We start from the raw sequence: 55,886 nt of genomic DNA on the forward strand, positions 1-55,886 counted from the left end.
CACGCGCTGGCCGACCTTGTATCCCGTCACGCCGGGGCCGAGGTCGACGATGCGGCCGACGAACTCGTGGCCGATCACCAGGCCCGGCTTGATCGTGCGCTGGCTCCACTCGTCCCACAGGTAGATGTGCAGGTCGGTGCCGCAGATGGCGGTCTTTTCCAGGCGGATCAGGACCTCGTTGGGGCCCGGCGTCGGCACGGGGACCTGTTCCATCCAGATGCCCTTGCCCGCTTCGCGCTTCACCAGCGCCTTCATCATCGTCATGTTCTGTGCGCCCGGTAAGTGGTGCGGAAGAGGGCGGCAATTATACTCGCGGGCCTTGCGAAGACCGGACCCGTTGCCCATGCGTCGAACCCTCCTGGCGGCCTCCCTCCTGCTTTGTGCGAACGCGCGCGCCGACGAAGGCATGTGGATGCCCTCGCAGTTGCCCGACATCGCCGCCCAGCTGCGCGCCGCGGGCTTCAAGGGCAACCCGTCCGACCTGGCCGACCTGACCAAGCCCCCGATGAGCGCGGTCGTGAAGGTCGGCGGCGCGACCGGCGCCTTCGTCTCGAAGGACGGCCTGGTGCTCACCAACCACCACGTCGCGTTCGGCGTCATCCAGTACAACTCGAAGCCCGATCGCGACCTGATCGCCAACGGCTTCATCGCCGCCGACCGCGCTTCCGAGCTCCCGGCGAATCCCGACTACCGCGTGCTGGTCACCACCGGCTTCGACCGCATCACCGACCGCATCCTCGCCAACGCGCGCGGCAAGCAGGGCAGGGCGTACTACGACGCCGTCGACGCCGCGACCAAGGCCGCGGTGGCCGAGTGCGAACGCGAGGCCGGCTATCGCTGCAGCGTCGCCAACATGGATTACGGCACCGACTTCTACCTGATCAGGCAGCTCGAACTGCGCGACATCCGCCTCGTCTACGCACCGCCGGACGAGATCGGCAACTACGGCGACGAGGTCGACAACTTCGTGTGGCCGCGCCACTCCGGCGATTTCACGCTGCTGCGCGCCTACGTCGGCAAGGACGGCAAGCCCGCCGACTATTCGCCGGACAACGTGCCCTACGCGCCGCCCGCACACCTGCAGGTCTCCACGCGCCATGTGAAGGACGGCGACTTCGCGATGCTCGCCGGCTATCCGGGCGTGACCTTCCGCCATCGCATGGCCTCGGAGTTCGGCAACCAGATCGAATGGCAGCTGCCTTCGCGCATCGCGCTGTTCGACGGCGTGATCAAGACCATCGAATCCAGCGCCGCGCCGGACGCGAATGCGAAGGTGGCCTACGCCTCGCAGGTGCAGAGCCTGAAGAACAACCTCAAGCGCGCGCAGGGCGAACTCGACGGCCTGCGCCGCAGCGACGCCGTGAATGTGCGCAACGACGAGGAAGCGCAACTGCTCGCCTGGCTTGCGAAGCAGCCCGCCGCCGCCGCCACGCGCACCGACATCGACGCCGCGCAGGCGTTGCTCAAGCAAGCCATGGCCACGCGCGACCGCGACCAGCTCGTCGGCGCGATCCGTTCGCAGACGCAGTTGCTGCGCGCCGCGCTTACCGTGCAGCGCCTGGCGATCGAACGCGCCAAGCCCGACCCGGAACGCGAAGCCGGTTACCAGCTCCGCGACGAAACGCTGATCGCCGGGCAGCTCAAGCAGGTGCAGCGTCGTTACTCGCCCGCGGTCGAGAAGGCGATCCTGGCCAACCTGCTGGCGCAGTACATGGCGCTTCCGGCCGCGCAGCACCTGCCGGAATTCGACAGCGTGTTCGGCGCGACGAAGGAGCAGATGACCGCGAAGCTCGACGCGCTCTATGCCGGCACCAAGCTCGGCGACGAAGCCGTGCGCACCTCGCTGATGCAGAAGGACGCGCAGCCGGCCAACGATCCGGATCCGATGCTGGTCGCGGCGAAGACCCTGACGCCGGCCTACCTGCGCATCGAAGACGAGACCAAGCAGCGCGAAGGCGACCTGCTGCGCCTGCGCCCGGCCTACATGCGTGCGCTGTCGGCGTACAGCAAGTCGCAGGGCCACGCGGTGTATCCGGATGCCAACTCGACGCTGCGCGTGAGCTACGGCCGCATCTCGCCGATGTCGCCGCGCGATGGCATCGACTACCGCCCGCTCACCACCGTGCAGGGCATCCTCGAAAAGCACACCGGCGTGCGTCCGTTCGATGCGCCCAAGCCGCTGCGCGACGCGATCGCGAAGGGCGACTTCGGCACCACCGCCGATCCGGTGCTGAAGACGCAGACGGTCGATCTGATGACGAACCTCGACACGACCGGCGGCAACTCCGGTTCGCCCGTGCTCGACGCCGACGGCAAGCTCATCGGCCTGAACTTCGACAGCAACTGGGAAGCGGTCAGCGCAAGCTGGATGTACGACCCGCGTTACAAGCGCGCGATCCACGTCGACATGCGTTACCTGCGCTGGCTGCTCGCCAAGGTGTATCCGGCGCCGCACCTGCTCAAGGAAATGCAGCTGCCGGCCGAGTAATCAGGCCGGCAACGCGTAGTCGAAGGTGTAGTAGTGCTGGCCGTCGACGATGTCGATGGCCATGCGCCCGGCCAGGCCGGTGAGTCCGTCGGTGCCCGAATCGGGCACCACGACCAGGTCGAGCTTCGGCGCACCGCGTTCCATCAGCCCCGAATGCTGGAAGAAGAACGTGCCGCTGCGCCCTTCGAGCGTGGCGTTCACGCGTTCGATCGCAACGTAGCCGCCGGAACCCGGCACGGCCGTCATCACGGCGAGCATGTGCACGACGCTGGTGGCCGTCAGCGGCCCCTCGAACGTCTTGTCGAAGCGGAAATGCCCGCCCTCCACGCCGTCGCCCAGGTCGACCGCCGGTTCCGCGCTGCGCTTGACTTCGAACTTCCCTTTCGCCTGCTGGGCCATCGTGCTTGCTCCGTGGAGGGAGCGGCATGTTAGGCTCGTTGCGTCGCGGATTCCCATGCCAGCCGGCCCCGTTTCCCGACCGCAAGACAGATCCAATCTTTCCGCTCGCCGGCTGGTGTTGGTTTTTCCGCGCTCCCTTCCCGAACCTCGGAGCGTGCGGATGAAAGTGCTGGCGTGCGATGGCATCCATGAAGACGGTCTCCAGTTGTTCCGCCTTGCAGGCTGGGACGTGGCCATCTCCGACCCCATCAAGGACCCCGACGAGCTCGCCGCCGCGATCGCGGACGCCGATGCCTTGCTGGTCCGCTCCGCGACCCAGGTCCCCGCATCCGCGCTCGAAGGCGCGCGACGCCTGCGGGTGATCGGCCGCGCCGGCGCCGGCGTGGACACGATCGACGTCGACGCCGCGACGGCCAAGGGCATCGCGGTGATGAACGCCCCCGACGGCAACACGCTCGCCGCCGCCGAACACGCGCTCTCGCTGCTGTTCGCGCTCGCCCGCCACATCCCGCGCGCCGATGCCGGCATGAAAGCGGGGCAGTGGCCCAAGGCCGGCCTCACCGGCTTCGAACTCGAAGGCAAGAAGCTCGGCGTCATCGGCCTCGGGCGCATCGGCGGCACCGTCGCGCGCAAGGCGCAGGGCATCGGCATGGAAGTCGCTGCCTACGATCCCTTCCTTCCGCCTTCGGCCGCGGGCAAGGGCAGCGTGCCGCTGAAGACGCTCGACGAACTGCTCGCCTGGGCCGACATCGTCACCCTGCACATCCCGCGCACGAAGGAAACGACCCATCTGTTGTCCGAGGCGCGCCTGCGTGCGATGAAGCCCGGTGCGTATCTCATCAATGCCGCGCGCGGCGGACTCGTCGACGAAGCCGCGTTGCTGCGCCTGCTCGACGAAGGCCATCTCGGCGGCGCCGCACTCGACACGTTCGCGACCGAGCCGCTGCCCGCGGATTCGCCGCTGCGTCCGCATCCCAAGCTCATCCTCACGCCGCACCTCGGCGCGTCGACGAGCGAAGCGCAGCAAGCGGTCAGCACGATCCTCGCGCGGCAGGTCATCGACTTCGTCGCCACCGGCGCCGTCGCCGGCTGCGTGAACCTGCCGCCGCTCACCGCGGAGGCCGCGCGCGAAGTCGGCCCGTGGATGCCGCTGATGTCCGCGCTGGGCCGCCTCGCCGCGCGCCTGGTGCCCGCGCCCACGCGCCTGGAGGTCACGTACGCAGGCCGCACCGACGCGCTCGATACGCGCCCGCTGACGCGACTGCTGGTGGCCGCGCTGCTCGGGACGCATTCCGGTCGCGTCACCCCGGTGAATGCGTTGCAGCAGGCGGCGTCGCGCGGACTCATCGTGGCCGAAACCATCGGCGGCGACGGCGACGGTTTCGACCGCCTGCTGCGCATCCGCGTGGAAAGCGACACGCGCACGCGCGAGATCGAAGCGACCCTGCACCGCGGCCCGCGCGTCGTGCGCCTGGACGGCGTGGAGATCGAATTCGACCCGCAGGCGCATGTGCTGCTCCTGCGCAACGAAGACCGGCCGGGCATGATCGGCACCGTCGGCTCGCAACTCGGCGCGGCGGGCATCAACATCGTGAACTTCGCACTCGGTGCGTCGGGCGATGGCCAGGCGCGCGCGGCCATCACCGTCGACCAACCGCTCGACGAAGCACAACTGTCCACCCTGCGCGCCACGCCCGGCGTGCTTTCGCTGCAACAGGTCTGACGCATGAAGATCCTGCTCGCCCGCCATGGCGAAACCGCATGGAACGCCGAAGGCCGCTACCAGGGCCAGGAAGACATTCCGCTCTCCGAAGTCGGCGAATCACAGGCGCGCGCACTCGGCGAACGCCTGCGCCACGTGCACATCGACAAGGCGGTCGCCTCGCCGCTCAAGCGCGCACTGCGCACCGCCGAACTCGCCCTCGGCGACGACCGCCTCGCACGTCTGACCACCGACGCGGGCCTGATGGAAATCGCGCACGGCACCTGGGAAGGCTTGCTCGCCGCGGAGATCCGCGAACGCGATCCGGATCGACTCCACGCCTGGCGCCACGCACCGCATGAGGTGCTGATGCCCGAAGGCGAATCGCTGCAGCACGTGTTCGACCGCGCATGGCCCGCGCTCGCGCGCGCCGCCGAAGGCCTCGGCGAACACGACACGCTGCTCGTCGTCGCCCACGACGCGGTCAATCGCGTCCTGCTGTGCAAGGTGCTCGGCCTGCCGCTCGCGCGCCTGTGGACCTTCCGCCAGGCGCCGACCACGCTCAACCTGCTCGAAGGTCCCGACGTCGAGCACCTGGACGTCGTGCGCATGAACGACGCGAGCCACACCACGGCATTGTTCGGCGAAGCCGTGCACCGGGCGTTGTGATGGCGCGTTCGCTTTCCGAGTGGCTGGCGTACATCGAGCGCCAGCATCCGAAGTCGATCGAACTCGGCCTCGATCGCGTGCGCGCGGTGGCTGAAAGCATGGGCCTCGTTGCGCCAGCGGAGCGTTCCATCGTCGTGGGCGGCACGAACGGCAAGGGCTCGACGGTCGCCTTCCTGGAATCGATCGCGCGCGCCTCCGGCCTGCGCGTCGGCACGTACACCTCGCCGCACCTGCTGCGCTACAACGAACGCGTGCGCATCGACGGGCGCGACATCGACGACGCGCCACTCGTCGAAGCCTTCGATGCGGTCGAGGCCGCGCGCGGTGACACGTCGCTCACCTATTTCGAGTACGGCACGCTCGCCGCGCTGTGGCTGTTCGAACGCGAGCGGCTCGATCTCGCGATCCTCGAAGTCGGCCTCGGCGGCCGCCTGGATGCGGTGAACATCGTCGATGCCGATGTCGCGGTGATCACCACCGTCGACCTGGACCACCAGGACTGGCTCGGCGAGGACCGCGAAACGATCGGCAAGGAGAAGGCCGGCATCGCGCGTGCATGGAAGCCGCTGGTGATCGGCGACGACGATCCGCCCTCGAGCGTGCTCGGGTACGCCTACCGCATCGGCGCTTCGGCCGTGCGCGCGAACTGCGATTTCTTCTTCGAAGCGAGCGACGATGGCGGTTGGCGCTGGCGCGAAGTGAATTACGCCGTCGACCTGCCGATGCCCGCACTCGCCGCGCCCGTGCAGATGCGCAACGCGGCGATCGCGATCGCGACGCTGCGCGCGCTCGACATCCCGATGTCACGGGAGGCGATCGCGGAGGGCATCGCTTCGGCGCATGTGCCGGGGCGCCTGCAGCGCTTCGAACGCGACGGGGTCGAGATCCTCGTCGACGTCGGACACAACCCGCAGGCCGCGCGCGCCCTGGCGGACTGGCTCGCCGCATCGCCCGCATCGGGCCGGACCGTGGCGATCTATGCGGCGCTGGGCGACAAGGATGTGGCCGGCGTGGTGGAGGCGCTCGCCCCGCGCATCGACGCGTGGATCCTCGCCGGACTCGCGGACGCGGGCCCGCGCGGCACGACGGTCGAGGCCTTCGCCGACCGCCTGCGGGACACGCCCGCCGCCACCGGCACCCGCCATGCGACCGTCGCCGAGGCGCTCCAGGCCGCGCGCAAGGCAGGCAAGGCCGGCGATCGCGTCCTCGTGTTCGGTTCGTTTTTTACGGTTGCGGCGGCGATCACGGCCTTGGGTTCAGAAGCCCGCTGAGGCAGCGGTCTATAATTGCGCCCGGCAACGTCGCCGGTCGCAGGTCCAACCGCCCTCGATGGAACCCGCCCTGAAACAGCGCCTCGTCGGCGCGGCCGTGCTGGTCGCGCTCGCCATCATCTTCCTGCCCATGTTGATCCAGGGCCCGGCGCCGGAAAGTGGCATCGCCGACGTTCCCCTCGATGCACCGCGCCCGCCGCAGGGCGAATTCGAAACGCGCGACCTCCCGCTCGTGGCCCCGGAAGCGACGCCCGCCGACGGCGCGCTCGGCATGGACGCGACGCCGGCCACCGCGCCCGTCGCCGCAGCGACGACCCAGGTGAGCGCCGATCCTGCACTCGCCAATCCCGACGCCGCGGACCTCGCAGCGACCGCGAGCGCGCAACCCGCGCCCGCCACCACCATCGCCTCCAAGCCGCTGCGCGACACCACCGTCGCGACCGCCGCACTCCCCGATACGACGAAGTCCGCGCCCGCGCAGATGCTTCCGGCGCCCACCGCCGGCGGCAACTACGTCGTGAACTTCGGCAGTTATTCCACCGCCGCGGCTGCCGACAAGCTGGTGGCCTCGCTGCGCACCTCGGGCCTGTCCGCCAAGCGCGAAGGCGCCACGGTCAACGGCAAGGCGATGCAGCGCGTGCGCATCGGTCCTTACGCGACACGCGCCGAAGCCGAATCCGCGCGCCTGAAGGCCGCCCACGTGCGCGATGACGTCAAGGCGCAGGTCGTGGCCCTGGACGCCGAGCCCGCGGCACCGGCAGAGGTGGCGAAGCCCACGCAGGCCAAGCCCGGCACCACGGTCGTTGCGAAAGCCGCCGAGCCCAAGCCCGTGACGGTCGCCACGGCCGCTTCCAAGCCGGCCTCGACGCCGGCCGCGTCCGGCACCGGGTTCGCCGTCCAGCTTGCCGCCTTCAGCAAGGCCGCCGATGCCAACGCGCTGCGCGATCGCCTGCGCGCCGCCGGTTTCAGCGCCTTCACCGAAGTCGTGAACACCGACAAGGGCACCCTCACTCGCGTGCGCGTGGGTCCCGTGTTGAATCGCGCCGAAGCGGACCAATTGAAGGCGCAGGTCAAGTCCAAGGTCGGGCTGGACGGCGTCGTCCGCCCGCATCCCTAAGCAGCAGGAACCCCCCAATCCATGTGCGGCATCGTCGGAATCGTCGGAACCACTGAAGTCGCCGCTGCGCTGTACGACGGCCTGACCGTCCTGCAGCACCGTGGCCAGGACGCGGCCGGCATCGCCACCGCCGACCGCGGCAAGCTGCGCGTGCACAAGGGCAACGGCCTGGTGCGCGACGTGTTCGACGAAGAAGCGATGCGCTCGCTCGAAGGGCGCGTGGGCATCGCGCACTGCCGCTATCCCACCGCCGGTTCGGAAGGCGACGACGAAGCGCAGCCGTTCTACGTCAATTCGCCCTACGGCATCGCGCTGGCGCACAACGGCAACCTGATCAACACCGACGCACTGCGCCGCGAGGTGTTCGAAGAGGACCGTCGCAACGTCAACACCGAATCCGATTCGGAAGTGCTGCTCAACGTGTTCGCGCACGAGCTCGACACGCAGAAGGCGCTGACGCCTGAGGCGGTGTTCCGCGCCGTCGAAGGCGTGAACCGCCGCGCGAAGGGCGGCTACGCCGTCGTCTGCACGGTGCTCGGCCTGGGCCTGGTGGCGTTCCGCGATCCGCACGGCATCCGCCCGCTGGTGCTCGGCCGCCGCACGACGGCGCAGGGCAACGAATACGCCGTCGCGTCCGAATCCGTCGCGCTCGACGTGCTCGGCTTCGAACGCATGCGCGACGTCGCGCCGGGCGAAGCCGTCGTGGTCACTGCGCGCGGCGAGCTGCACACGCAGCTGTGCGCGGAGAAGACCGACTTCGCGCCCTGCATTTTCGAGTACGTGTACTTCGCGCGCCCCGACTCGATGATCGATGACATCTCGGTGCACAAGGCGCGCATGCGCATGGGCGTGACGCTCGGCGAGAAGATCCTGCGCCTGCGCCCGAACCACGACATCGACGTGGTCATCCCGATCCCCGACACCTCGCGCGACTCCGCGCTGGAAATTGCCAACGTGCTGGGCGTGAAGTACCGCGAGGGCTTCATCAAGAACCGTTACGTCGGCCGCACCTTCATCATGCCGGGGCAGGGCGAGCGCGTGAAATCGGTGAAGCGCAAGCTCAATCCGATTCCGCTGGAATTCCGCGGCCGCAACGTACTGCTGGTGGACGACTCGATCGTGCGCGGCACCACCTCGCGCCAGATCGTGCAGATGGCGCGCGAGGCCGGCGCCAACAAGGTGTACCTCGCATCCGCGGCACCGCCGGTGCGTTACCCGAACATCTACGGCATCGACATGCCGTCGTCGGAAGAACTCGTCGCGCACGGCCACACCGAAGCCGAGATCGAACAGATGCTCGGATGCGACTGGCTGATCTACCAGGACCTGAAGGACCTGGAAGTCGCGGTCGCCGGCCCGAAGCACCCGGGGCGCAAGTTCGACAGCTCCTGCTTCAGCGGCGAATACGTCACGGGCATTGAGCCGGATTACTTCGAACGCATCCGGCAGCTGCGCTCGGACGAGGCGAAGAAAAAGCGCCGCGCCTGACGCCATGGCCTCGCTGTTCGACGCGGCACGCGCGTGCCTCGATGCGGCGACGCCGGACGACAAACTCGCACGCACCGCGGAGGCGGCGAAGGCCTTCGCAGACGGTGCATTCGCGCTGCTGGAAGACGATCGCGAGCCCGAACCCATTCGCATGCCGGGCCGCCCGGAGCGCCCGCGCCTGGTGCATCCGCGCGAATTGCCGCGCCGTGGTTTCGGCACGCTCGAGGGGCGCGCGGCCTTCATCCACGCCGTGGCGCACATCGAGTTCAACGCGATCGACCTGGCGTGGGATGCGGTGTATCGCTTCCGCCATTTCCCGCCGGCGTATTACGCGGACTGGATCGGCGTGGCGTCCGATGAAGCACGCCACTTCGCGATGCTGCGCACGCGCCTGCGCGAATTCGGCCACGACTACGGCGACTTCGACGCGCACAACGGTTTGTGGGAAATGGCGGAGAAGACCGCGCACGATGCGTTGGCGCGCATGGCGTTGGTGCCGCGCGTGCTCGAAGCGCGCGGGCTCGATGTCACGCCGGGCATGATCGTGAAGCTGCGGTCGCTGGGCGACGACGCGACGGCCGACATCCTCGAGGTCATCCTGCGCGAGGAAGTGGGGCATGTCGCGGCGGGATCGCGGTGGTATCGGTGGTGCTGCGCGCTGCAGGGCATCGAGCCCCGTGCGAAGTTCCGCGAGCTGCTCGGAGCGTACGCGCGGCCGGTGTTGCACGGGCCGTTCAACCTGGAAGCGCGCAGTGCGGCGGGCTTCGACGAGGAAGAGCTCGCGGCGTTGCAGCAGCTCGACATGCAATCGCGCAGCTAGCGCGTCATTCGGAATTCCCCGATACCCGGGCGGGCAGCGAAAGGCGAGGATGTCGCATCGGTCGTCGCGGTTGTCACTTGACAACCACGACACCACCCTCTAGCCTGCGCGGAGCCCGACATGGCAAGGAAGCGGCATCCGAAACCCGAGGTGGAGTCGGCGATTCGCCATGCCGAATCGCACGGATGGCGCATCCAGGTCGGTGGCGCACACGCGTGGGGCCGCATGCTCTGCCCTTACGACGATGCCGCGTGCCGCTGCGGCGAGTTTTGCATCACCGGGATCTGGAGCACGCCGAAGAATCCCGGCATCCATGGCAGGCAGCTCAGGCGCGTGGTGGACAACTGCGCGCACGAACGAATCGGCAAGGGCGTTTGATCGGCAGGAGACCATCCAAGATGCGCGAATACGAGTTCACCCTGAAGTTCCGGCTGTCCGACCCGGCCGCGGATCCCGACCAGCATCTGGAGGCGCTGGCGGCGTCCGGCTGCGACGATGCCACCGTGGGTCTCGGCCAACGCGGTCGAATCGCGCTGGTGTTCGCACGCGAATCAAAATCCGCATGGGCCGCCATCGCGTCGGCCGTGCGCGACGTCAAGCAGGCGATCCCGGGTGCCGAACTCATCGAAGCCTCGCCGGATTTCGTCGGCCTGAGCGACTTGGCGGACATCGCGGGCTTCACGCGCCAGAACATGCGCAAGCTGATGCTCAGCAACATCGCCACGTTCCCGCTGGCCGTGCACGAGGGCACGCCTTCGCTGTGGCATCTCGCCAGCGTGCTCACCTGGCTGCAGGACCATCAGCAGCGCCCCGTCGATGGCGTGCTGCTGGACATCGCGAAAACCAACATGGTGCTGAACATCGCGAAGGAAACGCGTCGCCTGCCGGGCGCGGCCTTGCCGAAGGAACTCGTGCCGCTGTTCGCCTGATCAGGCCGTCAGCGCGGCAAGCCGCGCGCCGTCGCGGTCCACGCGCAGCACCGATCCCTGTTCGTACCAATCGCCCAGCACGATGCGCTTGCCGTGCGCTTCGTCATGCACCCTTGGCCGATGCGTGTGTCCGTGGATCAGGCGCGGAATGCCGAAGCGCGCCATGGTGGCGTCCACCGTCGCAGGGGCCACGTCGGTGATCGCTTCCATCAGGCCTTCCTGCTTCAGCCCGGATTGGTGCGCCTTGCTCGCCGCACGCGCCTGGTGCGCGAACGCAAGGCGCGCCGGCAAGGGCTGCGAAAGGAACTGCGCCTGCCACTTCGGATCGCGCGTCTGCGCGCGGAATGCCTGGTAGGCCTTGTCGTCCGTGCACAAGGTGTCGCCGTGCATCAGGATCGCCGGCTCGCCTTCGAGCACGACGACCGCGGGGTCGGGAAGAATGCGCATTCGCGCGCGGCGTGCGTAGTCCTCGCCGAGCAGGAAGTCGCGATTGCCGCGGATGAAGAACGTCGGCGTACCGGCCGCTGCAAGCGCCGCAATGCGATCGGCGACGAAGGCGCCGACCTCGGAGGGATCGTCGTCGCCCACCCAGGCCTCGAACAGGTCGCCGAGGATGTAGAGCGCGTCGGCGCCACGGGCCTCGTCGGCCAGGAAATGGCCGAAGAGTTCGGTGATCGCGGGCCGCTCGGCGTCGAGGTGGAGGTCGGAAATGAACAACGTAGGCATCGCGGCATTCTACCGGCCGGGGGCGTAAAATCGCCCGTCTTTTCCGCCCCCGATGGCAACGCCCCCATGGCCGTCCGCACCCGTTTTGCCCCGAGCCCCACCGGTTACCTGCACATCGGCGGCGCGCGCGCCGCGCTGTACTGCTGGCTGGAAGCACGCCGCCACGACGGCAAGTTCATCCTGCGCATCGAAGACACCGACCGCGAGCGCAGCACGCAGGGTGCGATCGACGCGATCCTGGAGGCGATGGCGTGGCTCGGCCTGGACTACGACGAGGGCCCGATCTACCAGACCCAGCGCATCGACCGCTATCGCGAAGTCGCCGAGCAGATGGTCAAGGACGGCACGGCGTATTACGCCTACGAGACGAAGGAAGAGCTCGAGGCGATGCGCGAAGCCGCGATGGCCGCGAACGAGAAGCCGCGTTACAACGGCGCGTACCGCGACAAGAACGCCGGCCACCGCGATGATCCGAACCGCGTGATCCGCTTCAGGAATCCGCTCGACGGCACCGTCGTGTGGGACGACAAGATCAAGGGCCGCATCGAGATCGCCAACAGCGAGCTCGACGACCTCGTGATCTTCCGCAGCGACGGTTACCCGACCTACAACTTCGCGGTCGTCGTGGACGACGTGGACATGGAAATCAGCGACGTCGTGCGCGGCGACGACCACGTCAACAACACGCCGCGGCAGATCAACATCTATCGCGCGCTGGGCAAGCCGGTGCCGCACTTCGCGCACATGCCGATGATCCTGGACGAGCAGGGCGCCAAGCTGTCCAAGCGCACGGGCGCGGCGGACGTCATGCAGTACCGCGATGCCGGCTACCTGCCGCACGCACTGCTGAACTACCTCGCGCGCCTGGGCTGGTCGCACGGCGACCAGGAAATCTTCTCGATCCCCGAACTCAAGCAACTGTTCTCGCTGAACGAGGTCAATTCGAAGGCCTCGCGCCTGGACTCCGCAAAGCTCGGTTGGCTCAACCAGCAGTACCTGAAGTCGGACGATCCGGCCGAAGTCGGCAAGCACCTGGAATTCCACCTGCGCGCTGCCGGTTACGACCTGGCGAAAGGCCCCGCGCCCGCCGACATCGTCATCGCCATGCGCGACCGCGTGCAGACGCTGAAGGACATGGCCGAGCGCGCCGCCGTTTGGTTCGGCCCGCTCACGGAATACGACGAAGCCGCCGTCGCCAAGCACCTCAACACTGCCGCCCGCGCGCCGCTCGCCGATGCGCGCGAACGCCTCGCCGCGTTGCCGCAGTGGACCGCCGACACCGTGAGCCAGGCGCTGCACGCCACCGCCGAAGCGCTCGGCATCGGCATGGGCAAGGTCGCGCAGCCGATGCGCGTGGCCATCACCGGCACGCAGGTCAGCCCCGACATCTCGCACACGGTGTACCTGGCCGGCCGCGACGAAGCGCTGCGCCGCATCGACGCCGCCCTTGCAAAAGTGCCTGCCGAGGCCTAAATCGAGCGCATGGGCCACCATTCCCCCTGCACCGATCCCAAGCACCACGTGCACGACGCCGACGCGTACGTGCACCAGGTGGAGCGTGCATGCGAGAAGCGCGGCCTGAACCTCACGCCGCTGCGCGCGACTGCGCTGCGGCTGATCGCCGATGCGGGCCGGCCGATGAAGGCCTACGAACTGCTCGACAAGATGAAGGCGACGCATGAAGGCGCCGCACCGCCCACCGTGTATCGCGCGCTCGATTTCCTGCTCGAGCACGGGTTCGTGCACAAGCTCTCGTCGATCAACGCCTACGTCGGTTGCCACCACCCGGGTGGCGAAATGCATGCGGTGCCGTTCCTCATCTGCGACCGCTGCCATTCGGCGACTGAGTTGGAGGACGACTCGATCGTCTCCGCGCTCGATGCCTCCGCGCGCGCCCTCGGTTTCGCGCCGCAGGCGCAGACGCTCGAAGTGCACGGCGTTTGTGCGGATTGCGCCGCCAAGGCCGCTTGAGGGGCTGAAGGGGCAGGGAGAGGCGTGATGGCGGCTTGACGGGCAATGTTATATTGTTCCAACCGCTGCCCCGCGCCCCCGAATCCCCCGGATGTCGCCCGCCCAACGCTCGCACCACCTGCTCGATCGCCTCGGCGCCACCGGTTCGCTGGTGTGCGCGGTGCATTGCGCGCTGCTGCCGGTGGCCATCGCGACCCTGCCGGCGCTCGGCGTCGCCTCGTGGCTGGGCGAGGGCTTCGAACGCGGCTTCGTGATCTTTGCGACCCTGCTTGGCCTCTTCAGCGTGGTGTGGGGCTATCGCCGCCATGGGGAGGTTCGCGCGCTGGGCCTGCTGCTTCCCGGCCTGGCCGCGCTCTGGCTCGGCAATCTCTTCGGGCCCCTGCACCATGCGCTCGTACCGCACGCCATCACGATGACCCTCGGCGGCACGCTGGTCGGGCTCGCGCACTTCGCCAACCTGCGCCTGGTCCACATCCACAACGCCAACTGCGCCCACAACGCCAGCTGCGCCCAGTGATCTGCTAGTCTTTGCGGCCTCGCGCGCACGGGCGCGCAGTTTCCGCACAAGATCAGGAGCAAACGCACATGGGCAAGGGCGACCGCAAGACCGCCAAGGGCAAGCGCTACAACGCCAGCTATGGCAACGCGCGTCCGAACGTCGTGGCCAAGGCGGCCGGTACCCCGAAGGGTCCGGTGGTGAAGAAGGCCGCGACCAAGTCGGCCCCGGCCGCGAAGGCGCCGGCGAAGAAGGCCGTCGCGAAGAAGGCTGCCTCGAAGGAGTAATCCTTCCGCGCCGCGCGATAAGAAAAGCCCCGCGAGAGCGGGGCTTTTTTGTTGCCTGTCGAACGCGCGTCAGTGCTCGGCGCGCTTCTCGATCTCGGTCCACACGCGCAGCAGGTTGCCGCCGAGGATCTTGCGGATGTCCGCCTCCTTGTAGCCGCGCGCCTGCAGGCCCGCGACGAGGTTCGGATAGTCCGCCACAGACTTCAGTTCGACCGGCAGTTCGCCGTCCACGCCATCGAAGTCCGAACCGATGCCCACGTGGTCGATGCCCACCAGCTTCACCGCATAGTCGATCTGGTCGAGTACCGCGTCGGTGTGCATCACCGGTGCCGGATGCGCGGCGCTGAACGCCTTCGAGTAGGCATCCATCTCGGCCTCCGACTTGCCCTCCTGCTTCATCTTCTCCAGCGTCTGGCGGCGCTCGGCCGTCTCGCGCGCCTGGTTGCGATCGAGGAACGCCGTGCCGAAGGCGAGCTGGATCACGCCGCCTTCCTTCGCGACCGCCTTGGCGATGTCGTCGGGCATGTTGCGGTTGAACTCGGGCGTGAAGTGGCGCATGCCCGAGTGGCTTGCGATCACCGGCACGTCCGTGATGCGCAGGACATCGCGCACGGCGTCGTCGGAGATGTGCGAGACGTCGACGATGATGCCCAGGCGATTCATTTCCTTCACGACCTGCTCGCCGAACGGGCTCAACCCGCCCCACTTGCCCGTCGCCTGGTACGAGGAATCGGCGATGCGGTTGTTGCCGCCGTGCGCCAGCGTGATGTAACGCACGCCGCGGTCGAAGAAGAACTTGAGCTTCGAGAGGTCATCGCCGATCGGCGCACCGTTCTCCATGCCGAGCGGCAGCAGCACCTTGTTGCCGGCGCGCAGCTTGTCCACGTCCTGCGGCGAACGCAGCAGCGCGAACTTGTCCGGATGGCGCTCCACCAGCGCCTCGACATGGTCGATCTGCGAATTCGCGATCTGCCACGCGGTGCCCTTGTCGTCTTCTTCCGCGGAGGTGTAGATCGACATCCACGCGACGTCGAGCCCGCCCTCGCGCGCACGCGGGTAGTCGAATTCGCGTTCCGGCACGAGGATCCCCAGGTCGTTCCACTTCGACTCGAGGTTTTCCGGCGCATCGATGTGCGTGTCGACGATGATCGCGTCCTGTGCGAGTTTTCGCGCCGCGTCCGTCGCGTCGGCTGCATGCAGCGAGCCGGCGATGCACAGCGAGAGGAGGGTGAAGGCAAAGATTCGACGCATCAAAAATTCCCCTTGGTTCAAGTTCAACAGCGGTCAGACGAGACGTGCGCCGCCCACGTGGACGGCATCGACGAGTTGGCCCCCGAGCCAGTAGCACAGCTCGGAGGGGTGCTGGACGCGCCAGCGTACGAAGTCCGCGCGCATGCCGGTGCGCAGCACGCCACGGTCCTGCAGGCCGAGGGCGCGCGCGCCGTTGACGGTGGCGCCGCGCAGCGCTTCGACGGGCGTGAGGCGGAAGTGGGTGCAGGCCAGCTGCATGGCCTGGCGCAGCGACTGCAGCGGCGAAGTGCCGGGATTGCAGTCGGTCGCCACCGCCATCGGCACGCCGTGTTCGCGGAAGGCGTCGATCGGCGGCAGCTTGGTGTCGCGCAGCACATGGAAGGCGCCGGGCAGCAGCACCGCGACCGTGCCGTGTTCGGCCATCGCGCGCACGCTGTCGAGGTTGGTGTGTTCGACGTGGTCGGCGGACAGGCCACCGAACTCCGCGGCGATGCCGCCGCCACCGAGGTCGCTCAGCTGATCGGCGTGCAGCTTTACGGGGAGTTGGAGCGCGCGCGCCGTTTCGAACACGCGTCGCGTCTGCGCAGGGGAGAAGCCGATGCCTTCGCAGAAGGCGTCGACTGCATCGATCAATCCTTCGGACGCCAGCTGCGGCATCCATTCGCATAGCGCATCGACATATCCATCCGCGTTGCCTGCGAACTCCGGCGGCAAGGCGTGCGCCGCGAGGTAAGTCGTCCGCACGGTGACGCCCAGGGCCTCGCCGATCCGCCGCGCCACGCGCAACATGCGGCGTTCGGTGTCGAGGTCGAGGCCGTAACCGGATTTGATCTCGATCGTGCCCACGCCATCGGCCAGCAGCGCGCGTGCGCGGGGCAGGGAGGCTTCGAGTAGTTCGGCTTCGCTCGCCGCACGCGTGGCGCGCACCGACGAAATGATCCCGCCGCCTGCGCGTGCGATCTCCTCGTAGGTCGCGCCCTGCAGGCGCAGTTCGAACTCGCGCGCGCGGTCGCCCGCGAACACCAGGTGCGTATGGCAATCGACCAGTGCCGGCGTGACCCAACCCTGCGTTTCGATCACCTCGTTCGCGATCGCCGCTGGCGGGCCCGGCAAGGCCGAACGCGGACCGACGAAGGTGAAGACCCCATCGCGCCAACCCAACGCCGCGTCGGCGATCTCGCCATAGCCTTCCGTGCCCTCGAGCGTCGCGAGCGACACACCGAGCAGCAGGCCATCGAACGGAGCGGGGTGGGCAGGCATGAAGCCCGATTGTAGGGGTGATTTGTCGGAGCGGGAGCGGGGGGGCGAGAATGCCCCCCATGCAGACCCTCCACGCGGAACGTCTCTGGACCCCCGACGGCTGGCGCATCGATGCCGGCTTCACCCACGACGCCGGGCGCATCGTCGAATGCGAACGCGTGCAGCCCAGCGAAGGCTCGGCCTGGGTCCTGCCCGGCATCGCCAACCTGCACTCGCACGCCTTCCAGCGCGCGATGGCCGGCTTGGCCGAGCGGCAGACGAATCCGGAAGACTCCTTCTGGACCTGGCGCGACACGATGTATCGGTTTGCGGGGCGCTTCGATCCGGACACGTTGCATGCGGTGGCTTCGCAGCTTTACGCCGAGATGCTGGAAGCCGGGTACACGACGGTCTGCGAGTTCCATTACCTGCACCACGCGCCGGATGGGCGGCCCTACAGCGATCCGGCTGCGATGTCGCGTGCGTTGATTGCGGCGGCGCGCGATACGGGGATCCGACTGACGCTGCTGCCGGTCCTCTACATGAGCAGCGGCTTCGACGGGCGTCCGTTGAACGAGCGCCAGCGGCGATTCGGGCACGAGGTGGATGCGTTCCTGCGCTTGTTCGACCTCCTGCGCGCGGAACAGGACGACATGCTGCGCGTGGGCATTGCACTGCACAGCCTGCGTGCGGTGCCGCCGGATGCGATGCGCAATGTGCTGGCGTCGATGCCGAGTGGCACGCCGATCCATATCCATATCGCGGAACAGGTGGGCGAGGTGGCGGATTGCCTGGCGCTGCGCAATGCGCGGCCTGTCGAGTGGTTGCTTGCGAATGCGGATGTCAATCGCGACTGGACGTTGGTGCATGCGACGCACCTTGAGAAGGCGGAGATTCGCGGAATTGCGCAGAGCGGCGCGACCGTTGCGATTTGCCCGACGACGGAAGCCAACCTCGGCGACGGGTTGTTTCCGCTACGCGCGTTCCTGGAAGCGGGCGGCGCGTGGGGCATCGGGTCGGATTCGCATGTGTCGATTTCGCCCGTGGAAGAACTGCGCTGGCTGGAGTACGGGCAGCGCCTCGTCACGCGGCATCGGAACATCGCAGTCGGCAGCACGACGACGAGTGTCGGCGAATCGTTGCTGCACGATGTTTTGGCGGATGGGGAAGCCTCGACCGGTCATGCGGTCGGCTGCTTCTACGCCGGTGCGTGCGCGGATTGGTTGGTGCTCGATCGCGATGCGCCGCAGTTCGTGGGGAGCGCGCCGGACGATACGGTGGATCGTTGGTTGTTCAACGGCAATCGGCCGGCGGTGCGGGACGTGCATGTAGGTGGGGTGGAGGTGGTGCGCTCGGGGCGGCATCGCAGGCGCGAGGAGATCGCGGCCGGGTTCGCGGGTGCAATGCGCACGTTGCTGGCTTGATTGCGCCAAGCTTTCCTGAGAGTGGGCGCGATCTTCCGGAGAGTGCGCGAGGGCCTCCGATGGGTGCGTGGAGTCCATCGATGAGTGCGCGAGGTTCATCGATGGGTGCGTGAGGTCCATCGATGGGTGCGCGAGGTCCATCGATGGGTGCGCGAGGCCCATCGATGGGTGCGCGAGGTCCATCGATGGGTGCGCGGGGTCCATCGATGGGTGTGCGAGGTCCATCGATGGGTGCGCGGGGTCCATCGATGGGTGCGCGAGGTCCATCGATGGGTGCGCGAAGCGCGCATCCATCGCAAATCCCAGATTCGTCCGCTATCGGACGCGCTCGCGTCTGATTGTTTGCCCGGCAGCGCAATAGCAGCATCGGCGCTGGAGTGTAAGAACTCCTTCTTGAAAGCTGATCGGGCCGCTGGCATCGCGGAACGGTTGACCGACGCGCGTTCCGCGTCGGGAGGGGGCGAAATGCAACACCTCGCGAGAGGAAATACGCCCAGCCGACTTCAAGACGGTTTCTTACCCTCCCGACTCCTTGCGCTCGCCTTCGCAGCGCAAGTCCCCACGTTGCGATCGAGGAGGTCTCCCATGCGGCAATCCCCACCCCAAACTGCCTTCGTCCTCCCGGACGCGGCCCAACGCTCGCTCTTCCAGTTGCGCGATCGCCTGCGCGTGTTGGTGCAACTAAGCGCTTCCGCTTCGCCCGAGTCGCGCCGGGAGGCGTTGTTGACGCCCGCGCTGCTCGCGTGGTGGTTCAACCACTTTTCGCGCGAGATCGATGATGTGGTTGACGCGGCTTACTGGACGGCTAATTCCGACAGATGATGCGTTCAGACGAACGCACCGCGGAAACGCGGCGCTTTTTGATCCTACGTGGAATAACTGGTCCGCAAAGCAAAGGCCAGGACTTCCCATGCTCTCCACTGCGGCCAGGCAATTCGGGCGCGCTCGATCGCTTCTTTAAGTGGTGCAAGCATGCCAGCGGGAATCGGCGACTGCGCACTCGCATCCGACTGTAGCCAATGTCCCAGCGCGTCGCGCAACATCAGGGAGTCGTCGCCGGACGCATCGGCGCACCATGCGAGCAGCAGCATGAGGGCCTCCCATTTGCCCGCGAGGTCAACGTTGGCCACCACGCGCGCGCGTGCAGCCGCAGCCAGGGATTCCTTGAATCGCTTGTCGAGGAGTTCCGCCGGAATCCGCACGTAGCGCTTCCGCGCGAGGCGAAAGGCAACGCGGGCGACGCGCGGAGACGGATCTGCAATGGCCGCCAACACATGCGGCGCGACCTCTCCGGTGTTCGAGCGCACCAGCGCCGACAGCGCGCCGGCACGCACCAGGGGCCTCGAGTCCGCGAGCGCGTCGAGCATCCGCGTCCGATCGTCGGGAAGCGCCAGTTCTGCGAGGGCGCAGAGTCCGACGACTCGCGCACGCTCTTCGGTGCCGTCGGCCGCAGCGCGCCAGCGCGCGATGGCATCGACGCGGCCGCGGGTCAGATACGAAGCAGCCAGACGGACGGTCTGGGCGCGATCGAACAAAGCGACCTCGACCTGGGGCAGGGCGGCGTCGCCGTCGCGGGCGACCCGCAGGCGCAGTGCTTCGGCGCGGACCGATGCGTGCGGATGTGCCGCCGCCGCGTCCGCGACGGCCCGCCAGTCGTCGATGCCTTTGGCCCGATCGAGCGCCCAAAGCGCGGTGGAGAAGTCGGGGTCCCGCACCGCGTCCGCGAGGCGTGCATCGATGACTTCGGTGTCGGCCTGCGCCATCAGGCGCCAGGCACAGCGGCGCACTTCCTGGGTGCCATTGCGCGCGGCAGCCCAGCGGTCGTCCGAGCTGCGCGCATCCAAGAGGATCTGGTGCATGGTCGGCCACGCGTACGCATCGAAGTTTGACCGTGCCCGCAGCGCGAACACGAGGTCGAGGCGATCGAACAGCGCCCGTGCAGGAATCTCGTGCAATACGCTCGCCAACAGCACCAGCGCGGCATCGCGGACCTGCGGCACGTGGTCGTCCGCACGCAGCAGTGCCAGCGACAATGCGACCGGCCCCGGATAGGCACACATCGCCCGCACTGCGGCTTCGCGGGCGTAGCCGGAGCTGTCGCAGCCGGCGACAAACAAGGTAACGGCGCGGTCGGGGGCGTCGGCGAGTTGGAGGATGACGGCTTTTGCTTCAGCAGCCTCGTAGCTACCCAGCCAGAGCGCCGAATCGAGCTGCAACAAGCGGCGGCCGTTGAGGCCTGCAATCACCTCGGCGTACTCAGTCGCCTCAATGGGATGGCCGAGCACTCGCTGTAGTGCGCGCCCCAGGCGTTCCTTTGCCCATGCGGCATGTGACCGGTGCAACATCGCGAGCGACCTTCCATTGGAATCTCGTGACGATAGCGATTGCGGTCTGTTTCGACCACTCCACTGTCGAGCTTGAGGCGCAAGGGCTGGGGGATGGCCTCCCCGCGCGCCAATCGCTATCGTCCTTGCAACTCGCACACATGGAACGGACCCCGATGTCGCGCCCCAAGCCCTCCTGGCTCGCCCACATTTCCGCCGGCCTGGGCCTCTCCGCACTCCTTGGCGTCCTCTGCTTCCACTTCCCCGAGCTGCTCACCAGCCGCGACTTCCGCGCGGTCTACACCGAGCAGTTCGCGCGCAATCTGTTGCTCTTCGGCTTGGTCGCGGCGTTCGTGCTCGGCACGGTGTCGATCCTGCGAGATCGGGGCAAGCGCGTTGCGCTCGTCGGTGTGGGCTCCGCTGCACTCGCGGTCCTGCTCGGTGGGGCAACCGTGCATTTCGACAAGATCGAGTCCACGCCGTTCTCGCTGGGCCTGGACTGGTTCGTGATCTCGCTGTTCTTCTCCGCGCTGGTCTTCATCCCGATCGAACGCATGCTCGCGGTGCGGCCGATCTCGCCGTTGCGGCATGCATGGCGCACCGACCTCGCGTACTTCTTCATGAGCCACGTGCTCGTGCAGTTCGTGTTGATCGCGGTGACGGCGTCGACGAGCACGATCGCGGCGTTCGCGGCGTTTCCTTCGCTCAAGCAGGCGATCCAGTCGTTGCCAATCTGGGGGCAATTCCTGATCGCGGTGTTCGTCGCCGATCTGTTCCAGGCAGGCCTGCATCGCGTGTACCACAACGTGCCGTGGCTCTGGCGCTTCCACGCGGTGCATCATTCGAGCCGGCAGATGGATTGGCTCGCGGGCTCGCGCATCCACCTCGTCGAGGTCCTGATGACGCGTTCGGCGGTGCTGCTGCCGCTGGTCGTGCTCGGCTTCTCCGCGCCTGCGATCAACGCCTACGTCATCCTCGTCGGCGTGCAGGCCGTGCTCGCGCACGCCAACCTGCGCACCAACTTCGGCTGGCTCGAATACGTGCTGGTCACGCCGCGTTACCACCACTGGCATCACGCTCGGCACGTCGACTACATGGACGTGAACTACGCGATCCACCTGCCGCTGGTCGACATGCTGATGGGCACCTTCAAGCGCCCGCCGAGCGGCACGTGGCCGGAGGAGTACGGCGTGATGAAGCTGGAGACGGTGCCGGAAGGATTCTGGAAACAGACTTTGATGCCACTGGGGCCGAAGAAGGTGTACGCCGATTACGTGGGGCGCGAGTGACGGAGAAGACCGACACGACGCTGCGCGACCTCGCACGCCTGCGTCGCGTGCGCGATCGTATCGATCGCGAATACGCGCAGCCGCTGGACGTGGAAGCGCTCGCGCGCGGCGTGCACATGTCGTCCGGACACCTGAGCCGCGAGTTCAAGCAGGCCTACGGCGAGTCGCCTTACAGCTACCTGATGACGCGGCGCATCGAGCGCGCGATGGCGATGTTGCGCAACTCGGAGATGAGCGTCACCGAGATCTGTTTCGCGGTCGGTTGCTCGTCGCTCGGGACCTTCAGCACGCGCTTCAGCGAGTTGGTCGGCATGTCGCCCAGCGCGTTCCGCCGCCTGGATGCACCCGCCGCAGAGGCGCTGCCTTCGTGCGTGGCGAAGCAAGTAGCAAGACCGATCAGGAATCGAGAAGCGCCGGCCCCCGAGCCGGAACTAGAGTGACTTCCGTGGACCTCCCCACGGACCCGGATCGCACCCGATGAACATCACCATCCATTCGAGCTTCCTCCCGCACACCGGCGCGGACGCCGCGCTGGCCTTCTATCGCGACGCGCTGGGCTTCGAGCTCCGCAAGGACGTGGATTACGGCGGCATGCGCTGGCTCACCGTCGGCCCCGTCGGCCAACCGGACACCTGCATCGTGCTGACCCCGCCGGCCGCGGCGCCCGGCCTCACCGACGACGAGCGCCGCACCATCAACGAGATGATGGCCAAGGGGACCTACGCGATGGTGATCCTCGCGAGCGCGGACCTGGAAGGCGTGTTCGACCGACTGCAGGCGAGCGGCGCGGAAGTCATCCAGGAGCCGACGGAACAACCGTGGGGCGTGCGCGATTGCGCATTCCGCGATCCGGCGGGGAACCACGTGCGGATCAACGAAGTGCGGTGATCCGAATGAAAGGCCCCGCATGCGCGGGGCCTTTTGCATTCAGTCGCCCTGCGCGACACGCCAACGCCGCTTCATGCGCCAAAGCGCCCATGCCACGCCGGCGATCAGCCCCATCGGCACCAGCGCCGCCAGAACCCGGATCAGCCCCGCCATCGTCGTCGCCGCAATCTGCGTCGAGTCGCGCAAGGCATTGCCGATTTCGGAGCCGCCGGCCTGCACGCCGGGCGGTTGGAACTGCAGCGTCAGCAGTTGCGTCTGGATGCGCCGCTGCTGTTGCGCGGACTGCTGGTTCGCGACATCCAACTGCGCTTCCACGTCGGCCAATCGCTCCGACAGCTTCAGCATGTCTTCCAGTTTGACGTTCGGTTTGTCCTGGAATTCGAGCAGGCGCGCGTGTTCCTTTTCGAGGCGGCTGCGGCGCAGTGCGTTGTCGGCGACTGCTTCGGCGAGGTCTTCCGCACGCGTCGTGCGTTCGGCGACATCGCCGCCCTGGCCGGCCTGGCGGATGAGCAGGTCGACGCCCTTCGGCACCACGCGCACGGTGATCGAGCCGCTCGGGTGGTCGCCGCCACGCTGCTGCACATCGAGGACTTCGCACGCGCCGACGGATTGCGAGAAGCAGGCCTGCTGCATCGCGTCGATGCGGCGGGGGATGTCGGCTTCCGCGAGCTTGATGGTGACCGTGTGTTCGTAGGCGAGCGTGCGTCTTGGGGCGTCGGCCGGCTTCGGTGGGCCCGGCTCCATGACGTCGGCAACAGCCGCCGCCGGTGCGCTGGCCGCGCGTTCGCGGTCGCAGGCCACCAGCAACAAGGCCAACAAACAAAATCCCGACCAATGGGTGGCGCGCATCCGTTCTCTCCCCGAAGAATGTTTTGGACGACGGTCGACCTGCGCGGCGGATCATGCCGGAGGCGTGGCGTGCACAACGGAGGGAAGGCGCGGGCGGGGTTACATGCGATTCAGCGGTGCGGCCTCGGATAGGATCCGCACATGCGCATCCCGGCCCTTGCCCTGTCTTTGGTCCTCGCTTCGGCACAATCCTTGGCCGTGGAGCCGCCCCCTTTCGCCGACCGCCCCGTCACCGAGTCCTGCACCCCCAAGCCCGGCGATGCCTTCAACGACGAAGACATGCACTGGGAATGCACCGGTCTGTTCGCGCCCACGCTGCGCGCGCTGGAGTCGATGGTCCTGCTTACGCGTCGCGTGCAGGTGGCGCGCGAGGCGTTCACCGTCTACGAATCGGACGACGATGTCTGGGTGTTCTACCGCGACGACGGCACGGCGACGCGCTTCCATCGTTTGATGGAAGGCGACCAATGGAAGGGCATCGGCGTCGCGTTCTTCTGCGCGGACACGGCCGAGCGCTGCGAGCACCTGCGCAAAGGCACGATGCGCATGCGCGTGCCGCCGCCGGCGATGGACCGCGTTGGTCCGCCGGACGTGAAGCCCTAGCGCCTACATCACGCTTTGTCCGGTGCCACCCTGTGGGCCGAGCACGATGTCCCACGCGAATGCCAGCGCATCCGACGCCATCCCCTCGGTGGGCGCCACCGCGTGCGCGATCGCAGCGTCCTTGTTCACGGGAATCGCGTTGAAGATCTGGTCGGACGCGTTGAGTTTCTCGCCGGGGAAATACATTTGCGTGGTGAGTTGCTCGCGCCCGCCGGCGACTTCGAAGTGGATGTGCGGCGTGCGCAGCGTGTTTCCCGTCGAATACGCGCCCGGCTTGATGGACGTGAACGCGTATCGACCATCGGCATCGGTGGTGATCTTCGCGTAGCCCTGGAAGTTTGGATCCAGCGGCGCGGGATTCCTGTCGTCCGGATGCGCGTAACGCCCGTGTGCGTTGGCCTGCCAGATTTCCAGCGTGGCACCCGCCACGGGCTTGCCGTCTTCGTCGAGCACGCGGCCCGCCACGTGGATGACCTGACCGGCGGCGCGGGTCGCGTGGCCTTTCAACATCGTCATGTCCGCATCGCGTTCGAGCGGAAGGACCTTGGGATAGAAGGGACCCGAGGTCTGCTCCGGCGTCGGCAGCAGGGCGGCGAGGGCAGCGCTCCAGCGGGACGAGAAGGCCAGGGCGGTGACACCTGCGATCAGGACCTTGCGGCGTGAACGGGGATCGACGGACGGCATCGGGGTGCTCCGGCGTGGTAGCACCCGGTCCAACGCGGGAACGCCGCTCACCCGGCCTGCGTGACGATCTTCACCTGCATGCCCAGGGTCCGGTGCACCGGGCAACGCTCGGCGATCTGGAGCATGCGCGCGCGCACCTTGTCGTCGAGGTCGCCTTCGATCCAGATCGTGCGCTCCAGACGGTCGAGCTTCGCGTTCGCGTCGTCGGTGCGTTCGCAATCGCGTTCGTGCACCTTCTGGTGCTTCACGTGCACGCGGATGCCGGTGACGGGCAGTTGTTTCAACTTCGCATAAGCATGCAGGGTCATCGCCGTGCACGAGGCGAGCGCACCGGAGAGCAGGCCGTAGGGCGAGGGCCCGCTGTCGGTGCCACCGACGGCGGTGGGCTCGTCGGCGACCATCGCGTGCCCCGCGATGTTCAGGGTCGTGCGAAAGCCCTGGTTGTCGGAGTGGGCGAGGGCTTCGCCTTCCATGAGCAGGGATGCAGGATCTGTTGCGGCCACGGCTGAGTCTCCGGAAGTACGAAGCTGCGCTTAGACCATCGGCAGCTTCAAGCCTTGTTCCTTCGCACACTGCTTCGCGATGTCATAGCCTGCATCCGCGTGGCGCATCACGCCCGTGCCCGGATCGTTCCACAACACGCGCGCGATGCGCTTGTCGGCGTCTTCCGTGCCGTCGCACACGATCACCACGCCCGAGTGCTGCGAGTAGCCCATGCCGACACCGCCGCCATGGTGCAGGCTCACCCACGTCGCGCCGCCGGCCACGTTCAACATCGCGTTGAGCAACGGCCAGTCGCTGACCGCATCGCTCCCGTCTTTCATCGCTTCGGTTTCGCGATTCGGCGAGGCGACGCTGCCGCTGTCGAGATGGTCGCGGCCGATCACGATCGGCGCTTTGAGCTCACCGTTGCGCACCATCTCGTTGAACGCCAGGCCGAGCTTGTGGCGCAGGCCCAGGCCGACCCAACAGATGCGCGCGGGCAAGCCCTGGAAGCTGATGCGTTCCTTCGCCATGTCCAGCCAACGATGCAGGTGTGCGTCGTCGGGGATGAGTTCCTTCACCTTCGCGTCGGTCTTGTAGATGTCCTCGGGGTCGCCGCTCAGCGCGACCCAGCGGAACGGGCCCACGCCGCGGCAGAACAGCGGACGCACGTAGGCCGGCACGAAGCCCGGGAAGTCGAATGCGTTCGCGCAGCCTTCGTCCTTCGCCATCTGGCGGATGTTGTTGCCGTAGTCGAACACGGGGATGCCCATGTCTTCGAAGGCGAGCATCGCCTCGACGTGCACGCGCATCGACTTCTTCGCAGCGTCGCGCACGCGGCCCGGATCTTCGGTCTGCATGCGCAGCCACTGCTCGACGGTCCAGCCGATCGGCAGGTAGCCGTGCACGGGATCGTGCGCGGAGGTCTGGTCGGTCACCGCATCCGGGCGCACGCCGCGGCGCACGAGTTCCGGCAGGATTTCCGCGGCGTTGCCGAGCAGGGCGATCGACTTCGCCTGGCCCGCTTCGCAGTACTTCTCGATGCGCGCCAGCGCGTCGTCGAGGTCGGTGGCCTGTTCGTCGACGTAGCGCGTGCGCAGGCGCATGTCGATGCGCGACTGCTGGCATTCGATGTTGAGCGAGCACGCACCGGCGAGCGATGCCGCGAGCGGCTGCGCGCCGCCCATGCCGCCCAGGCCCGCGGTGAGGATCCACTTGCCGGTGAGGTCGCCGTTGTAATGCTGGCGGCCCATCTCGACGAAGGTTTCGTAGGTGCCCTGCACGATGCCCTGCGAACCGATGTAGATCCACGATCCGGCCGTCATCTGGCCGTACATCATCAGGCCCTTCTTATCGAGCTCGTTGAAGTGCTCCCACGTCGCCCAGTGCGGGACGAGGTTGGAGTTGGCGAGCAGCACGCGCGGGGCGTCGGCGTGCGTGGGGAAGATGCCGACGGGCTTGCCCGATTGCACGAGCAGCGTTTCGTCGTCGCGCAATTCCTTCAGCGACTTGAGGATCGCGTCATAGCATTCCCAATCGCGCGCGGCGCGGCCGATGCCGCCGTAGACGACCAGTTCCGCCGGATTCTCCGCGACCTCGGGATCGAGGTTGTTCTGCAGCATCCGGTAGGGCGCTTCGGACAACCAGGATTTGCAGTTGAGCTGGTTGCCGCGCGGGGCGCGGATGGTGCGGCTGGGATCCTTGCGGGTGGACATCGTCGGCTCCGGCGTCGGGGAGCGGGATTATCGCATCGGGCACCGGCCGTATGATGGCCCCCCATGACGCCATCGATCCGGGCCGCGCTGGCCCTGCTGCTGTGTTCCGTGCTCGCGGCCTGCGCGAGCGTCGCGCCGTCGGCACCGCCGTCGCCCGATGCGCCCCCGGTGCTGCTGGTCTCCATCGATGGCTTCCGCAGCGACTACCTCGACCGCGGGCTGACGCCGAACCTGTCGCGCCTCGCCGACGAAGGCGTGCGCGGCGAGGGCATGACGCCGTCGTATCCGTCGCTCACGTTCCCGAATCACTACACCTTGGTCACCGGCCTGCGCCCGGACCACCACGGCGTCGTGCACAACACGATGCACGATGCACAGCTCGGCGGCTTCAAGGGCAGCGACGAAGCCAACGCGAGCGACGCGCGCTGGTGGAACGGCGCCGAGCCGCTCTGGGTGACGGCCGAACGCGCCGGCTTGCATGCGGCCACGATGTTCTGGCCGGGTTCGCAGGCGCCGATCCGCGGCGTGCGCCCGACGCACTGGAAGGCCTACGACGCGGCGATGTCCAACGACGCACGCGTCGACGAAGTGGTGGCGTGGCTTGCGCAGCCCACGCCGCGCATTCGTTTCGCTACGCTGTACTTCGAACTGCTCGACAAGACGGGTCATTCGAACGGTCCGGATTCACCCGAGATGCAGCGCGACATCGCGGCGATCGACGCCGCGATCGGCCGCCTCGTGCAGGAACTCGATGCGCACGGCCTGCACGACACCAACCTCGTCATCGTCTCCGACCACGGCATGGCGGAAGTGCCGCCGGGGCAGGTCATCGCGATCGAGGACATGGTCGACGTCGAGGATGTCGACGTGGTGTCGACCGGCCAGGTCGTGGGCTTCATTCCGAAGCGTGGACACGCGCGCGCCGCCGAGGCGCGCCTGCTCGGTCGCCATGATCGCTACGAATGCTGGAAGAAAGAGGCGCTGCCCGAGCGCTGGCACTTCGGCACGCATCCCCGCATTCCGCCGATCGTGTGCCAGGTGGACGAAGGCTGGGATGCCATCCGCCGCAGCGAATTCGCGAAGCGCCCGGCGCATGCACGCGGGTCGCATGGCTACGACCCCGCGCTGCCTTCGATGCGTGCTTTGTTCATCGCGCGCGGCCCGGCGTTCCGCGCGGGCGCGCGCTTGCCGGTGTTCGACAACGTCGATGTGTATCCGTTGCTGGCGAAGTTGATCGGCGTGCCGGCGCTTCCGAACGACGGCACGCTCGCTCCCTTGCAGCCCGCATTGCGTTAACGGCGGTCGCGATCGGCCTTCAGTTCCGCGCGCGACAGGAACCCGTCGCGATTCTCGTCCAGCCAGTTGAACTCGTCGCTCAGGCGCGGCATCGCTTCGCTCACTTCCGTGCGGCCGAGTTTGCCGTCGCGGTTGAGGTCGGCGGCGACGAAGCGTTCGTCGAAGCGCTTGTTGCGCTCGGCCTCGCGCAGCGGGCGCATGCGCTCGTGGTAGGCGCGCAGTTCGCTGCGCACGATGTAGCCGTCGTGGTTGGCGTCCAGCGCGGCGAAATCAGGTTCATGCCAACCCTGGTTCGACTCGGCACGCTTCCATTCGGCGCGCTCCGGGTGCTGCGCCATGCGTGCATCGCGCGCGGCGCGCCCCGCATCGAATTCGGCGCGGCTGATGCGGCCGTCCTGGTCGGTGTCTAGGCGCTCGAGGCCTTCATGGTGGCGGCCGCGATGGCCTTCTTCTGCGTGGAGGGTGGCCACCGGAAGCAGGAGCAACGCGGCGGCGAGCATGGCGATTTTCATCGGGGTAGGTCTCCGTCCGGGCGGCGACATGCCGCGCGTGGTCGGGAGAACGCCGGGCACGTCTCGCGGTTGACCGCCCAAGCTGAGCGGTTCAGGAAGCCGCATCGCGGCAACCCGACAGCAGGCCTACAGTCCCTCGATGGACGTCGCGCTCTACACCGCAGCGGGCGGGACCTTCGTCCTGGTGCCCGCCTGCATGCACCCCACGCAGCAGGCCGAACGACTGCATGGTCCGCTCACGCCGTGTGCACGCGCCCGGCTGCCGGGCCCGCTCGACGACACGCTCTGTACGCGCCTGCTCGCCGAAATCGACCAGAACGCGTTTGCCTTGCTTCAATGGCCTGAAGCGCTGGCCCTGCTTGGCCGCAAGCATCCTTGCTTCCGCAAGCGGCCACGGCGCTTGTGGCCGCGTGTGCACGGGAAACGCGTCTCGCGCGTTTGATCCGAGAAATCCAGCCACTTACGACTGTTTTTTGTCACTTCGCTTTGACCATGGCGCGCATAGCATTGCGCCATGTCTCCGACTGAATACGAATATCTGTTCATCCTGGACGCACTCGAGCGGAAAGAACCGATCTTTCCGTTCATCGTGACTGCGTTGAAGGATTCCGGCCTCGTCGACGTGAGCGAGGAGGGCATCAGCCTGACGCCTGCCGGGCAGTCGCTGATGCAGCAGCTGGCCGAGGACGACTCGGAACCCCCGCGGGCGCACACGGCCTGACCCCCGAAGTCGCCACCCGTGAAGTCGCCACCCGTGACCATCGGCGCATTCGCGCGCCCATGGCGCATGACACTGTCCGCTTGCGCGACGTGGGGATCGCGCAGGGGAACCAGGGCGCATGTCGCACGAAGTCGAAGCCAACCCGTACCTCGGGCTGGTCACCTGCACGTTGTGGGGCGAGGTCTGGCTGGAAGAGCGCGCGAAGGTGCTGGACGAGGTGCTCGCGCACATCGAACAGTCCCGTGCGACCCGTCGCCCCCATCGCATCCTCATCGACATGATCGGCGCGCATTGCGCGAACGAGCCCCTGGAAGCGAGTGCTGCATTCGCCGAGCGCCTGGCCGGCGAGCACCGCCTGCGTGGTTGCCGCATCGCCTATCTCTACCCGGAGGGCGCGCGCATCAACCAGGACGTCGAACAACACGCGCAGGCGCGCGCCTTCCGTTTCCGCCGCTTCGCCACCACCACCGAAGCGCTCGACTGGCTGCTCGCCGACGAGCGCGTCAGCCGGCCAGCGAACGCACTGCCGCCGCTGCGCGGTCCACTTCCGCAGGAGTGTTGACCAGGCTCGGCGCGAGTCGCGCATAGACGACCGCATACGGGCTCGTGCTGGCGACGATGTTCTGTTCGCCGAGTCGCTTCACCACGTCCTCCGGTTTCATGCCGGCGATTTCGAAAGCGACCAGGCCCGCCGACAGTTCCGGCGCATGCGGCGTGTGCACGTGGATCTTCGGATGCCCCGCGAGCGCGTCCTTCAGTTGTGTATTGAGTGCGTGGATGCGCTGCGCCACGCGGGCCTTGCCCATCGCTTCGTGCATGTCGAAGGCAGCCTTCACCGCCCATTGGTGCTCGTAGGCGTGGAAGCCGCCGGGCGCCATGCGCGACGCGTTGGTGGGCCCCTTGATCGGGCGGTCTTCGGTCCACGCGTAGTAGGACTCCCATTCGCTGAAGCTCGGAATGAGCGGGCGCAGGCGCGCCCAGCCGTCCGCTGTCGACCAGGCGATGGCCGTCCCGCGCGGGCCGAACATCCACTTGTGCGTGCCGGCGCTGACGTAATCGGCGCCGATGGTGGCGATGGTTTCGTCCACGGCGCCGATGCCGTGCACGCCGTCGAGGATGAGCAGCACATCGGGGTGTTTCGCCTTGAGCGCCTGCGCCATCTCCCGGATCGGCAGGCGCATGCCGGTGCTCGAATGCACCCAGGTCAGGCCGACGGTGCGCGTCTTCGGGCCGATGCCCTTGAGCAGGTTGGCGACGAGGCTGTCGACGCTTGCGTCCTTCGCATCGTCGTACAGCGGCACCTTGCGCAGGCTCGCACCGGTGCGCTCGGCGGCGTACTGCGCCGACACGTGGTGCGAGAAATGATCGTGCGTGGTGACGAGCATTTCATCGCCCGGGCGCAACTGCAGGCCGTGGTAGATCAGCGCCAGGCCTTCGGTGGTCGAACGCGTCAGCGCCACGTCTTCGGCGCGGCCGCCCAGGTAATGCGCGATCGTCGCCTGCACCTGCAGCGGAATGTTGTGGGCTTCATCCTCGAACAGCCCGCCGTCGATGACGTGGAAGGGATTGCGATCCATCGCGCGGCGCCAGGCCTCGATCGCATCGCGCACCGGCGCGGGGTGGCTGGAAATGAAGAAACTCGCGAAATGCGCCAGCGCCGGATCCAGCGCGAACTGGGCGCGCACGGCCTCCCAGGTCGAGAGGTTCGGCATGGGCGCGGTTTCCGCCGCCAGTGCGGCCAGCCAAGCCGAAGAAGCGACCGCGCTGCCCAGGACAACGGGCGTGGCCAGGAAGCGGCGGCGGGTGAGGTCCATGGCGGGCTCCGGGGCAGGGGGTCGTAAAGCCAACGCCCGCAGCGCGGTGCAGCGGACAGGCATGAACGCGGCAGAACCTGCACTTTCGTGAAGATTCACGTGCGATTCCTTTCTTTCGCGACACCAGCCCCTACACTGGCTCTACGGTTCGAACAATGTTGCTCGCGTCATGTCCCTTCGCTCGTCCACTGCGCCCTTCCTCGCCGCGTTCCTCGTGCTCGCCATGGCCGCTTGCAGCCGGCAGGCGCCGCCGACGCCGCCTGCCGCCGCGCCGGACACGCAGACCAGCGCCGACAACGGTCCGGATTTCGGTGCGGTGTCGGTCGACGTCGCACCGCCGAAAAAGAAGACGGTCGACATCGCCAAGACCACCGAGTGGCCGGAAGCGAAGCTCGAGTCCGGCAAGGCCTCGATCAGCTGCAGCACCGACTACGTCGCCAACGGCGACGGCGAGGCCTTCAGCAACCTCGGCTTCTTCACGCTGCTCGACGCGATGCTCCCGTGCAAGGACGTCGGCGTGGTGCGCCTGCGCTACAAGGGCCGCGTGGCGGGCGACTTCACTACGCTCGTCGAACGCGTGTCCAACATGGCCACGCGCATGGGGATCAGGCAGCGCATTCTCGACATCGATTCCAGCGGCGGCCAGGTCGAAGACGCGATCCGCGCCGGCGATGTCATCGCCAACACCAACTGGACGATGTGGGTGCGCGAAGGCGCCGTCTGCCACAGCGCGTGCGTGCTGCTGCTCGCCGGCGGCGACGATCGCGTGATCTCCGGCGCGGTCGGCGTGCATCGCATCATCCGCATCCAGTCCGACGCGACCTCGCGCGCGCAGCTCAGCGCAGAACTGCATGAAGTGCACGATGCGATGAAGGAATACCTGGAGCGAAACGGCGCCAGCGTCGCGGTCGCCGACTTCATGATGACCGTGCCCAACCAGAGCCTGCGCCTGCTGTCGCCGGACGAGTTGCAGGCCTTCGGCCTGATCGGGCGCAACGCCGCGCAGGAAGACCTCGAGCGCATCGGCCTCGTGCGCCGCTGCGGCCTGGACTTCGTGCGCCGCGAGGATGCCTTCCACCGCGCGTTCGCCCAGCGTTGTTCGCAGCCGGGGCAGGACGTCGATGCGATCAACGCCTGCGGCCTGGCGCTGCGCCCGCAGTTCGGTTTTCCCGACAAGAAGTGCGCCGACGAAAGCCCGCTGGCCGAACTCGACGCGCAGGCGAAGGCCGCCGCGGACGCCGCCGAAGAAGCCGGCGATGCGGCGCCGGCGCACGCCACGCAGTAACGCGCCAACCGACAGGCGGTCGCTCCCGGCCGCCGAAGCGCCGAAGCGCACGCGAAAAGCGAGAAATGCGACGCGGTTCGCGTTCTGGCGCCCGTGTTAGTTTTCCCCGCGAACGGATAGGGGATCAGTTCGATGGGGCGCAGGTATTCGGGTTCGCGCGGGGGACGCGCGCGTTGGGTGGCGTTGGCCGGCCTGGTGCTGGTCGGCAGCCTGGTCTATCTCGTGCACCAGCAGGCGCGCGTCATGGTCGGGCGCAGCCTCAATGTCGTCTTCGACAATGCCGACACCGAATCCGGTGCGGTCTGGGTGGACTTCAACGGCGACATCGTCGCGAAGGACGTGGCCCTCTACGTGGAAGGCTCGGCCGACGCGCCGGCGCCCGCCGGAGCGGATGCCAACGTGCTGCGCTTCGAGCGCCTGCGCATCCACACGCAGGACGGCTGGATGTTCTTCGCCCGCAACCTGCTCGACCGCCGGCTCGACACCGCGGACGTCGGGGAGCTGCAGCTCACCTTCGACGGATTCGACACAGACTCCGGCCTCGAACCGACGCTCGGCACGCTGGGTCCGATCGGTGCATTGAGCGCATCGCCGTTCGAGAGCGAGGGCTGCATGGCCCACGCGAAATTCACCCGCGAAGACCTGGCGCAGATGGGCCTGGACCTCGAGCCGACTTCGCTCCAGATCGCGCTGCACGAAGCCGACAGCCGCGTCGACACGCGCATCGTGCTGAACACCCCGGGGTCCTCGCGCCTGCAGTTCGACCGCCAGGAAACGCTGGCGAAGGAAACCAGCCTGCTGCAGTTGCCCGAAACCGCAAGCTCGACCGTGTCCGAGCGCTGGGATGTGAGCGACCGCGGTTTCGTGGCCGCGCGCAACGCGTTCTGCGCGAAGCAGGATGGTGTCGATCCGCACGCATTCGTCGCCCGCCACCTGGCGGCGGTGCAGCGCCTGCTCGAAGCGCGCGGCCTGGCGGTCGATCCGGCCACTGCCATGGACTACGCAGACTTCGCCGAAAAGGGCGGGCAGATTGCGTTCGGCGGCGCATACACCGCGCCGTTGCACAGCACCGAACGCGCGGCCGCACGCAAGAACGGCAGCGCGATGCTGCGCCTGGCCGCGAAGCTCGAACACGGCGGCCGCAACACGCCGATCCAGTGGCGTGGCACGCAGCCGCGCCCGCTGGAGGCACTGGGCGGCGCGACCTTCGCCGCGATGGCGAAGGAAAACGGCGGCATCGCGCCGTCGTCGGCGCCGGTGCTCGTGCCGACCGCAATCGACGCGTCGGTCGAATCCGAAGCGACCGATGTGGCGAACATCGCGCCTGCGCCGGCCGCCGCCGCACCGGAGCATCCGCAGTACGCCTCGTCCCTGCCTGCGGCGCCGCAAGCGCAGATGGCGCCGGGTGGGCGCATCGACTGGGAAGAACTGCCGCGTTACGAAGGCCACATCCTGCAGCTCATCACGATGCACGGCCCGCCGCGCACCGCGACGCTGCTGTCGGTCGACGGCGGCGTCGCCCTGGTGCGCGCGCCGATGGAAGGCGGGCATGCGGATTTCCGGATTTCGCGGGAAGCCTTCGTCAAGGCGACGCTGATCCAGTAACGCTCAGTCGACGACGTCGATCTCGACGTCGTCGATCACCACCACCTGCCCCGCGTGGATCTTGCAGCTCTTGCGCAATTCCACCGCGCCGTCCACGTGCACCGCGCCGCTGGCCACCAGGTGTTTGCCGGCGCCGCCGCTGTCCACCAGGCCGGCGAGTTTGAGGAGTTGGTGCAGTTCGACGAAGGGGTGGCCGTCGAGCGGGAATTCGATGCGGGGCATGCCGGATCCGGTACGGAGAAAAGGTTGGGCGGGCGGCCTCACGGCCGAAGGCGCACAATAGCGCCCCCCTGACGAGGCCGGAGTGCCCATGTCGACCCCCGCCGGCGAAGAAGCCGCCACCCTTCGATTCGCCGACCTCGGCCTCCCGCCTGCCGTGATGGCGGCGGTCGATGCCGTCGGTTATGAATCGCCGTCGCCCATCCAGGCCGCCACCATCCCGGCCCTGCTGCAAGGGCGCGACGTGCTCGGCCAGGCGCAGACCGGCACGGGCAAGACCGCCGCGTTCGCCCTGCCGGTGCTGGCGAACATCGACCTGTCCAAGTCCAAGCCGCAGGCGCTGGTGCTCGCGCCCACGCGTGAACTCGCGATCCAGGTCGCCGAGGCCTTCCAGAAATACGCCGCGAAGATGCCGGGCTTCCACGTGCTGCCGATCTACGGCGGGCAGAGCTACCAGCCGCAGTTGTCGGCGCTCAAGCGCGGCGTGCACGTCGTCGTCGGCACGCCGGGCCGCGTGATCGACCACCTGGAACGCGGGTCGCTCGACCTGTCGGGCCTGGACACCCTGGTGCTCGACGAAGCCGACGAAATGCTGCGCATGGGCTTCATCGACGACGTGGAGACGGTGCTGAAGAAGACGCCGGAAAACCGCCGCGTCGCGTTGTTCTCCGCCACCATGCCCCAGCAGGTGCGCCGCATCGCGCAGACCTACCTGCGCGATCCGGTGGAAGTCACCATCGCGGCGAAGACGACGACCGCGGCGAACATCCGCCAGCGCTACTGGTTCGTCGCCGGCATGCACAAGCTCGATGCGTTGACGCGCATCCTGGAAGCCGAACCGTTCGAAGCGATGATCGTCTTCGCGCGCACCAAGATGGCGACCGAAGAGCTCGCCGAAAAACTGCAGGCGCGAGGCCTGGCCGCCGGCGCGATCAACGGCGACGTGGAGCAGAAGACGCGCGAGCGCACGATCCAGAAACTCAAGGACGGCGAACTCGATGTGCTGGTCGCCACCGACGTCGCCGCGCGCGGCCTGGATGTCGAACGCATCAGCCACGTGCTGAATTACGACATCCCCTACGACACCGAAAGCTACGTGCACCGCATCGGCCGCACCGGCCGCGCGGGACGCAGCGGCGAGGCGATCCTGTTCGTGACGCCGCGCGAGAAGGGCATGCTGCGCGCGATCGAGCGCGCCACGCGCCAGCCGATCCAGGAAATGCAGCTGCCGTCGGTGGAAGCGGTGAACGACAAGCGCGTCGCCAAGTTCCTGGGCCGCATCACCGACACGCTGGCGATGGAAGGCAGCGATCTCGATTTCTATCGCGACCTCGTGCTGCGTTTCCAGCGCGAGCACGACATGCCCGTCGCCGACATCGCCGCGGCGCTCGCCAAGCTCGTGCAGGGCAAGTCGCCGCTGCTGCTCTCGCCGGAGAAGCCGCGCGCTGCGGCGCCGCCGCGCACGGAGCGTTTCGATCGCGGCGAACGCACGCAAGGCGATCGCGGGCACTTCGATCGCGGCGAGCGGCCGTCGTTCGACCGAGCCGAGCGACCCGCGCGTCCGAAGAAGGACGTGGGCCCGCGTGGCACGCCCGATGCGGGCATGGAGACCTACCGCATCGAAGTCGGTCACCGCCATGGCGTGAAGCCGGGCAACATCGTCGGCGCGATCGCGAACGAAGCGGACCTCGAAAGTCGCTTCATCGGCCGCATCGACATCCACGACGACTATTCACTGCTCGACCTGCCCGAGGGCATGCCGCCGGAACTGATGTCGCACCTGCAGAAGGTGCGCGTGGCGGGGCAGCCGATGCGCCTGCATCGTTTGGGCGAAGCGGCATCGGGGCCCTTGCCTTCGCATTCGCCGCCCTCGCGACGTCCGCCGCCGCGGCCGCATCGCAAGGGTCCACCGCCGCGTCGCTGAAAACAAAAAGGGGTCGGAGAATCTCCGACCCCTTTGCTTTTGCGATGACGCTTGGCGTCAGGACACGGCGACCGCTTCCGTCGGCGCCGCTTCCGTCGCGGCAGGCTGTTCCGCCGCCGCTTCCACCTTCGCGGGCTTCGGCGCGCGGAACTGCGCGTCGCGCGCCAACGAGGACATGGCATACAAGCGCGCGATGCGGCCGAACGCCACGGCCGCCACGGTCAGCTGCACCAGCAGCACACCGATGACGAAGCCGCCCGTGCTCGCCGCGCTCACCTGCGTGCGTGCGAATGCAAATACCAGCGCCAGGCCCTGGCCCGCGATGAAGGTGCCCAGGTAAACGATCAGCACCGCGAGCGGGCGACGCGCGAACACCGTCACGCCGCGCCACCAAGCCTTGACGACCGAACGGCGCGAGGGATCGGCCGCGATCACGCCGCGCCCGAGTTCCAGCGAGGCATGCGCGATCACGAAGGCCACGGCCAGCACGATCAACGCGATGTTCTTCGCGTTGTCGGCGCCCGATTCCAGGATCGCCAGGCCCGCCTGCTTGTCCGCCCACTTCGACACCACGCCGAACAGCGCGAACGCGATGCCGAGCGGAATGGCGGCCCACAGCAGCATGCGCGCCATGCGCCCGTATTCGCGCAGGCCGAACTGCAGCAGGTTGCCGAAGCGCAGGTTCTGGCCGGCGCGGATCGAGGCGACGACCATGCCCGTCAGCCACGGCGCGAACAGCAACGCCAGGCCGAAGCTGGCGATGCCCGCGCCGGTGAGGTACGCGCTGCCGTACTTGGTGATCGGCGCGAACACTTCGGCCATCCACGCCATGTCGAAGGCCTGGCCGATCTGCTTGGCGTACACCGAATGATCCAGGCGTTCGGACAGCGCCTGCCACACCGGCAGGGCCATCACGAGCGTGGGGATCAACAGGCCGACGGCCCACAGCACGAGCATGCGCCACTGCAGCGCGCGCCCGAGTCCCGAAACGAGGGCACCGAAGGCCCCCTGCTTGCGAATGGGGTTGTTCATAGGGTCACCAGCAGGGCATAGACGGACTGGAGGGCGGCCGCGATGTCGGCGGTCCAGCGGCGCGACGCGGTGCCATCGGCTTCGCGCGTGCGGCTGTCGTCGAGCTTGTCGCGGTCGAGGAACACGCGGCGTTCGGGATCGAGTTCCACCGACGTCGCGCGGCTGCGCGTGACGAAGCGGTAGCGGGCCCAGCGTGCATCGGCGTCGTCCCAGTGCAGCGTGCGCGAGGTGCCGTCGTCGAAGCGCACCAGCAGCGTCTGCGGCACCGAGGCACCGTCGCGACGCACCATCACGCGCGTCTCGTACGGGAACGGGCCTTCGCCGTCCTTCGCCTTCGGATGCGCCTTCTTCCACTTCTCGCGGAGGTCGCCGACGGCCTTGTCGAGCTGCTTCTGCGTCACTTCGACCGGCTTGCCCTTCCATTCGACCAGGCCGGGCGAGGGGAGCACTTCGTCGCTGTCGAAGTCGGCGATGCGGTCGTCGACCTTGCGCACGCCGTAGACCTGTTCGGCGAAGTAGCGGTGCACCAGCGCGGGCTGGCCCGTGCCTTCGGCCATCGCCGCTTCGAAGTCCGCGACGCTCGGATGACGGAATTTCCAGCGCGCGTAGTACAGCTTGAACGCGCGTTCGAGCGCGTCCTTGCCGACCTGCTGTTCCAGGTCGTGCATGGTGGTCGCCGTGCGCGAGTACACCGTGCCGTAGCTGCCGCTGGAATAACGGTCCCAGGAGTTGTTGCCCAGCGCATCCGCCGGTTCGCTCAGCATCGCGCCCAGGCGCTGCGTTTCGAACTCGCCCATGGTCACGTTGGCGCCGACCAGTTTCGAGAGCCACGTGTTCGCCGACGCCTGTTCGCGATTGGCGACGTTCATGCGGTGGTCCCAGTACTCGTTCAGGCCTTCGTCGAGCATGGGCTCTTCGAATTCGTTCGAACCCAGGATGCCGTAGAAGTAGCCGTGGCCGAATTCATGGATGGTCACGAAGTCGAGCGCGTACTGGCCCAGCGTGCCCTTCGAGACGTCCTTGTAGCTTTCGGACGTGAAGAACGTCGGGTACTCCATGCCGCCGGCTTCGGCCGCGTTGTACGGCGGGATGACGGCGGTGACGGTCTTGTACGGGTAGTCGCCGAGCGTCTTCGAGAAGTAGGTGAGCGATGCGATCGTCGCATCTAGCACCGGCTTGGCGTTGCTCGTGTACTCCGGGTTGTAGAGCACGCGCACCTGCACCGGGCCGTTGGCGCCGTGGTACACGCCGTCGAGCGGCTTGGCGTAACGGTTGTCGGCGGTCCATGCGAAATCGTGCACGTCGCCCTGCACGAAGCGATGCGTGGCCATGTCGCCCTTGACCTCGGCATTGCCCTGCTGCTCGCCGGTCGCGCCGATCGTGTAGTCCTTCGGCGCGGTGATCGACACGTCGTAGCTACCGTAATCCGCGTAGAACTCGCTGTGCATGTGGAACTCGTGCACGTTCCAGCGCGGCGCGGTGGCACCGCGTTCGCCCGGCAGTTCGAGCACGCCGATCTTCGGGAACCACTGGCCCACCAGGTGGAAGGTGCCGAAGTAACCGGTGCGCGCGACCACGCGCGGAAGCTGGTCGAGGAAGTCGATGTCGAGCGTGGTGCTGCCGCCCGGTGCGACGGCTTCCGGAAGATCCAGGCGCACCACGGTGCGGTCGGTCTTCGGGCCGTTGTCGGGATGCACGTAGGACCACGGCACGGTAGCGCCGCCCTGTTCGACGCGCGTCAGGCGCTGGTAGCCCCAACCGCCTTCATCGGCCGCCACTTCGCTGCGGAAACCGAAGTGGCGTTCGCGCTGCTCGGTATAGAAGGTGCTGCCCGGGCCCTCGAACGCGTTGAGGTACAGGTGCAGGTACACCGACTTGATCGGCTGGTCGCTGCGGTTGCGCCAGGTGAGTTGCTGCTTGCCCGTCACCGTGTGCTTCTTCGGATCGAGCGTGGCGGCGATCTTGTAGTCGACGACGCGGTCCGACAGCGTCGCTTCGCTGCCGGTGCGCGCACCGCCCCACGCGTTGTCCGCGCTCGGCACGGTGACCGCGGCGGCATCGGGTGCGGCGAAGGGAATGTCGTCGGTGGCGGCGGGCGCGGCAGGCGTCGCGACGGGCGCGGCGGTCTGTGCGGTCGCGGCCACCGCGCAGACGGCGGCGAGCGCCAGGCCGACGGCCCAGCGTGCGGGTTTGGTTTCGAATGTCATCGTGGTCGGCCTCAACGTCCGTTGGCGCTGTAACCACCGGGCCCGAGCAGCGCCACGGCGATCGCGGAGAACAGGAACATGCCTTGCAGTTCGAGCGCCCATCCGCCGGTCTGCGGATTCAGGTGCGCGAGATCGCCCATGTGCACGAGCACGAAAGCGAACAACATGTTGATCGCGACGAAGAGCGCACCGATGCGGGCGTGGAAGCCTGCGATCAGCATCAGCGGCCCGATCACTTCACCGACCAGCACGCCGTAACCGATGAAGCCCGGCATGCCGTGCGCTTCGACCATGGACACGATGCCGCCCATGCCGCCGCGCAGTTTGGCGATCCCGTGCAGCAGCACCAACGCGCCCAATGCGACGCGCAGGATCAGCCGCCCAAGATCGTTCTGGGTGTTCTGGTTCATCACTCCCCCTGTGGAATTCCCCTCGCCGAGCATATGCGGCGGCGGGGCCTGCTGTCGCGTGTCCCGGTCACCGCAGGGGCAACTTCAGGGCGCGCCCGTTCCAGTCCAGCACCACCCCGTCGGGGACGATGTCGGAGACCACGAGCGCCCCGAGGTGGTCGCCCACGCTCAGCCGCGTGCCGTCGATGATCACGAAGCGTTGCGAGGCCACCTGGTTCCACATGTGCATGCTGAGCTTCAAGGGCGGAAGTTGCTTGCGATCTTCGCTGCCCAGATCGGATACGCGCAGGTAGGCGTCGGTTGCAGGGACGGGCGCGGGCGGCGGTGCGGCTTCGGCGCGCGCGGCGGCAGGGAGCGGTTCGATCGGCGCGGTCGGCGGCGATTCGATGCGGGGCGTCGCTTCGGCAGGCGCGGCCTGCGGCGGTGCCGCGGGTGCTGGCGCAGCGACCACCAGCGGGCGACGCAAGGCCGGCGCGGGCGTGGCGGGCGCGGGCGTCGGCGGCGCGGGCGTCGCATCGACGGGCGCGGCCTGCGGTGCATCGGCCAAGGTGTCCGTCGTCGCGGGCGGTGCGGCGGGGCGCAATGCGAACCACGCCGCCGCGAGCACGACGACCGACGTCGCCGCGATCAGCGGCATGCGATTCGGCCCGCGCACTGCGACGGGTGCGGCCACCTGCGGTTCGGTCAGCAGGTCGGGCACCTGCGCACGGCGTCGCTCGGCTTCGGATTTGCGCAGCGCTTCGAGGATCAGCGACATCGGGCGTCCTCAGTACAGTTGCGTGCGCAGGCGCGGACCGGGGTCGCGCGCGCCGAGGGCGAGGAGGGTTTCGGGACCGATGACGCCATCGGTCGCGAGCCCGCGCGACTGCTGGAACGCGCGCACCGCGTCGCGCATCGCCGCGTCGAGGACCGCGGGGCCTGAATAGGCCGGCGCCAGGTGCGCATGCACCCAATCGACCGCGGGGCCGCGACCGTCGGGCGTGGTCGGTTCGGCGAGTGCATCGGGGCCGCGCCACAAGGCGGCGTATTCACCCGTCCAGGCTTGCTGCAGCGCGAGGCGATCGATGTCGAAGGTCTCGTTGCCGAGTTTGACGCGCGCGCGCACGGCATCCGCACCGAGGAGCAGCGCCCAGTCGCTCGCGCCTTGCGTGCGCAGGTGCAACAGGGCAGGGCGCCCTTGTGCGAACAGCTTGTCGAGCGTGGCGGTGCCGCGCAGGCAATACAGGCCCGCTTCGATCGCAGGCGCGCACTTGGAGGCGAGCGTCGCATCCGCGCCGGAATCCCAGAGTTTCAACAACGCGGACCAGGCCGCGATGCCACCGTCGCTGCCTTGCAGGCGCGCGGGCAACGCGTCGCCTTCGAGCACGGGCACGGCGGGCGCGGCCTTCAGGGGGTTGCGCGTGGGCTTGGGCGCGGCAGGTGTGGCCGCGGCGACCTTCGCCGGATGCACTTCCATCGCCTTCAGGTCGGCCGGCGCGGCGCGCGGCCACAGGAACCACGCGCCGATGCCCGCCACCACCACCGCGGCGGCCGCGGCCCAGCGCATCGGATGCGCCTGCGTGCGTTTGTTCGGCGCGAGGGCTTCGCGCGCTGCGCGGTCGATGTCGGCGCTGTCGATCTTCGTTGCATCGTGCGCGTAACCACCGAGCAAGGCGCGTTCCGCGATGACGTTGATCAGGCGCGGCACGCCGCCCGAGTGCTTGTGCACGCGCTGCACCGCACCGGGCGTGAAGGGCGAATGCAAGCCACCCGCGATTCGGAAGCGATGCCGCAGGTAAGCGCCCGTTTCGATCGCGTCCAGCGGCATCAGGTGGTAGCGCGCGGTGATGCGTTGCGCGAGCTGGCGCATGTCGCTGCGGGAGAGGATCTCGCGCAGTTCAGGCTGGCCGAGCAGGATGATCTGCAGCAGCTTCTGCGTGTCGGTTTCCAGGTTGGTGAGCAGGCGCACCTGTTCCAGCGCATCGACCGAGAGGTTCTGCGCCTCGTCGACGATCAGCACCACGCGCAGGCCCTTGGCGTAGGCGTCGAGCAGGTACGCATTCAGCGCGTCGACCAGCGCCTTGACGCTGCCGCGGGTGTTCTCGATAGGGAGGTGCAACTCCTCGCACAGGGTTTCGAGGAGTTCGATGGCGGTGATGCGCGGATTCAGGATCAGCGCGACGCGCGTGTTCTCGGGCAGTTGCTCCAGCAGCAGGCGGCACAGCGTGGTCTTGCCGGTGCCGACCTCGCCGGTGAGCTGCACGAAGCCGCCGCCGCCGCCCTGGCCGATGCCGAACAGCAGGTGCGCGAGCGCATCCCGGTGGCGCTCGCTGAGGAAGACGAAGCGCGGATCGGGCGTGATCGAGAACGGTGGCTCTTTCAGGCCCCAGTGCTCGAGGTACATGGGAGGCTGGCCCGGTGGCGTGGTGGCAGCTAGGGTGCCAGAAAAGCCGGGGTTCGCGCGTTATTCCGCCACGCCCTTGGATTCCGCGGCGCACAACACTTCCGGCTGCGACAGCGGCCTGGGCCGCCCCAGCAGCGGGTGGACGAACACCGCGGCCAGGATGATGGCCACGCCGGCGTAGAAAGCCGGGGTCAGCTCGCGCTGTTCGCCGAGCAGCAGGATGGCGAGCACGATCGCGTAGACAGGTTCGAGGTTGACCGCCAGTTGCTGCGCGAAGGCGCTCATGTGGCGCAGCGCAGCCAGCGACAGCGCGAAGGGCAGCAGCGTGCAGGCGATCGAGAGCGTGGCGAGCAACGCAAGGTCGCGCGTGCCGGGCACCGCGAAGGTATCGCCCGCGAAGGCGTGCGACATCCCGGGCAACAGCGGCATCAGCGGCGCGAACAACGTGAGCGCCACCGCACCTGCGCCGAGTTCCACCGCCGTCACCGTGAGCGGATCGCCGTGCTCGACCATGCGCTTGTTGAGCGAGCCGAAGATCGCCACGAGGAAGGCCGACAAGGCACCGACCGCGATGCCCACGCGCATGCCCGCCGGCACGCCGCCTACGACGAGCGCAACGCCCGGCAGCACGGCGATGCCGAGGCCCATGTCGCGCTTGGAAAAGCGTGTGCCTGCGACCCAGGGCTCGATCAACGCGACGAACACGGTGGCGAGCGCGATGCATGTCGCGCCCACGGACGCATTCGACAACTTGATCGCGCCGTAGAACGTCAGCCAATGCAGCGCGACGAGCACGCCGATCCCCGCATACGCGCCGATCGTTCGCCACGACATCGCGCGCAACCCGCGCCACACGACGGGGAACAACAGCAACGCCGCCACCACGATCACCAGGCGCCACCACACCAACGGAAGGGCAGGCAGCGAGATCATCTTGCCGAGGATGGCCGTGAAGCCCCACAGCACGACGCAGAAGTGGATCTGCAGGTAGGCGCGGTTGGTGGGGGTCATCGACATGGGCCTATTATCGCGTCATGAGCGACGACTTCCTTGCCTACCTCGATGAGTTGTTCTCGGACTTCGGCCCGATCACCTCGCGGGCGATGTTCGGTGGGCACGGCGTGTACCACGCGGGGAAGATCCTGGGCATCGTCATCGACGACGCGCTCTACCTGAAGGCCGACGCGGAAACGGTGCCGTTCTTCGAAGCCGCGGGCTGCGCGCCCTTCCTGTACGACGCGGGCGACAAGCAGATCGCGATGTCCTACTGGTCCTTGCCGGCCGAGGCCATGGATTCGCCGCAGGAGTTCCTGCCCTGGGCACAGCGTGCGTGGGAGGCGGTGCTGCGCAAGCCGCCCGCCCGTGCGCGCAAGCGCCGCGCGAAACCCGCGCGCAAGACGCCCTCGCGCCGCTAGCCGGCGGCCGCCGTTGCCATCAGCCAATCCACGAAGGACTGCGCCGCGGGCCGCAGCCTTTTATGGGTCGGATACACGATGTGGTAACTCCATCGCGCCGCCAAGCGAGGGCCGGGCAGTTCGACCAGCGTGCCCGCCTGGAGATAGGGCACCACCACGCGTTCGCGCGCGAGCGCCGCCCCCAGTCCGTTGACCGCGGCCATGAAGGCATCCGTCGTATCGCTGAAGCTGTGGCGCTCGTCGAGCCGTGCGCCGTGCACGCCCGCATGCCGGAACCAGTCGTGCCAGCCTTGGCGCGCGTGGTCGACGATCAGCGGCAGGCGCGCGACGTCTTCTGGCGTGCGCACTTCGTCGAATCCGGCCAGCCGCGGTGAGGCGACCGGGAACAAGGTCTCGTCCATCAGGTGCAGCGCGGTGAGCCCCGGCCAATGCCCGGGCCCATGGCGGATGCCGAGGTCGGGGCCGCCCTCGTCGAAACGCGCGAGCGTCGATTCGGTATCGAAGGCCAGGCGGATGTGCGGGTGTTTTTTCTGGAACTCCGCCAGCCGCGGCGTGAGCCAGGTGTAGGTGAGCGAATGCAGCGTGGTGACGCGGACCTTGTGTTCCTCGTCCCGATCCGTCCGCAGGCTGCGCAACGTGCCTTCCATGTCGGCGAGCGCGCTGCCCGAGGCATCGGCCAGGCGCCGGCCTTCGACGGTGAGCGTCACGCCGCGTGCGTGGCGTTGGAACAACGCGACGCCCAGGCGCGATTCCAGCTTGCGCACGTGGTGGCTGACGGCGCTCGCCGTGAGGTTCAGTTCCTCCGCGGCGTGCGCGAAGTTCTGGTGGCGGGCGGCGGACTCGAAGGCCGAGAGGGCGGGGAGCCAATCGGGGCGCAGGACCATGGCGGAGCCTCAAGCGAGGTTTGTGTCTGGCGTGCAAAGTATGCGCTTGCGGGGCATTGTGCAGCGCGGAAAATGTGCGGTCCGCCAAAAGCGACTTTTGAGGCTCCCCCGTGAATTCCGTCGCCGCTCCCTCCCCTGGATTCGAAGCGACGCGCACCCGCGCCTGGATCACCCCCCTCGAGATCGGCGTGCTCGGTGCGATCTGGGGAGCCTCGTTCTTGTTCATGCGCGTGGCCGCGCCGGAGTTCGGCGCTGCCCCGCTGGTCGACGTGCGGCTGGCGCTGGGCGCCATCGTGCTGCTGCCGTTCCTGTGGCGCTCGCGCGCGCATTTCCCGCTGAAGCTGTGGCCGAAGCTTGCGCTGATCGGCGCGATCAATTCGGCGGTGCCCTTCGTGTTGTTCGCATGGGCCGCGCAGCGCGCGCCTGCGGGCGTCGGCGCGATCTGCAATTCGATGACGGTGTTGTTCACCGCGATCGTGGGCGTACTGTTCTTCGGCGAGAAGATCAGTGCGCGACGCGCGGGAGCGGTGCTGGTCGGCTTCCTCGGCGTGGTCGTGCTCGCCAGCGGCAAGACCGCAGGCGCGAGCCTCGGTTGGGCGGTCGCGGCCGGCACGGGTGCGGCGGTGCTCTATGGCATCGGCATCAACCTCGTGCGCCGCCATCTCACGGGCCTGCCGCCGGCAGCCGTGGCGTCCGCGACGCTCACGACGTCCGCGTTGCTGCTGCTTCCCTTCGCGATCGCGCAATGGCCGGACCATGCGATCTCGACGAAGTCCTGGCTGGCCACGGCGACCCTGGGCGTTCTGTGCACCGGCATCGCCTTCGTCATGTATTACCGGTTGATCGCGCGCGTCGGCGCGAGCCGCGCAGCGACCGTGACCTACCTCGTGCCGGTGTTCGGCATCGCGTGGGCATGGCTGCTGCTCGGCGAAGCGGTGACGCCGACGATGCTCGCCGCCGGCTTGCTGATCCTCGGCAGCGTCGCCTTCAGCCAGCGCGCGAAGTAATCCTTCAGCGCTGTTCCGGCGCCTTGCGCAGCACCTGCAGCGCAAGGAAGCCGACGACCAGCGCGCCGATCACCAACACGCCCCACAACACCATTTGCCGCCAGTCCTGCGGCGTCATGTGCTGCGCGAGTGCGGCATCGCCGGCCAGCGCGACACCGGTGCCGAGCGTCGCGGCTGCCGGTCGCCACTGATCGCCACGTTGCTGTTGCATCGCTTCCACCAGGCGCGGCAGCGGTGCCTCCGCGCGACGCGCACGCGCGCTGCCTGCGACGAGCGCAAAGGGCGGCGTGCCCTGTGCGAGGAAGACGACGACTTCCGGGCGATAGCCCAGGCGGAGCGTCGGCGATTCGGTCGGCTTCCCCGATTGCGCGACGAGGCGCCAATGGCGATCGCGCACGGGGCCACCTAAGGTCCCGACCGGCGCGGACGCCGCGGCCCCTGCCTTGTCGGCAACGCGATAGGCGATCCACGGGCCGGCGCGCAGCACCCACGGTGCATCGTCGTCCGCGCGCGATTCCACGCGCCATTCGATCGCGGCATTGCCGTTGGATTGCACGTCGACGCGTTCGATCGGGAAACGACCACCAAGCTCGAATTCGTACCCTTGCTTGTTGTCGCCCTTCGACGTCGACTGCAACGCTTCCCATTGCCACGGCACTTCCTGCGGCGCCGTCGCGATGCGCGCAGCGACCTGCTGCAAGGGCAACGTGGGCGCGGCGTCGACGGGCACAAGGCGCACGTAACGCGCTGCGCCTTCCAGCGCGACATCGGTGCGCGCCAGGCGACGGCCGTCCTGCGCCAGGGACAGCACCTGCGCGTGCGTCGCGAGCGTGCGCCACTGCTGCAGGTCGTCGCTGCCCTCCACGCGGAAGGCCGCATCCACCTGCGCATCCGGGCGCAAACCCAGTTCCAGCGCATCGATGCGTCCCTTCACCGCGCTCAGGTCGAACAGGAACGCGCGCGCATTGCTGCCGATGCCCTCGCGCGTGGCCTGCGCCTGCAGCGACAGGATCCGGCCCGCCGTATCGCGCTGCGCGATCAAGGCCAGTGAACCGGCATCGCCACCGTCCGGCACCTGCAACGCGAACCACGGCACCTGCGTGCGCGTGGGCTTCGAGGCGAGTGGCGCATCGGGCGCGAACACGTCCGACGCCACCGGCTTGCCGCCTGCATCCATCACATCGAGATCGCGCAGGTCGGACGAGGCGATGGTGCGATACACCTCGGGCGTGAGTTCGACGCGGTACGCACCGGCATCCGCGCTCGGCAACTGCACGGTCCATTTGCGCGCGTAATCCGGCGTCGCGCTCGCCGCGACGAGCAAGGGCAGGGCACACACCACGATCCAGCGCTTCATGCGGTCGCCTCCGGGGCGGGCGCGCGCGGCGGTGCCGGCGCGAGATAACCGACGATCGTGCACAGCAGGCCGAAGGCGAGGAACGACGCGATGCCGAGCCCGTTGCCGAGGTTGCTGCGGTCGATCAACACGAGTTTCGCGAGCACCACCGCCATCAGCACCGCGCCCACGAGCCACAGACCGCGCTGGCCGCGGCGCGAACCGACCACCCACGCGACCACGCCCAGGATGCTCCAGACGACCGTGAGGCTGGTCTGCGCCAGGCTCGTGCCGATGAGGCCGTCGCCCCACGGGACGCCGCCCCAGTGATGCACGACGTGCAGCACGACCGAGGTGATCCAGGCGAAAGCGAACACGGAGACAAGTGAGATGCGGCGATTGACGAACAGTGCGGGTGCGTGATCCGTCGCCAGCCACACGGCGGACAACACGATCGTCGCGAGCTGCACGAGTTCCATTGGATTGGCGACGGGCACCCACGGCAGCGGCGCGCTCGGGCCTGCGACGAACAGGCTGCCGATCCAACCCAGGGCCATCAGCACGAACATCGTGGTGGTGAACGACTTGCGCTTGCGGTCGAACTCCTCGTGCAGCGGCGCGGCGAGCCACGCCCAGCGATACAGACTCGCCATCGCCACGGCGAGCCACGGCAGCGACACCGCGGCGACGACCCATCCGTCGTCGAGGTCGAACTCGTTCGCGGCCCACCCGAAGGCGAGCGACAGCACCGACGGCCACACCAACCACCAGGCGAACTGCGCATTCGCCGCGACGCGATGTTCGGCGCCGCGCAGGCAGGCGAGGCTGCGCATGCCGAGCGCGGCGTACACCGCCCACGCGGCGAGGCCCCAACCCTGGAAGGGTTGGTCGTGTTCGAGCGTTTGCCACAGCGCGAGCGGCGCTGCGACGACGAACGCGAACAAGGTGGTCAAGGCGAGCAGTCCACCCGGACGGCGGCGATGCGCTTCCGCCGCAAACCAACCAGTGACTGCGGCGAGGGCGAGCAACGCATCGGGTGCGTGCTTGTCGGACAGGTCCGCGAGGATCTCCGCGGTGCCGTTGCCGATCCACCACAACAGCCCCCAGACGTAGAACACGCCGGCCATCAGTCCGTTGCGATAGCGCCACGCCGAGGCGAACGCCGCCATCGCGATGATCAGCGCGCTCATGAACGCCGCATTCGCGACGGGCGCCAGGTCACGGTCCACGCTGCCTTCGATCGTCGCCAGGTACGTGAACGCGGCGATCAACTGCAACGCAATGCCGGACCATTCGGGGATGCGCCGATCCTGGCGCAGGCCAAGCCACACCAGGCCCGCGCCTTCCAGCGCGAACACGCTCGCCGTCGCGCGCGCCGACAAGGCGAGCGGCACCGACAAGGTCGCAAAGGCCGCCGCAAGCAAGGCATAGGCTTCACCGAGCACGCGCGCGCGCATGACCCACGCCAGCGCCGCATACAGCACCGCGAGTCCGAGCGCGTTGAACGCGAGCGGCATCCGCTCGCCGTGCAGCAGGCCGGCCTGCAGGGCGAAGGCCACCAACGGCGTGGCGAACACGAGCGTGCCGTCGATGAAATCCCGGCGCTCCATCGGTTGCCGCAACGCATGCAGCAGCGGAATGAGCAGGTAGAACGCGAAGAACAGCAGCAGGAAGGGTTCGGTGGTGTTGAACTTCGACGGCGCGTAGTCCAGCACGCCCCAGGCCGTGCCGATGCCGAACGTGAAGGCAAACCCGAGCAGGTTGAGCACGCGCCAGCGCTTCCACCAGGCCACGCCGAAGATGCCCGCATTGAGCATCGCGTAGTACGAGAACAGCGCGACATGGTTGCCGCTGCCCGTCGACAACCAGATCGGGGCGAGGAAGCCGGCGAGCGTGGCGAAGAACGCCAGCGCCTTCGCGTCCTGCAGCACCGCCAGCACCATCGCACCCGCGACGATCACGATGCTCAGCGCGAACGCGACGCCCGCGGGCAGCAGGCCGTACAACTTGAAGGCCGCGAAGATCGTCATCAACAGCACGCCGATCGCGCCGCCCTGCAGGCTCAGCGCGAACACGCGGTTGGCGTCGCGCTTTCGCCACGCGAACACGAGTGCTGCGAGCGCCGCGGCCGCGACAGCGGCCAGGCGCAATTCGATGGGCGCGTTCAACCAGCCCTGGTCGCTCGCGTACTTCAACAGCGCGGCGACGCCGGCGAACAACACGAGGATGCCGACCTTCACCGGCACGTTGCCTTCGGTGAACCAGTGCTTCACCGCGTCGATGGCGCGATCGAAGAGGGACGGGAGTTCGGGTTCGCCCCACGTCGCGGCGGGCTGCGGTGCGGACGCTGCGATCGGTTCGCGCGCATGGATCGGCGCGGGCGCAGGCGCCGCTGGTCGCGGCGGCGGTGCGGGCGTTGGTCCGGCAACGGGTGGTGGCGGCGGCGCAGGCGCAGGCGCGGGGGCGGGCGTCGGTGCAGGCCGGGAGACCGGCTCGGAGGGCCGCGGCGTGCGAGCACGCAAGTCCCACAGATCCTGTTCCAGCATGCCGATGCGGTGCTTCAGCCCCGACATCGCACTCCAGGCCACGATCGCGATCACGATCGCGATGATGCTCAGCAACGCTTCCACGTTTATCCGCTCCCCTTCCCCTGGGTCAGCGCGCATTCCGCCAGCGAACGCGGCCGAATGCAAATGTGCCGCGGAGACCCTCAGTTCGGGCTCATTTCCCCAGCAGTTCGATCAGCGCCATCGCCGCGGCGGGATTGCGTTCCTTGCCGGCGTTGATGAAGAAGACAAAGACGTCGCGGTGTTCGGCGTTCGGCGCGGAGCCGGCGAGCCTCGGCAGGTCGTCGGGTTCGCCGCCTTGTGCCCAGGTGCGTGCGCGCTTCGCCCAAGCCTTCAGGTCAGCGGGCGCATAGCCGGTCTTCAACGCACTTTGCGAACGCATCAAACGCGCATACGTGAAGTCCGCAGTGGCATCGGCGAACGACGGCCAGTCGGTCGAATCGGTGAACACCAACGCGGCGTTCTTCGCGCGTGCAAGATCGACGAGCGCGGTATCGACGCAGGCGGCGTCGCGCACTTCCAGCGCATGCCGCAACCTGCGCCCGCCGGCTTCCGTCGGCAATCCATCGACGAACTTCGCGAAGTCCTCGCGATCCAGCTTGCGTTCGAACTGCCACAACACCGCGCCGAGCTTGTCGCCCAGCGTGGACAGGCCACCGACGAAGGCTTCGGCTTGCCCCAACGCGTTCGCGAGCACCTTCGCCTGCACGATGCGCATCGGCGCTTTCGCGGTGAACACGAAGCCGGGCGGTGCTTCGTCGCGCCAGCGCGCATAGGTGTCGGGCTTCTGCGCGGCGTAGTAGGTGCCGTTGATCTCGATGGCGCTCAGGCGGCGGCTCGCGTATTCGAGCTCGCGGCGCTGCACCAGCCCGGCGGGGTAGAAGTTGTCGCGCCAGGGCGCGAAGGTCCAGCCGCCCACCCCCACGCGGATGCCGTCGATCGCGCCGGGCGGCTCGGGAAGGCCGAGGTCGGCGTCCCCTTTGGGGCCGGGCTTGGGGGAACGAGGCGTCGCCATGCCGCGAGGGTAGCGCGCCATGACTTGCGAGCCATCGACGCCGCCTGCACAAGGCCGCGATACTCCGCGACAGCCTCATCCCGGAACTTCCCGTCATGACCCGTTCGTTCCTTCCGCTCGCCATCGCCCTGGCGCTCGTCGCGCCATCCGCCGCGTTCGCACAGGCTGCACCCGCCGCGCAGGCGCAGACGCAATCCGCAGAAGACGCGCGCCTCGCCGGCTTCGATGCTTACGTCGACGCCGTGCGCAAGCAGTTCGACGTGCCCGCCATCGCGGTGGCGATCGTGGAGAACGACCGCATCGTGTTCGAACGCGGTTTCGGCCCGCGCGAAATGGGCAAGCCCACGCCGGTGGACGAGCACACGCTGTTCGCCATCGCCTCCAACACCAAGGCCTTCACCGCCGCCTCGCTGTCGATCCTGGCCGACGAAGGCAAGCTCAAGCTCGATGATCGCGTCATCGACCACCTGCCGTGGTTCCGCATGTCCGATCCGTATGTCACGCGTGAAATGCGCATCCGCGACCTGCTCTCGCATCGCAGCGGCCTGACGCTCGGCGCGGGCGACCTGCTGTATTGGCCGACGACCTCCTACACCACCGAGGAAGTCGCGCATCGCCTGAAGGACGTGCCGCTCGGCGGTTCCTTCCGCGGCCAGTACGCCTACGACAACATCCTGTTCGGCGTCGCCCAGCTCGTGATCGAACAGGCCAGCGGGCAAAGCTACGAAAGCTTCCTGCGCGAGCGCATCTTCAAGCCGCTCGGCATGAACGACACGCGCTTCAACAGCGATCGCCTGGAGAAGGGCGACAACGTCGCGACCGGTTATGCCAAGGCTGACTTCAAGGACCTGCAGCCAGCGCCGCGCATGACGTGGGGCAACGTGTCGGGCGCGGGCGGCATCTATTCCAGCGTGCACGACCTGTCGAAGTGGATGCGCATGCAACTCGCCGGCGGCGTGTACACCGATGCGAACGGCAAGGAACAACGCCTCTTCAGCAAGAAGCGCCAGGACGGCATGTGGTCGATCGTCACGCCGATCCCGGTGAACGATCCGTCGGTGCCGGAGCTGCGGCCCGCGAAGCCGAACTTCCTCGGTTACGGCGAGGGCTGGCAGCTGTCGGATTACCGCGGCAACAAGCTGGTGTGGCACACGGGCGGTTGGCCGGGCATGGTCTCGCGCCTGACGCTGGTGCCGGATCGCAAGATCGGTGTGATCGTGCTGACGAGCCAGGAAGTCGGCGCAGCGTTCAACGCGGTGACGATGCAGGCGCTCGACGCGATGCTGGAGGCGCCGAAGACGGATTGGCTCGGTGCGTATGCGAAGGCGGTGGCGAAGCAGCAGGGCAATGCGGACGAGGATTGGCAGAAGCATGTGGCGGCGCGGAAGCCGAATTCGCCGCCGTCGTTGCCGTTGGGGCAGTACGCGGGGACGTATCGGGATCCTTGGTACGGGGATGTCGTGATCAAGCAGGAAGGCGGGAAGCTGGTGATTCGCTTCTCGAAGACGGCGGATCTGGTCGGTGATATCGAGCCATGGCAGAACGATACGTTCGTGATCAAGTGGCGGGAGCGGTGGCTCAATGCGGATGCGTTCCTGACCTTCGACCTCGATGCGGATGGGAAGATTCGCGAAGCGCGGATGGAGCCGATTTCGCCTTTGACGGATTTCAGTTTCGACTTCCAGGATCTGCGGTTGGCGCCTGTCGAGAAGCAGTAAGACGACGAATCCACGAGAGGGGCGCGCCGTGATCGCCGCGACGTTTGCCCCTTTTCTCCGCGCGCGCACTCCGGGCGCGCTTTTACGCTCCGAGAAGGGGCAAACGCCGCGACGATCCGGCACGCTCGCGATTTGGTTGTTGCGCGACAGCCCTTGTGGGTTTTGGTCTCGTCTCAATTCGATCGTTGCGCGGCGAACCGCCTCGGCTCCGGATGGTCGGCCCACCACATGCCCCCATAGGCCCCGTCGCAACTCTTGACGCGGCATCCTGCCCACAAAGTCGCGAGCGCAAGGCCATCCATGGCCTTGCTCTGGGGCCTATGGGGGCGTGTGGCGGGCCTTCGACGCGATTTGATGGGGTGTCGCTTCGGCGGTAACTGCCCCGTCACAAGCGCATAACTGTCTCTGCGCGATTCAAGCGCATGGGCGCACTGCGGAAAGTGCTGCTTGCTCCGCTCGTTCTGGTTCCAACGCTGCTGGTCCTGGCCTTGGCGGCCTATGCAGCGCTTGGGTTCTGGGGCGTGCCTTGGCTCGTCCGTTCGCAGGCCACGAAGTACGTGCAGGAAAAGCACGATGAGCTTCGACTCGGCGAGGTTACGTTTAATCCCTTCACGTTCAAGCTGACATTGCGCGATGCGATGGTGGTGGAGCGGGGGAAGCCGCTCGTCGGTGTGCGTTATTTCTTGGCCGACTACCAGGCGGTTTCCTTGTTCAAGGGCATGCATGTGTTGCGGGAGGTCACGCTCGACCGGCCGTATGCGCGCACGGTTCTGGAGGCGGACGGGTCGCTGAATCTCGCGAAGTTGTTGCCCAAGACGGATCCGAACGAGCCGTGGCCCAAGGTTCTTGTCGAGGATCTGACGATCGGGGGTGGGCGCGTCGATTTCACGGATCGGCGGACGAAGCGGGCGCCGACGAAGTCGTTTTCGCCCATCGCGTTCAACCTGAAGCAGTTCCGCACGACGGCCGAAGGCGGCAATGCGCAGTTGCAGGCGCGCAGCCAGGATGGGGAGGCGTTGTCGTGGCAGGGGCATGTGTCGCTGACGCCCGTCGCGTCGACCGGGCGCTTCACGTTGGCAGGGTTGCAGGCGAAGACCATCGAGGATTTCGTGGGCGATCTGTTGCCGTTCCGGTTGCCGGCGGGGCGCGTGGAGCTCGGCGGCGATTACACGTTCTCGCTGCCGAAGCAGGGTGGGATGCAGCTCGATGCGCACCTGCCGAAGATCGGTGTGCGCGATCTGCGGCTGCGCGCGCAGGGGGTGGACGAGGATTGGGTGGTGATTCCCTCGGCGACGGTCACCGATACGCGCTTGTCGCTCGCGCGTCGTGAGATCCGCATCGGTGCGTTGCGCGCGGACGGCGTGCAGGTCGAGGCGTGGATGGAGCCGAATGGCGACATCAGTTTGTTCCGCTTGTTCACCGGCCAGGTCATCGAGGAAGCGAAGCAGGCGCCGGGCGGCGAGTGGAGCGTGGAGGTGGCGCAGGCGCGCATCGAGGGCGCGGACATCCGGTTCGAGGATCGCACGGTGAAGCCCGCGGCGAAGTTCGACCTGTCACGGTTGGTGGCGACCGCGGGTGGCGTGAGCTTTGACATGAAGCGCGGGATTCCGATCACCGTCACCGCGACGGTCAACGACAAGGCGCCGCTCACGCTCGAAGGGACAGTCGTTCCGGATCCGTTCTCCGCGGATCTGCACGTCGACGTTTCCGCGCTGCCGATGCGCGGGCTGCTGGCCTACCTGCCGGACTATCCGGCGCTCGACCTGCGCTCGGGCGAGGTCGGTGCGAAAGGCCATGTCGTGTTGCGGCCTGCCGAGGCGCCGGGGCCGGAACTCGAGTACCAGGGCGATGCGAGCATCGCGCGCTTCGATCTGGTGGAGAAGGCGAGCGGTCGGCCGTTCCTGGCGTGGGCGCGCGTGGATGTCGGCGGCATCGACTATGCGGCCTCGCCCGATCGCATCGCGATCCGCACGATCACCGTCAAGCAACCCGTGGCGCGCGTGGAGATCTCGCCGAGCGGCAAGCTCAACCTGACCACGACGACCAACATGGTCGCCGCCACGCCGGGCACGTCGCAAGCACATGCAACGGGAAGGAAGACCGCGTCCATGCTGCCGCCGCTGAAGGTGGGCGAGGTGAAACTCGACGATGGCACGCTGCAGTTCGCCGACTTCTCGATCCAGCCGAACTTTCAGGCGAAGATCGATGCGTTGCGCGGGCGCATCGGGAATATTTCGACGGCACCGGGCACGATCAGCCAGGTCGATCTCTCAGGCCATGTCATCAATCGCTACTCGCCGGTGACCATCAAGGGCTCGGCCAACCTGCTCGTCTACGACGAACGCACGCACATGGCCATGCAGTTCCGCAACATCGAGCTGCCCATCTTCAATCCGTATTCGGGTAAGTGGGCGGGCTATGCCATCGCGAAAGGCAAGCTGACGACGGAGCTGGATTACAAGATCGACCACCGTCGCCTCGTCGCGCAGCACCATGTCGTCATCGACCAGCTCAAATGGGGCGAGGCGACGGACAGCAAGGAGAAGGTCAGCCTGCCGGTGCGCCTTGCGACCTCGCTGTTGAAGGACAGCAACGGCACCATCACGCTCGACGTTCCCGTCACCGGCACGCTCGACGATCCGAAGTTCCGCCTGTGGCCGATCATCTGGCAGATCGTCAAGAACATCGTCGTCAAGATCGTGAGTGCGCCGTTCAAGTTGCTCGCGTCGCTGTTCCAGGGCGCGGAGGACGCGCAGTACGTCGACTTCGCGCCGGGTTCGTCCACGTTGCCGGACAAGGCGAAGGGCGCATTGCCGAAACTGGCGGACAGCCTCGCGGCGCGACCCGAGTTGCGCCTGGATATTCCGGCGGGCCCAGTCAGCGCGACCGACAAGGCGGCGCTCGACGACCAGGCGTTCCAGGCTGCGGTGGCCGAGTTCCGCACGGGCAGGCGTGGTGCGGACACGCCTTACGCGGAGCTGGAGGACAAGGACAAGATCAACGTGCTGGAGGACCTGTATCGCCGCGAGTTCGGCAAACGGCCCGAAGTGCCGGACGCGGCGACGATGCAATCGCAGAAGGACGAGCGTTCGCAACTGGCGGGGCAACTGCAGAACGACATCGCGCTCAATGACGCTGCGAAGGAAGAGGTCGTGCTCGACGCGCCGGCGTCCAGCGCTGTGCCGACGACCTTGCCGCCGCCCGCGACCACCGGCGCAGCGGCGCTTGCTTCAGCGCCACCATCGCCGGCAACCGTCGCGAGTGCCGCGCAGGCGAAGGTCGAACCCGGCAAGCCCTCGCGCCACGAACGCAAGGCCGCACGCCGCAATTCCGAAGTCGAATGGCTCGAAGCACAACTGCGCCCGCGTTTCCGCGCGAACGCAACGGCCGCGGATCAACTCGCGAAGACGCGCGCCTCGGAAGT

General features: G+C 67.8%; 53 protein-coding genes (2 of these 53 only partly in view). 30 read left to right on the top strand and 23 right to left on the bottom strand.

Annotated features, from left to right (window positions below; genetic code table 11):
- Window positions 1-255: the 5' portion of an L-threonine 3-dehydrogenase gene (gene tdh, locus LVB87_RS07930; protein WP_232900513.1), read on the bottom strand. Its footprint begins 768 nt before the window's first position; 255 of the gene's 1,023 nt are visible here — the first part of the coding sequence; the start codon lies at window positions 253-255; the stop codon falls past the left edge of the window.
- Window positions 256-343: 88 nt separating this feature from the next.
- Between tdh and LVB87_RS07935 the strand changes: the two genes are divergently transcribed.
- Window positions 344-2,488 carry a S46 family peptidase gene (locus LVB87_RS07935; RefSeq protein WP_232897451.1) on the top strand — a complete coding sequence of 715 codons (2,145 nt, stop codon included), beginning with the start codon at window positions 344-346 and terminating at the stop codon, window positions 2,486-2,488.
- On the opposite strand, the gene LVB87_RS07940 is transcribed toward LVB87_RS07935, so the two are convergent.
- Window positions 2,489-2,887, bottom strand: a complete 399-nt coding sequence (locus LVB87_RS07940) for a DUF3224 domain-containing protein (RefSeq protein ID WP_232897452.1) — start codon at window positions 2,885-2,887, stop codon at window positions 2,489-2,491.
- 160 nt (window positions 2,888-3,047) lie between these two features.
- Between LVB87_RS07940 and serA the strand changes: the two genes are divergently transcribed.
- The 8 genes from serA (at window position 3,048) to LVB87_RS07980 (ending at window position 10,883) form a co-directional block, all read left to right on the top strand.
- Window positions 3,048-4,610, top strand: a complete 1,563-nt coding sequence (gene serA, locus LVB87_RS07945; RefSeq protein WP_232897453.1) for a phosphoglycerate dehydrogenase — start codon at window positions 3,048-3,050, stop codon at window positions 4,608-4,610.
- A 3-nt stretch (window positions 4,611-4,613) separates the two neighbouring features.
- Window positions 4,614-5,258 carry a histidine phosphatase family protein gene (locus LVB87_RS07950; protein ID WP_232897454.1) on the top strand — a complete coding sequence of 215 codons (645 nt, stop codon included), beginning with the start codon at window positions 4,614-4,616 and terminating at the stop codon, window positions 5,256-5,258.
- The gene (folC, locus tag LVB87_RS07955) at window positions 5,258-6,529 is read left to right on the top strand and encodes a bifunctional tetrahydrofolate synthase/dihydrofolate synthase (RefSeq protein ID WP_232897455.1); all 1,272 of its coding nucleotides are present in this window, start codon (window positions 5,258-5,260) and stop codon (window positions 6,527-6,529) included. The genes LVB87_RS07950 and folC overlap by 1 nt, the downstream gene beginning before the upstream one ends.
- Window positions 6,530-6,587: 58 nt before the next feature.
- Window positions 6,588-7,646 (top strand): SPOR domain-containing protein, encoded by a 1,059-nt coding sequence (locus LVB87_RS07960; protein ID WP_232897456.1) that lies wholly within the window; start codon window positions 6,588-6,590, stop codon window positions 7,644-7,646.
- 21 nt (window positions 7,647-7,667) lie between these two features.
- Entirely contained in the window at window positions 7,668-9,134 is a 1,467-nt protein-coding gene (gene purF, locus LVB87_RS07965; RefSeq protein ID WP_232897457.1) for an amidophosphoribosyltransferase, read from the top strand.
- Window positions 9,135-9,138: 4 nt separating this feature from the next.
- On the top strand, window positions 9,139-9,954 hold the full coding sequence (locus LVB87_RS07970; protein WP_232897458.1) for a ferritin-like domain-containing protein: 816 nt from the start codon (window positions 9,139-9,141) through the stop codon (window positions 9,952-9,954).
- A 120-nt stretch (window positions 9,955-10,074) separates the two neighbouring features.
- Window positions 10,075-10,332 (top strand): hypothetical protein, encoded by a 258-nt coding sequence (locus LVB87_RS07975; protein ID WP_232897459.1) that lies wholly within the window; start codon window positions 10,075-10,077, stop codon window positions 10,330-10,332.
- A gap of 20 nt (window positions 10,333-10,352) precedes the next feature.
- Complete coding sequence (locus LVB87_RS07980) at window positions 10,353-10,883, top strand: DNA-binding protein (protein ID WP_232897460.1); 531 nt, start codon at window positions 10,353-10,355, stop codon at window positions 10,881-10,883.
- On the opposite strand, the gene lpxH is transcribed toward LVB87_RS07980, so the two are convergent.
- A complete protein-coding gene (lpxH, locus tag LVB87_RS07985; RefSeq protein ID WP_232897461.1) occupies window positions 10,884-11,609 on the bottom strand; it encodes a UDP-2,3-diacylglucosamine diphosphatase in 726 nt (241 codons plus the stop codon).
- Window positions 11,610-11,675: 66 nt separating this feature from the next.
- Here lpxH and gltX point away from each other — a divergent pair, with 66 nt between their 5' ends.
- The 4 genes from gltX (at window position 11,676) to LVB87_RS08005 (ending at window position 14,363) form a co-directional block, all read left to right on the top strand.
- Window positions 11,676-13,082, top strand: coding sequence for a glutamate--tRNA ligase (gene gltX / locus LVB87_RS07990; RefSeq protein ID WP_232897462.1), 1,407 nt, complete (start codon window positions 11,676-11,678; stop codon window positions 13,080-13,082).
- A gap of 9 nt (window positions 13,083-13,091) precedes the next feature.
- A complete protein-coding gene (locus LVB87_RS07995) occupies window positions 13,092-13,580 on the top strand; it encodes a transcriptional repressor (protein WP_232897463.1) in 489 nt (162 codons plus the stop codon).
- 91 nt (window positions 13,581-13,671) lie between these two features.
- Complete coding sequence (locus LVB87_RS08000) at window positions 13,672-14,097, top strand: MerC domain-containing protein (RefSeq protein WP_232897464.1); 426 nt, start codon at window positions 13,672-13,674, stop codon at window positions 14,095-14,097.
- A 68-nt stretch (window positions 14,098-14,165) separates the two neighbouring features.
- Window positions 14,166-14,363, top strand: a complete 198-nt coding sequence (locus LVB87_RS08005) for a 30S ribosomal protein THX (RefSeq protein ID WP_232897465.1) — start codon at window positions 14,166-14,168, stop codon at window positions 14,361-14,363.
- Between the two features lie 69 nt (window positions 14,364-14,432).
- Here the strand turns inward: LVB87_RS08005 and LVB87_RS08010 are convergent, their stop codons facing one another.
- Both LVB87_RS08010 and hutI read right to left on the bottom strand, forming a co-directional pair.
- Entirely contained in the window at window positions 14,433-15,614 is a 1,182-nt protein-coding gene (locus tag LVB87_RS08010) for a dipeptidase (protein WP_232897466.1), read from the bottom strand.
- Between the two features lie 33 nt (window positions 15,615-15,647).
- Window positions 15,648-16,874 (bottom strand): imidazolonepropionase, encoded by a 1,227-nt coding sequence (gene hutI, locus LVB87_RS08015; protein ID WP_232897467.1) that lies wholly within the window; start codon window positions 16,872-16,874, stop codon window positions 15,648-15,650.
- Between the two features lie 59 nt (window positions 16,875-16,933).
- Here hutI and LVB87_RS08020 point away from each other — a divergent pair, with 59 nt between their 5' ends.
- Complete coding sequence (locus tag LVB87_RS08020; RefSeq protein ID WP_232897468.1) at window positions 16,934-18,277, top strand: formimidoylglutamate deiminase; 1,344 nt, start codon at window positions 16,934-16,936, stop codon at window positions 18,275-18,277.
- Between the two features lie 585 nt (window positions 18,278-18,862).
- Window positions 18,863-19,099: a hypothetical protein gene (locus tag LVB87_RS08025; protein ID WP_232897469.1), complete on the top strand. Its 237-nt coding sequence runs from the start codon at window positions 18,863-18,865 to the stop codon at window positions 19,097-19,099.
- 44 nt (window positions 19,100-19,143) lie between these two features.
- Here the strand turns inward: LVB87_RS08025 and LVB87_RS08030 are convergent, their stop codons facing one another.
- Window positions 19,144-20,562, bottom strand: a complete 1,419-nt coding sequence (locus LVB87_RS08030) for a hypothetical protein (protein WP_232897470.1) — start codon at window positions 20,560-20,562, stop codon at window positions 19,144-19,146.
- 215 nt (window positions 20,563-20,777) lie between these two features.
- Between LVB87_RS08030 and LVB87_RS08035 the strand changes: the two genes are divergently transcribed.
- From LVB87_RS08035 to LVB87_RS08045, 3 genes are read left to right on the top strand one after another with little or no spacing between them, the layout of a single operon-like run.
- Entirely contained in the window at window positions 20,778-21,890 is a 1,113-nt protein-coding gene (locus LVB87_RS08035; RefSeq protein WP_232897471.1) for a sterol desaturase family protein, read from the top strand.
- The gene (locus LVB87_RS08040) at window positions 21,887-22,330 is read left to right on the top strand and encodes a helix-turn-helix transcriptional regulator (protein WP_232897472.1); all 444 of its coding nucleotides are present in this window, start codon (window positions 21,887-21,889) and stop codon (window positions 22,328-22,330) included. The genes LVB87_RS08035 and LVB87_RS08040 overlap by 4 nt, the downstream gene beginning before the upstream one ends.
- Before the next feature lie 37 nt (window positions 22,331-22,367).
- Window positions 22,368-22,778 carry a VOC family protein gene (locus LVB87_RS08045; protein WP_232897473.1) on the top strand — a complete coding sequence of 137 codons (411 nt, stop codon included), beginning with the start codon at window positions 22,368-22,370 and terminating at the stop codon, window positions 22,776-22,778.
- Window positions 22,779-22,817: 39 nt separating this feature from the next.
- Here LVB87_RS08045 and LVB87_RS08050 read toward each other — a convergent pair whose 3' ends face one another.
- Window positions 22,818-23,627 carry a DUF4349 domain-containing protein gene (locus LVB87_RS08050; protein ID WP_232897474.1) on the bottom strand — a complete coding sequence of 270 codons (810 nt, stop codon included), beginning with the start codon at window positions 23,625-23,627 and terminating at the stop codon, window positions 22,818-22,820.
- A 198-nt stretch (window positions 23,628-23,825) separates the two neighbouring features.
- On the opposite strand from LVB87_RS08050, the gene LVB87_RS08055 reads away from it, so the two are divergent.
- A complete protein-coding gene (locus LVB87_RS08055; RefSeq protein WP_232897475.1) occupies window positions 23,826-24,230 on the top strand; it encodes a hypothetical protein in 405 nt (134 codons plus the stop codon).
- A 3-nt stretch (window positions 24,231-24,233) separates the two neighbouring features.
- Here LVB87_RS08055 and LVB87_RS08060 read toward each other — a convergent pair whose 3' ends face one another.
- The 3 genes from LVB87_RS08060 to hutU are packed head-to-tail and all read right to left on the bottom strand — an operon-like array spanning window position 24,234 to window position 27,112.
- On the bottom strand, window positions 24,234-24,914 hold the full coding sequence (locus LVB87_RS08060) for a SpaA isopeptide-forming pilin-related protein (protein ID WP_232897476.1): 681 nt from the start codon (window positions 24,912-24,914) through the stop codon (window positions 24,234-24,236).
- Between the two features lie 47 nt (window positions 24,915-24,961).
- Entirely contained in the window at window positions 24,962-25,417 is a 456-nt protein-coding gene (locus LVB87_RS08065; RefSeq protein WP_232897477.1) for an OsmC family protein, read from the bottom strand.
- Between the two features lie 30 nt (window positions 25,418-25,447).
- Entirely contained in the window at window positions 25,448-27,112 is a 1,665-nt protein-coding gene (gene hutU, locus LVB87_RS08070; protein ID WP_232897478.1) for a urocanate hydratase, read from the bottom strand.
- A gap of 63 nt (window positions 27,113-27,175) precedes the next feature.
- On the opposite strand from hutU, the gene LVB87_RS08075 reads away from it, so the two are divergent.
- Window positions 27,176-28,408 carry an ectonucleotide pyrophosphatase/phosphodiesterase gene (locus LVB87_RS08075; protein ID WP_232897479.1) on the top strand — a complete coding sequence of 411 codons (1,233 nt, stop codon included), beginning with the start codon at window positions 27,176-27,178 and terminating at the stop codon, window positions 28,406-28,408.
- Here the strand turns inward: LVB87_RS08075 and LVB87_RS08080 are convergent.
- Window positions 28,405-28,920 carry an EF-hand domain-containing protein gene (locus LVB87_RS08080; RefSeq protein WP_232897480.1) on the bottom strand — a complete coding sequence of 172 codons (516 nt, stop codon included), beginning with the start codon at window positions 28,918-28,920 and terminating at the stop codon, window positions 28,405-28,407. The two genes, LVB87_RS08075 and LVB87_RS08080, sit on opposite strands and share 4 nt — an antisense overlap.
- Window positions 28,921-29,059: 139 nt before the next feature.
- Here LVB87_RS08080 and LVB87_RS08085 point away from each other — a divergent pair, with 139 nt between their 5' ends.
- The 3 genes from LVB87_RS08085 (at window position 29,060) to LVB87_RS08095 (ending at window position 30,203) form a co-directional block, all read left to right on the top strand.
- Entirely contained in the window at window positions 29,060-29,362 is a 303-nt protein-coding gene (locus LVB87_RS08085) for a hypothetical protein (RefSeq protein ID WP_232897481.1), read from the top strand.
- Window positions 29,363-29,434: 72 nt separating this feature from the next.
- Window positions 29,435-29,641, top strand: coding sequence for a hypothetical protein (locus tag LVB87_RS08090; RefSeq protein ID WP_232897482.1), 207 nt, complete (start codon window positions 29,435-29,437; stop codon window positions 29,639-29,641).
- A gap of 118 nt (window positions 29,642-29,759) precedes the next feature.
- Window positions 29,760-30,203: a hypothetical protein gene (locus LVB87_RS08095; protein ID WP_232897483.1), complete on the top strand. Its 444-nt coding sequence runs from the start codon at window positions 29,760-29,762 to the stop codon at window positions 30,201-30,203.
- Here the strand turns inward: LVB87_RS08095 and LVB87_RS08100 are convergent.
- Entirely contained in the window at window positions 30,145-31,455 is a 1,311-nt protein-coding gene (locus LVB87_RS08100) for an aminotransferase class V-fold PLP-dependent enzyme (RefSeq protein ID WP_232897484.1), read from the bottom strand. The genes LVB87_RS08095 and LVB87_RS08100 overlap by 59 nt on opposite strands.
- Before the next feature lie 169 nt (window positions 31,456-31,624).
- On the opposite strand from LVB87_RS08100, the gene LVB87_RS08105 reads away from it, so the two are divergent.
- Together LVB87_RS08105 and LVB87_RS08110 are read left to right on the top strand one after the other, a co-directional pair.
- Window positions 31,625-32,740, top strand: a complete 1,116-nt coding sequence (locus LVB87_RS08105) for a hypothetical protein (protein ID WP_232897485.1) — start codon at window positions 31,625-31,627, stop codon at window positions 32,738-32,740.
- A 132-nt stretch (window positions 32,741-32,872) separates the two neighbouring features.
- On the top strand, window positions 32,873-34,345 hold the full coding sequence (locus tag LVB87_RS08110; RefSeq protein WP_232897486.1) for a hypothetical protein: 1,473 nt from the start codon (window positions 32,873-32,875) through the stop codon (window positions 34,343-34,345).
- A gap of 3 nt (window positions 34,346-34,348) precedes the next feature.
- Here LVB87_RS08110 and LVB87_RS08115 read toward each other — a convergent pair whose 3' ends face one another.
- The gene (locus LVB87_RS08115) at window positions 34,349-34,567 is read right to left on the bottom strand and encodes an RNA-binding S4 domain-containing protein (protein WP_232897487.1); all 219 of its coding nucleotides are present in this window, start codon (window positions 34,565-34,567) and stop codon (window positions 34,349-34,351) included.
- Between the two features lie 88 nt (window positions 34,568-34,655).
- On the opposite strand from LVB87_RS08115, the gene LVB87_RS08120 reads away from it, so the two are divergent.
- On the top strand, window positions 34,656-36,488 hold the full coding sequence (locus LVB87_RS08120; protein WP_343223349.1) for a DEAD/DEAH box helicase: 1,833 nt from the start codon (window positions 34,656-34,658) through the stop codon (window positions 36,486-36,488).
- Between the two features lie 57 nt (window positions 36,489-36,545).
- Here the strand turns inward: LVB87_RS08120 and LVB87_RS08125 are convergent, their stop codons facing one another.
- The 6 genes from LVB87_RS08125 to LVB87_RS08150 all read right to left on the bottom strand — a co-directional run bounded on the left by LVB87_RS08125 (window position 36,546) and on the right by LVB87_RS08150 (window position 43,531).
- A complete protein-coding gene (locus LVB87_RS08125) occupies window positions 36,546-37,520 on the bottom strand; it encodes a hypothetical protein (RefSeq protein ID WP_232897488.1) in 975 nt (324 codons plus the stop codon).
- Complete coding sequence (locus LVB87_RS08130; RefSeq protein ID WP_232897489.1) at window positions 37,517-39,727, bottom strand: M1 family metallopeptidase; 2,211 nt, start codon at window positions 39,725-39,727, stop codon at window positions 37,517-37,519. Before LVB87_RS08130 ends, LVB87_RS08125 begins: the two co-directional genes overlap by 4 nt.
- Window positions 39,728-39,738: 11 nt before the next feature.
- On the bottom strand, window positions 39,739-40,137 hold the full coding sequence (locus LVB87_RS08135) for a DoxX family protein (RefSeq protein ID WP_232897490.1): 399 nt from the start codon (window positions 40,135-40,137) through the stop codon (window positions 39,739-39,741).
- Window positions 40,138-40,204: 67 nt separating this feature from the next.
- Window positions 40,205-40,894, bottom strand: coding sequence for a general secretion pathway protein GspB (locus LVB87_RS08140; protein WP_232897491.1), 690 nt, complete (start codon window positions 40,892-40,894; stop codon window positions 40,205-40,207).
- 9 nt (window positions 40,895-40,903) lie between these two features.
- On the bottom strand, window positions 40,904-42,520 hold the full coding sequence (locus LVB87_RS08145; RefSeq protein ID WP_232897492.1) for an ExeA family protein: 1,617 nt from the start codon (window positions 42,518-42,520) through the stop codon (window positions 40,904-40,906).
- A gap of 60 nt (window positions 42,521-42,580) precedes the next feature.
- Window positions 42,581-43,531, bottom strand: a complete 951-nt coding sequence (locus LVB87_RS08150) for a DMT family transporter (RefSeq protein ID WP_232900514.1) — start codon at window positions 43,529-43,531, stop codon at window positions 42,581-42,583.
- A gap of 23 nt (window positions 43,532-43,554) precedes the next feature.
- Here LVB87_RS08150 and LVB87_RS08155 point away from each other — a divergent pair, with 23 nt between their 5' ends.
- The gene (locus tag LVB87_RS08155) at window positions 43,555-43,935 is read left to right on the top strand and encodes a TfoX/Sxy family protein (RefSeq protein WP_232897493.1); all 381 of its coding nucleotides are present in this window, start codon (window positions 43,555-43,557) and stop codon (window positions 43,933-43,935) included.
- Here LVB87_RS08155 and LVB87_RS08160 read toward each other — a convergent pair.
- The gene (locus LVB87_RS08160) at window positions 43,932-44,819 is read right to left on the bottom strand and encodes a LysR substrate-binding domain-containing protein (RefSeq protein ID WP_232897494.1); all 888 of its coding nucleotides are present in this window, start codon (window positions 44,817-44,819) and stop codon (window positions 43,932-43,934) included. The two genes, LVB87_RS08155 and LVB87_RS08160, sit on opposite strands and share 4 nt — an antisense overlap.
- 110 nt (window positions 44,820-44,929) lie before the next feature.
- On the opposite strand from LVB87_RS08160, the gene LVB87_RS08165 reads away from it, so the two are divergent.
- Complete coding sequence (locus LVB87_RS08165) at window positions 44,930-45,826, top strand: DMT family transporter (RefSeq protein WP_232897495.1); 897 nt, start codon at window positions 44,930-44,932, stop codon at window positions 45,824-45,826.
- 4 nt (window positions 45,827-45,830) lie between these two features.
- On the opposite strand, the gene LVB87_RS08170 is transcribed toward LVB87_RS08165, so the two are convergent.
- From LVB87_RS08170 to LVB87_RS08180, 3 genes are all read right to left on the bottom strand, one after another.
- Window positions 45,831-47,183, bottom strand: a complete 1,353-nt coding sequence (locus LVB87_RS08170) for a DUF3999 domain-containing protein (protein WP_232897496.1) — start codon at window positions 47,181-47,183, stop codon at window positions 45,831-45,833.
- A complete protein-coding gene (locus LVB87_RS08175; RefSeq protein WP_232897497.1) occupies window positions 47,180-49,792 on the bottom strand; it encodes a DUF2339 domain-containing protein in 2,613 nt (870 codons plus the stop codon). The genes LVB87_RS08170 and LVB87_RS08175 overlap by 4 nt, the downstream gene beginning before the upstream one ends.
- Before the next feature lie 91 nt (window positions 49,793-49,883).
- A complete protein-coding gene (locus LVB87_RS08180; RefSeq protein WP_232897498.1) occupies window positions 49,884-50,744 on the bottom strand; it encodes a DUF72 domain-containing protein in 861 nt (286 codons plus the stop codon).
- 95 nt (window positions 50,745-50,839) lie between these two features.
- Here LVB87_RS08180 and LVB87_RS08185 point away from each other — a divergent pair, with 95 nt between their 5' ends.
- Both LVB87_RS08185 and LVB87_RS08190 read left to right on the top strand, forming a co-directional pair.
- Window positions 50,840-52,462, top strand: coding sequence for a serine hydrolase (locus LVB87_RS08185; RefSeq protein WP_232897499.1), 1,623 nt, complete (start codon window positions 50,840-50,842; stop codon window positions 52,460-52,462).
- A gap of 422 nt (window positions 52,463-52,884) precedes the next feature.
- Window positions 52,885-55,886, top strand: partial view of a DUF748 domain-containing protein gene (locus LVB87_RS08190; RefSeq protein ID WP_232897500.1) — the 5' portion only. The gene runs 115 nt beyond the window's last position; 3,002 of the gene's 3,117 nt are visible here — the first part of the coding sequence; its start codon is at window positions 52,885-52,887; its stop codon lies beyond the right edge, outside the window.

Source organism: Lysobacter sp. KIS68-7 (genome assembly GCF_021284745.1).
Lineage (GTDB): Bacteria > Pseudomonadota > Gammaproteobacteria > Xanthomonadales > Xanthomonadaceae > Noviluteimonas.

Coding starts and splice junctions, on each gene's coding strand:
- LVB87_RS07935 (WP_232897451.1), top strand. CDS start 344: ATGCGTCGAACCCTCCTGGCGGCCTCCCTCCTGCTTTGTGCGAACGCG.
- LVB87_RS07940 (WP_232897452.1), bottom strand. CDS start 2,887: ATGGCCCAGCAGGCGAAAGGGAAGTTCGAAGTCAAGCGCAGCGCGGAA.
- serA (WP_232897453.1), top strand. CDS start 3,048: ATGAAAGTGCTGGCGTGCGATGGCATCCATGAAGACGGTCTCCAGTTG.
- LVB87_RS07950 (WP_232897454.1), top strand. CDS start 4,614: ATGAAGATCCTGCTCGCCCGCCATGGCGAAACCGCATGGAACGCCGAA.
- folC (WP_232897455.1), top strand. CDS start 5,258: ATGGCGCGTTCGCTTTCCGAGTGGCTGGCGTACATCGAGCGCCAGCAT.
- LVB87_RS07960 (WP_232897456.1), top strand. CDS start 6,588: ATGGAACCCGCCCTGAAACAGCGCCTCGTCGGCGCGGCCGTGCTGGTC.
- purF (WP_232897457.1), top strand. CDS start 7,668: ATGTGCGGCATCGTCGGAATCGTCGGAACCACTGAAGTCGCCGCTGCG.
- LVB87_RS07970 (WP_232897458.1), top strand. CDS start 9,139: ATGGCCTCGCTGTTCGACGCGGCACGCGCGTGCCTCGATGCGGCGACG.
- LVB87_RS07975 (WP_232897459.1), top strand. CDS start 10,075: ATGGCAAGGAAGCGGCATCCGAAACCCGAGGTGGAGTCGGCGATTCGC.
- LVB87_RS07980 (WP_232897460.1), top strand. CDS start 10,353: ATGCGCGAATACGAGTTCACCCTGAAGTTCCGGCTGTCCGACCCGGCC.
- lpxH (WP_232897461.1), bottom strand. CDS start 11,609: ATGCCTACGTTGTTCATTTCCGACCTCCACCTCGACGCCGAGCGGCCC.
- gltX (WP_232897462.1), top strand. CDS start 11,676: ATGGCCGTCCGCACCCGTTTTGCCCCGAGCCCCACCGGTTACCTGCAC.
- LVB87_RS07995 (WP_232897463.1), top strand. CDS start 13,092: ATGGGCCACCATTCCCCCTGCACCGATCCCAAGCACCACGTGCACGAC.
- LVB87_RS08000 (WP_232897464.1), top strand. CDS start 13,672: ATGTCGCCCGCCCAACGCTCGCACCACCTGCTCGATCGCCTCGGCGCC.
- LVB87_RS08005 (WP_232897465.1), top strand. CDS start 14,166: ATGGGCAAGGGCGACCGCAAGACCGCCAAGGGCAAGCGCTACAACGCC.
- LVB87_RS08010 (WP_232897466.1), bottom strand. CDS start 15,614: ATGCGTCGAATCTTTGCCTTCACCCTCCTCTCGCTGTGCATCGCCGGC.
- hutI (WP_232897467.1), bottom strand. CDS start 16,874: ATGCCTGCCCACCCCGCTCCGTTCGATGGCCTGCTGCTCGGTGTGTCG.
- LVB87_RS08020 (WP_232897468.1), top strand. CDS start 16,934: ATGCAGACCCTCCACGCGGAACGTCTCTGGACCCCCGACGGCTGGCGC.
- LVB87_RS08025 (WP_232897469.1), top strand. CDS start 18,863: ATGCGGCAATCCCCACCCCAAACTGCCTTCGTCCTCCCGGACGCGGCC.
- LVB87_RS08035 (WP_232897471.1), top strand. CDS start 20,778: ATGTCGCGCCCCAAGCCCTCCTGGCTCGCCCACATTTCCGCCGGCCTG.
- LVB87_RS08045 (WP_232897473.1), top strand. CDS start 22,368: ATGAACATCACCATCCATTCGAGCTTCCTCCCGCACACCGGCGCGGAC.
- LVB87_RS08050 (WP_232897474.1), bottom strand. CDS start 23,627: ATGCGCGCCACCCATTGGTCGGGATTTTGTTTGTTGGCCTTGTTGCTG.
- LVB87_RS08060 (WP_232897476.1), bottom strand. CDS start 24,914: ATGCCGTCCGTCGATCCCCGTTCACGCCGCAAGGTCCTGATCGCAGGT.
- hutU (WP_232897478.1), bottom strand. CDS start 27,112: ATGTCCACCCGCAAGGATCCCAGCCGCACCATCCGCGCCCCGCGCGGC.
- LVB87_RS08075 (WP_232897479.1), top strand. CDS start 27,176: ATGACGCCATCGATCCGGGCCGCGCTGGCCCTGCTGCTGTGTTCCGTG.
- LVB87_RS08080 (WP_232897480.1), bottom strand. CDS start 28,920: ATGAAAATCGCCATGCTCGCCGCCGCGTTGCTCCTGCTTCCGGTGGCC.
- LVB87_RS08085 (WP_232897481.1), top strand. CDS start 29,060: ATGGACGTCGCGCTCTACACCGCAGCGGGCGGGACCTTCGTCCTGGTG.
- LVB87_RS08090 (WP_232897482.1), top strand. CDS start 29,435: ATGTCTCCGACTGAATACGAATATCTGTTCATCCTGGACGCACTCGAG.
- LVB87_RS08095 (WP_232897483.1), top strand. CDS start 29,760: ATGTCGCACGAAGTCGAAGCCAACCCGTACCTCGGGCTGGTCACCTGC.
- LVB87_RS08100 (WP_232897484.1), bottom strand. CDS start 31,455: ATGGACCTCACCCGCCGCCGCTTCCTGGCCACGCCCGTTGTCCTGGGC.
- LVB87_RS08105 (WP_232897485.1), top strand. CDS start 31,625: ATGTCCCTTCGCTCGTCCACTGCGCCCTTCCTCGCCGCGTTCCTCGTG.
- LVB87_RS08110 (WP_232897486.1), top strand. CDS start 32,873: ATGGGGCGCAGGTATTCGGGTTCGCGCGGGGGACGCGCGCGTTGGGTG.
- LVB87_RS08115 (WP_232897487.1), bottom strand. CDS start 34,567: ATGCCCCGCATCGAATTCCCGCTCGACGGCCACCCCTTCGTCGAACTG.
- LVB87_RS08120 (WP_343223349.1), top strand. CDS start 34,656: ATGTCGACCCCCGCCGGCGAAGAAGCCGCCACCCTTCGATTCGCCGAC.
- LVB87_RS08125 (WP_232897488.1), bottom strand. CDS start 37,520: ATGAACAACCCCATTCGCAAGCAGGGGGCCTTCGGTGCCCTCGTTTCG.
- LVB87_RS08130 (WP_232897489.1), bottom strand. CDS start 39,727: ATGACATTCGAAACCAAACCCGCACGCTGGGCCGTCGGCCTGGCGCTC.
- LVB87_RS08135 (WP_232897490.1), bottom strand. CDS start 40,137: ATGAACCAGAACACCCAGAACGATCTTGGGCGGCTGATCCTGCGCGTC.
- LVB87_RS08140 (WP_232897491.1), bottom strand. CDS start 40,894: ATGTCGCTGATCCTCGAAGCGCTGCGCAAATCCGAAGCCGAGCGACGC.
- LVB87_RS08145 (WP_232897492.1), bottom strand. CDS start 42,520: ATGTACCTCGAGCACTGGGGCCTGAAAGAGCCACCGTTCTCGATCACG.
- LVB87_RS08150 (WP_232900514.1), bottom strand. CDS start 43,531: ATGACCCCCACCAACCGCGCCTACCTGCAGATCCACTTCTGCGTCGTG.
- LVB87_RS08155 (WP_232897493.1), top strand. CDS start 43,555: ATGAGCGACGACTTCCTTGCCTACCTCGATGAGTTGTTCTCGGACTTC.
- LVB87_RS08160 (WP_232897494.1), bottom strand. CDS start 44,819: ATGGTCCTGCGCCCCGATTGGCTCCCCGCCCTCTCGGCCTTCGAGTCC.
- LVB87_RS08170 (WP_232897496.1), bottom strand. CDS start 47,183: ATGAAGCGCTGGATCGTGGTGTGTGCCCTGCCCTTGCTCGTCGCGGCG.
- LVB87_RS08180 (WP_232897498.1), bottom strand. CDS start 50,744: ATGGCGACGCCTCGTTCCCCCAAGCCCGGCCCCAAAGGGGACGCCGAC.
- LVB87_RS08185 (WP_232897499.1), top strand. CDS start 50,840: ATGACCCGTTCGTTCCTTCCGCTCGCCATCGCCCTGGCGCTCGTCGCG.